This is a genomic window from Streptococcus vulneris (genome assembly GCF_019218685.1).
GTDB classification, from domain to species: Bacteria; Bacillota; Bacilli; order Lactobacillales; family Streptococcaceae; genus Streptococcus; species Streptococcus vulneris.
Map to the genome: position 1 here is coordinate 1 of NZ_JAHUZC010000001.1, position 57671 is coordinate 57671.

Here is a 57671-nt window from a genome sequence, read left to right on the forward strand (position 1 = left end):
GGTTTTGATGCCAATCGTGTCATCAGTGAGGATGAGCAAGGTTTTGTCATGTCACACGGTGATCATAATCATTACTTCTTTAAGAAAGATTTGACAGCTGAGCAAATTAAGACTGCCCGAGATCATCTGGAAAGTAAAACGCCAGTAACACCAAGCCCAGCCCATGAAGATCACGATGAAGATACACACGGTCATCACCATGACGAACATGGCCATGATTTTGATGTCAATCGAATTATCAGTGAAGATGCGGCAGGCTTTGTCATGACTCATGGTGACCACAATCATTACTTCTTTAAGAAGGATCTAACACCAGAACAAATCAAGGACGCGCAGGATCATTTGAGAGGTAAAACGACAGTAACACCAAGACCAGCCCATGATGATGAACACGATAACGATAATCATGGCCATAAACATGATGAAGACCATGATCACGGTTTTGATGCTAATCGTGTCATCAGTGAGGATGAACAAGGCTTTGTCATGAGTCATGGTGACCACAATCATTACTTCTTCAAGAAAGATTTGACAGCTGAGCAAATTAAGGCAGCTCAGGATCATTTGAAAACACATCATGATGCGGAGCCTGTAAAACCTCTTGCTAAAACGGTAGAGTCTTTCTCAAGAGATGCTAGCGATGAAGAAAAGATTGCTTATATTTCTAAAACATACGGAGTTCCACTTGAAGCGATTAGAATTTCAAACGGATTCTTTGTCTTTGGAAATCCAGACCAAGCCTACGATCCGACTCATATCCATCCCTACGCTGTTCGAAAAGAACATGTTCGACTCCCACTCCAAACTGGAAATCCAGAACTTGATTTCTTAAATGAACTCTATACCACTGCTTTGCGAGATGGTGTGTCTCCATATAGCTTGCAGGTAGAAAATGGTAGTTTTGTGATTCCTCATGGCGACCACAATCACTACATCAAGGTTCAAACTAAGGGCTATGAAGTAGCTTTGAAAAACAAAATTCCAGCTCTCCAATCCAACTATCAACCTGGAGCTTTTGATGAGAAGGCAGTTTTGGCAAAAGTAGATCAACTTTTAGCTGATAGCAGAAGCATCTACAAAGACAAGCCTATCGAACAAAGACAGATTGAGTTAGCCTTAGGTCAGTTTACTGAAAACATGAAGAAACTGGCAACTAACTCTACAGCAGGTTATCTTGCGACACTGAATCTCTTTGATAAGCAATATATCCATATTGATGAAAGTGTCAAACCAGTTGAAACAAGTGCTTTAGATAAGAAATATCAGGCCTTGATTGATAAAATCAATACCCTGGATACAGACTCTTATGGCCTTCCTAAGAAAGATCTTCTCGTTCGACTTCAAGAGGCTAAGTTGGCTAAAGATGAGGCCGGTTTAGCAGCGGTTGAATCACAACTTCAAGCTCTTCAAGACTTTAATGATCGAACAGGTGTTACAACTGTAGAATACATCAAGTATTTCTATGAACACGTAAATGACGGTCGTTTGAGTGATGAACTTCGAAACAAAGTGGCTCAGTTGACTTGGACCTTGTATCAATCTCAATCCTTCCTTAAGGCAGCAGAATTGAACAGATTATTCCCAAGTATCTATCAAGCAAAACAAGAAGTGGAAGAAGCTTTGAAAGCTCAACCAACTACTGCGAAATCAACGAAAACAGTTCTAGATACTGAAAAAGTAGATAACCAAACTGCCAAGACAGCTATTTATGGCTTCTTGAAAGAATTGTACGGAGACTTTATGCCTGAAGAACATGTCAATCATGTTAGCAAGGAAGAGGTAGAAAGCCTCTTGAGCAAGGCACATCAACTCTTGGAACAAATCCAAGAAGAAGGAATCAGACAATCCTTGGCAGAAGAAGTAGAAAATCTCAAAGCTGCTACAAACAAGGTTGATGCAGACTTGGATGAAGTAAACAGCCAGGTAAAAGATGTCTTGACTCGTATCGCTAGCGCCCTTCAACAAGAGAAGGAAAATGCAGAGCAAGATCCTCAGACACTTGTACTTTATCAAAAACTCTACGATATTCTTATGTCGCTTCACGCATACTTAGAAAACAATAAGGGTTCTGATGCCGACTTTGATAAGGTGGATGCATTACTAGATCAACTTTCTGCTAAGAGTAAGGATAAAGCCGCTTTACTTGAATTGACAAAAGCTATCCTAGTCTTGAATCAAGAAATCAAGTCAAAATCAAGTGCGAGTGAAGAAGCAACTCCAGCAACAAATGCTGAGGCAAATGGTGACAAGACAAGTACCGAAACTGAAACATTAGCAACTGCAGAATCAAATAGTGAAACTGCAAGCGACGAAAACAAACCAAGCAACACAACAGATTCTAAACCTGCTGAATCATCTTCAGAAAAGGAAACAACAGAATCTACAACAAGTACTGGAAATCAAGAAAAACCAGCAGAATAAAAAGAAAGGCGAAGTAGCTAAGCTACCTCGTCTTTTTAGTCTTTATAAGCTACGATACCAATGATGGTATCAACTGCACGTTCCATAGTCTGAAGGCTGACGTATTCAAAACGTCCATGCATATTTTCTCCTCCTGCAAAGATATTGGGAGTTGGGATTCCCATAAAGGAGATTTTAGAGCCGTCTGTCCCTCCACGGATTGGTTCGATTATAGGAGTGATACCTAAATCTTCCATAACTGCTTTGGCAATGGTAATTGGAGTCATATCTTTTTCAATGACTTCTTTCATATTGTAGTACTGGTCTGTCAAGTTTAGGGTGACACGGTCGCTACCAAGTTCTTGATTCATCTTATCAGTGATAGACTGCATTGTTGCTTTACGAGCTTCAAAGGCATCTTTTTCAAAATCACGAATGATGTAGCTTGCACGTGCCTCCTCGACACTACCTGTCACATCCATTAGATGGTAGAAGCCTTGGTAACCTTCTGTTAACTCAGGTCGGTCATTCTCTGGAAGTTGATTATGAAAATCAATTGCTAACTGAAGGGCGTTGACCATTTGCCCTTTGGCAGTACCAGGGTGGACATTGCGTCCTTGGAAATGCAATTCAGCACCCGCTGCTGAAAAGGTCTCGTACTGAAGCTCACCTAGTGGCCCACCATCAACTGTGTAGGCAAAATCAACATCAAAATCTTCTGCATCAAATTTATTAGCACCAACACCGATTTCTTCATCTGGACCAAAACCAACACGAATCTCACAGTGCTTGATTTCAGGATGGGCAGTCAGATATTCAATAGCAGTCATAATTTCAGCAATCCCTGACTTGTCATCAGCACCTAGTAATGTTGTTCCATCTGTTGTGATGAGCGTTTGTCCTGGATATTTCTCAAGACTCTTAAAGTCAGCTGGATCGAGTTTGAAACCAGAATTTCCTAGTTCAATCACACCACCATCGTAGTTTTCAATTACCTGTGGATTGACTCCTTCGGCATTAAAGTCAGCAGTATCCATGTGGGAGATAAAGCCAATTTTACGTGTTAATGATGGATCATTGGCTGGTAAGGTCCCAATTGCAAAACCATTTGGTAGATAATAAACATTTTGTAATCCAACACGTTTCATTTCAGGAATAAGAACATTGGTTGCGAAGTCAACCTGACTCTGTGTACTTGGAGTAGTAGTAGAGTGTTCATCAGAGCGCGTGTTGACCTTAACATAGGTTAAGAAACGGTCCAAGAGATTGGGGTAAGTCATAAAAAACTCCTTTTGAATTCATTTTTTCCATTGTATCATAGAAAGAAAAGAAAAACAAAAGACAGAAGTTAGAGAAATTCGCTATGTTGGCGTTTACTTATTAATGGATAAATGATAAAATAAACTTGATAAAAATATCACAAGGAAGCGATTATGAAAAAAGCAATTTTAATGATGACTTTCGGTTCGCCAGAAGAGATTACCTTTGAAGGTGTGGCTGATTTTTTCACAAATATTCGTCGTGGAGTGAGACCTCAAGACCACGAGATTCAAACTCTCTATGATAATTATGTACTAATTGGAGGGACGCCTCTGCAAAAAATTACTCGAGAAGAGGTTGCCTTGGTAGAAGGCAGGCTGGGTAATGAATACAGTGTTTATTTTGCTAATAAGTTTTCTAGACCCTTTATTCCAGATGTGATTGGTCAGATGGAAGCAGACGGCATTGAACAGTGTATTTGCTTGATTTTGGAGCCTCATTATTCTTTTTACTCTGTCATGGGTTATGAGAAATTTTTAGAAAGCAAGCAAATTCAATTTTTGGTCATTAAGGACTGGTATCAAGAAGAAGCGCTCTTAAACTATTGGGCAGATGAAATTGCTAAGATTTTAAAAGAAGAAGTAAAGCAGGATAGCTTTAAAGTCATCTTTTCAGCCCATAGTGTGCCCATTTTTGCCTTGGATTTTGGTGACCCCTATATCGACCAAATTTTCGAAAATAGCAAGCTAGTCGCTGAAAAGCTGGGTTTGAGTTCCGAGCAATATACAAACACTTGGCAAAGTGAGAGTGATATCGGGATTCCATGGATTAAGCCAGATGTTTTGGAATATCTTAGAGAACAAAAAGAACATCCAGACCATTATATTTTTGTTCCTATCAGTTTTATCAGTGAGCACATTGAGGTCTTGTTTGACAATGATGTGGAATGTTATGACTTGTGTCAGGAATTGGGGGTGAACTATCATCGTCCACCAATGCCAAATACAGATTCTCGCTTGATTGATGCCTTGGTTAATACAGTCAGAGCTAATGAACTTCAAGAATTTAAGGAATTTCTCCCAGAAGAAGAAACCTTTGATGAGCTAGTTCCTTCAGATGAGACTAAAAATATTTTGGCTGAATCTGAAGATTTACAAATGCCAGAATTTGTGAAAAAACTGATTGAGAAAAAAGGTCGGGAAAATGTTAAGATGCCATATCTTATCAAAAAAATGCTTGAGAAAGCAGGCAAGTTACCGAAAGAGTAAAGAAAAAAGGATTTAGCTTTGCGCTAGATCCTTTTAATCGATTATTTTTTTTCAAGAAGGGCTTTGATTTCTTGAAGTACTTCCAACTCAGTTGGACCAGCTGGAGCTTCCTCAGCAGCTTCTTCCTTCTTAGTAAGGCTTTGAGCTTTTTCAATACCTTTGATAACGAAGAAGAGAACAGTACCGATAACTAGGAAGTTGATAACAGCGCTCAAGAATTTACCATATGTAACACCATTCCAAGCAAGCTCAGCGATGTTTTGTACTTTCGCAGCTTCCAAGGCTGGATTCAAAATAAGTGGAGTGATGATATCGTTAACAAGTGATGTAACGATTGCACCAAAAGCAGTGGCAATGATCACACCGACAGCAAGGTCAACAACATTACCACGAAGCAAGAATGCTTTAAGATCTTTTAACATTTTCATAATTTCCTTTCAAAAAATTTTTACACTTAATTATATATTAATTAAGAAGTTCTTGCAAGCTATATGTTTAAAATTTTTCTTATTTTTTAAAAATAAATACCTTACTAAAAATGTAATTGAGGATAATTATTAAGAATTGTGCAATAACTGTTTCAATACTATTCACCTTATTAATATTATAATTTACAAATTGCCCGATAATATTAGGAAACTGAGTTACAAAGAGAAAAGCTAAAAACAAGTCTAAAAGAAAAGTAGAAAGACGTGCTATAGTAAATTTTACTAAACGAATTGACCAATTATCTCTAGCTTGCTTAAAGACAAGCCTATCATTTGTAATAAATGCAAATAGGATACCGATACTATTTGCTAGTCCAGTAGCAAGGAGTTCTCTATGAGTTAGTTGATAAATGACTAATCTAGATAGAATGGAGACAAGAGTAGTAGCTATACCAAAAAAAAGATAGGCTAAGAGCTCATTCACGAAGAGACTTTGAATGCGTTTTTTCATGCTTTTAGTATAGCATAAAGCAGGCTATTGTGCTATACTAGTAAGGTTGATTCAAGCAACCCTTGGTGCTTAGCTTCTTTCACCAAGCATATTATACGCGGGAAACCGCCAAAGGAGAAAAGATGAAAAAATTAACCATTCGTGATGTAGCAGATATTGCAATCGTTGCTGCTATCTATGTCGTTTTAACTGTCACACCACCCCTAAATGCCATCAGCTATGGTGCTTATCAGTTTCGTATTTCAGAAATGATGAACTTTATGGCTTTTTACAATCCTAAGTACATCATCGCAGTTACTATCGGTTGTATGATTGCTAATTTCTTTAGCTTCGGACCGCTAGATGTCTTTGTTGGTGGTGGATCAACCTTAGTATTCCTCAGTCTAGGTGTTTGGCTTTTTGCAAAATACAGCAAGGATTATCTTTTTAACGGTTTGATTCGAAAAGATCATTTCTTCTTCTCAATCCTCTTTTCAATTTCTATGTTTACTATCGCTGCCGAGTTGAATATCGTAGCGCAATTACCATTTTTCCTTACTTGGTTTACAACAGGGATTGGTGAATTTGCCTCATTGATTATTGGAGCGATTATTATCGGTAAAATTGGTCGTCGAATCGATTTAAGCAAATAGAATTAGATAAGCTAGGTAGCTCTTACCTGGCTTTTTCTTATGGAAAATTTCTAGGGAAACTTGACAAGATTTTCTAACTATAGTATACTTTTTAAGTAAGCTGATTTAGCTCAGTTGGCAGAGCGCATCCATGGTAAGGATGAGGTCGCCGGTTCAATCCCGGCAATTAGCATGATATTTACAGGGAAACTCTTGAGCACAAGAGTTTTTTTCTTATGCTCGCGAGAAAAAATTCTGACTTTTGTATAATAAAAGTCATCCTGCAAAGATTTCTTATTGACAAAACCACTTATTTCTAGTAATATAATAGACGCGATGAGTCGATAGGTAGTCTTCGGACTACTATTGAGCATAAGGAGGTCATAACGCAGGAGCGGACCTTGATGAGTTGTGTGAACCTGCTCATCACATGAAGATGCCTCTTAGTCCCTAGTCTAGCGACTGGGGATTTTTATTTTCTAAAAAATGATGAAAAAGCTTTGCAATTCATGGAAAAAGTAGTATAATACATCTATTATAGAAATTTTTAGAAAATTCCAAAAGAGGTTATTTATGGGATATACAGTTGCTGTAGTCGGCGCGACAGGTGCTGTCGGAGCTCAGATGATAAAAATGTTGGAAGAATCAACACTTCCAATCGATAAAATTCGTTTACTTGCTTCTGCACGTTCAGCGGGCAAGACTTTGAAATTTAAAGATCAAGATATTACGATTGAAGAAACGACTGAAACAGCTTTTGAAGGAGTTGATATTGCTCTCTTTTCAGCAGGTGGTTCTACATCAGCTAAATATGCACCATACGCAGTTAAAGCTGGAGCGGTAGTAGTAGATAATACATCTTATTTCCGTCAAAATCCAGACGTTCCTTTGGTGGTACCAGAGGTCAATGCTCACGCACTTGATGCTCACAACGGTATTATTGCCTGCCCTAACTGTTCAACAATCCAAATGATGGTGGCTCTTGAGCCAGTTCGCCAAAAATGGGGCTTGGACCGTATCATTGTTTCAACTTACCAAGCAGTTTCAGGTGCTGGTATGGGAGCAATTCTTGAGACGCAACGTGAACTTCGTGAAGTCTTGAATGATGGTGTAACCCCACGTGATTTGCATGCGGAAATCTTGCCTTCAGGTGGTGACAAGAAACACTATCCTATCGCCTTCAATGCTCTTCCACAAATTGATGTCTTCACTGATAATGATTATACTTACGAAGAGATGAAGATGACTAAGGAAACTAAGAAAATTATGGAAGATGATAGCATTGCAGTATCTGCAACATGTGTGCGTATTCCAGTCTTGTCAGCTCACTCTGAGTCTGTTTACATCGAAACAAAAGAAGTTGCTCCAATTGAAGAAGTAAAAGCAGCTATCGCAGCCTTCCCAGGTGCTGTTCTTGAAGATGATGTGGCTCATCAAATTTATCCTCAAGCCATTAATGCAGTGGGTTCTCGTGATACCTTTGTTGGTCGTATCCGTAAAGACTTGGATGCAGAAAAAGGAATCCACATGTGGGTTGTTTCTGATAACCTGCTCAAAGGTGCTGCTTGGAACTCAGTTCAGATTGCTGAAACCCTTCATGAACGTGGCTTGGTTCGTCCAACAGCTGAATTGAAATTTGAATTAAAATAGTCATATAATTTAGGAGTTCAGATGAACTCCTTCTTTGAAATAGAGAGGTGTTTCCATGTCTTATCAAGATTTAAAAGAGTGTAAAATCATCACAGCCTTTATTACCCCCTTTCACGAGGATGGTTCCATTAACTTTGATGCCATTCCAGCCTTGATTGAGCATTTATTGACACATCATACAGACGGAATTCTTCTCGCAGGGACCACTGCTGAGAGTCCAACTTTAACCCACGATGAGGAGTTGGAACTCTTTGCGGCTGTACAAAAGATTGTCAATGGACGCGTTCCTTTGATTGCGGGTGTGGGTACCAATGATACGCGTGACTCTATCGAGTTTGTCAAAGAAGTAGCAGAATTTGGTGGTTTTGCAGCTGGGCTTGCTATTGTTCCTTACTACAACAAACCTTCTCAAGAAGGAATGTATCAGCACTTTAAGGCCATTGCGGATGCTTCTGACTTACCTATTATTATCTATAATATTCCAGGTCGTGTGGTTGTCGAATTAACTCCAGAAACTATGCTTCGCTTGGCTGACCATCCAAATATTATCGGTGTCAAAGAATGTACTAGCTTGGCTAATATGGCTTACTTGATTGAGCACAAGCCAGAGGAGTTCTTGATTTATACAGGTGAGGATGGCGATGCTTTCCATGCCATGAACCTTGGTGCGGACGGGGTTATTTCTGTTGCCTCTCATACAAATGGGGATGAAATGCACGAGATGTTTACTGCCATTGCAGAAAGTGATATGAAGACAGCTGCAGCTATTCAACGCAAGTTCATTCCTAAAGTTAATGCTCTCTTCTCTTATCCAAGTCCTGCTCCAGTTAAGGCCGTTCTTAACTATATGGGATTTGAAGCTGGACCAACTCGTTTACCTCTTGTTCCAGCACCAGAAGAAGATGCCAAACGCATTATCAAGGTTGTCGTAGATGGCGACTACGAAGCGACTAAGGCAACTGTAACAGGGGTCTTAAGACCAGATTACTAATAAAGACAATAAAATCCATGACCGCAACAACGATCATGGATTTTTCTATTTTCCTAAACAGAATTGGCTAAAGAGTTGGGTAATGAGTTCATCAGGAGCAGCATCTCCAGTGATTTCTCCGAGAATTTCCCAAGTACGGGTCAAGTCAACTTGAAGCAAGTCAACTGGCATCCCCAGTTCAAGACCTTCATTAACAGCTTGAAGGCTCTCAACAGCCTTTTCAATTAGGGAAATGTGACGTGCGTTTGATAGGTAGGTTGCGTCTTGCTCAACCAAACCAGCATTTTCAAAGAAGAGATTGTTAATACGCTCTTCGATCTTATCAATGTTTTGGTTTTTAAGGACTGAAATGCGGATGACGTCTTCAGGTAGTTCCGAAGTTTCAATCGCTTCAGGCAGGTCGGTTTTATTAAGAAGAATAATACGGTTTGTATCTTGGCTAATCTCAAGAAGTTGTCGGTCTTGGGCAGTCAGTGGTTCACTGGCATTTAGCACTAGTAGAACTAAGTCGGCTTCCTTAAGGGCTTTTTTCGAACGCTCAACTCCAATTTGTTCGACGATATCATCCGTTTCACGAATACCAGCTGTGTCAATCAATTTTAGGGGAACACCGTTGATGTTGACGTATTCTTCAATGACATCACGTGTCGTACCAGCAATATCTGTGACGATAGCCTTGTCCTCACGCAAGAGGTTGTTGAGAAGGCTTGATTTCCCAACGTTGGGGCGTCCGATGATAGCTGTTGAAATTCCCTCACGGAGGATTTTGCCGCGACGGGCTGTCCTAAGGAGATTAGTTAGCAATTGCTCAAATTCCATAGTCTTCTCACGGACAACAGCAGTAGTGGCTTCCTCAACATCGTCGTACTCAGGATAATCAATATTGACCTCGACTTGGGCAAGTGTATTGAGGATTTCTTGACGGGTATTATTGATAAGATCAGAAAGGGAACCATCAAGTTGTTTGACCGCAATGTTCATGGCCTTGTCTGTCTTGGCGCGGATGATATCCATCACTGCCTCGGCCTGTGTCAAATCTACGCGACCGTTTAAAAAAGCACGTTTGGTAAATTCACCAGGTTCTGCCAGCCGAGCTCCTTCACGGATAGCTAGCTGGAGAATCTCATTGGTCACCGCAATCCCACCGTGAGTGTTAATCTCGATAATATCCTCACGAGTGAAGGTCTTTGGAGACTTCATAGCTCCAACCATAACCTCGTCCATGACTTTTCCTGTCTGAGGGTCAACGATGTGACCGTAGTTAAGGGTATGGCTAGCAACCTGACTCAAGTCTTTTCCTTTAAAAATCTTTTGTGCAATAGCAAAACTTTCTGTACCGCTCAGGCGGACAATACCGATAGCTCCTTCACCTAGTGGAGTAGATATAGCAGCGATGGTATCAAATTCACGTGTAATCATAATGTTTCCTTTAATAAATAGCTCTTTTCTTGGAAATTTTTCCAAGTCTCTTTTCAAATTGTAACAAATTTGGACTATTTCTTCAATGGATGCTACTTGGAGATTGAAAAAGCCTAAGCAATTCTGCTTAAGCTAAATTATTTGGTGCGCATTTCACCTTGAGGGAAGTAAGTTCCTTCTGGCATGTCGTTGATGATGACATGGACAGCAGATTGAGGTGCTCCAGTGTTGCGAACGACAGCTTCTGTTACTTCCTTAGCAAGAGTCTTCTTTTGCTCGAGCGTGCGTCCTTCAAATAAATCGATGCGTACAAATGGCATAATAGCTTCCTCCACTAGTTTTTGATTTCTTCTATTTTACCACATTTTGCCGTTTAAAGCTTAAGAAAATTATGATATACTAGAATGTAGCAAAAATTTAGAAATGGACGTGAAGCAAGAAACATGGCACAGTTGTATTATCGTTATGGGACCATGAACTCTGGTAAGACGATTGAGATTCTCAAGGTGGCCTATAACTATGAGGAGCAAGGAAAAGGTGTTGTCATTATGACCTCGGCTCTGGATACGCGTGACGGTGTTGGCTATGTATCGAGTCGAATTGGTATGAAACGCCCTGCCCTTGCGATTGAGGAAACGATAGATATCTTTGGTTATATCCGAGATTTATCTGAAAAACCTTACTGTGTGCTAGTTGATGAGGCCCAGTTTCTCAAGCGTCACCATGTTTACGACCTAGCTCGTGTTGTCGATGAGTTAGACATACCCGTCATGGCTTTTGGTTTGAAAAATGATTTTCGAAATGAACTATTCGAAGGTTCCAAATATCTGTTGCTTTTAGCAGATAAAATCGATGAGATCAAGACCATCTGTCAGTATTGTAAGAAAAAGGCGACCATGGTGTTGCGCACTCAGGATGGATTGCCCGTTTATGATGGAAAACAGATCCAGATTGGTGGCAATGAAACCTACATCTCGGTTTGCCGTAAACATTATTTTGCCCCTGAAATCAATAAGGAGAATGAAGAAAAATGAACATCTATGATCAACTACAAGCTGTAGAAGACCGTTATGAAGAATTAGGAGAGTTGCTTAGTGACCCGGATGTGGTCTCTGACACCAAACGTTTTATGGAGCTTTCAAAAGAAGAAGCTTCAACTCGTGACACAGTAACAGCCTACCGTGAGTATAAGCAAGTCCTTCAAAACATCGTTGATGCTGAAGAGATGATTAAGGAATCAAGCGGAGATGCGGACTTGGAAGAAATGGCTAAGCAAGAGCTCAAAGATGCCAAGGCTGAAAAAGAAGAATACGAAGAAAAACTAAAAATCTTGCTCCTTCCAAAGGATCCAAACGATGACAAGAATATCATCCTTGAAATCCGTGGAGCAGCTGGTGGAGATGAAGCAGCTCTCTTTGCTGGAGATTTGCTAACCATGTACCAAAAGTATGCGGAAGCCCAAGGCTGGCGCTTTGAAGTCATGGAAGCCTCAATGAACGGCGTAGGTGGTTTCAAAGAAGTGGTTGCCATGGTTTCTGGTCAGTCAGTTTATTCTAAACTCAAGTATGAGTCTGGTGCTCACCGTGTGCAACGTGTCCCTGTGACAGAAAGCCAAGGCCGTGTTCATACCTCGACAGCGACAGTTCTTGTCATGCCTGAAGTGGAAGAAGTAGAATACGATATTGATCCAAAAGACCTTCGTGTTGACATTTACCACGCATCAGGTGCTGGTGGACAGAACGTCAATAAGGTTGCGACTGCCGTTCGTATCGTTCACTTGCCAACCAATATCAAGGTTGAGATGCAGGAAGAACGTACCCAGCAGAAGAACCGTGAGAAGGCTATGAAGATTATCCGTGCGCGTGTTGCTGACCACTTTGCACAAATTGCTCAGGATGAACAAGACGCTGAACGTAAGTCGACCATCGGTACTGGGGATCGTTCAGAACGGATTCGTACTTATAACTTCCCACAAAACCGTGTCACAGATCACCGTATCGGCTTGACTCTCCAAAAACTAGATACCATTTTGTCTGGTAAATTGGATGAAGTTGTGGATGCTTTGGTTCTTTATGACCAAACACAAAAATTAGAAGAATTAAACAAATAATGAAATTAGCTCAATTTTTTTCAGATTTTGAAGAAGAGTTGATAAGACAAGGAGAGGAAGCTGAAAGCCTCTCTTTTGTCTATCGTAGCCTGAAAAATCTATCTTTTACTGACTTTGTCTTTGCTCTTCAGCAGGAAGTGACGGAAGAGGAAGAAGTATTTGTAAAAGGAATTTTCCAACAGTTAGTAGCTCATAAGCCAGCTCAGTATATCATTGGACAGGCAGATTTTTATGGAATGCAGTTAAAAGTTGATGAGCGGGTTTTGATTCCTCGTCCAGAGACAGAGGAGTTGGTGGAGCTTATCCTAGCTGAAAATCCTGAGACGAATCTATCAGTTCTAGATATTGGAACAGGTAGTGGAGCTATCGCTCTTGCCCTAGCAAAAAACAGACCAAATTGGTCAGTAACAGCAGCAGATATTTCCCAAGATGCTTTAGATGTAGCCAGCGAAAATGCTAAAAATCAAAATCTTCAAATATTTTTAAAAAAATCTGACTGTTTTACAGAAATTTCTGAAAAATATGATATAATTGTTTCCAATCCACCCTATATCTCTCGTGAAGATGAGTCGGAGGTAGGCTTGAATGTTTTGTATTCGGAACCTCATCTTGCTCTCTTTGCAGATGAGGATGGCCTAGCTATTTACCGTAGAATTGCGGAAGATGCAAAAGACTATCTCACAGATGGTGGTAAGATTTACCTTGAAATTGGATACAAGCAAGGTCAAAGTGTTCCTGAACTTTTTAGGAAATATCTTCCTGAAAAGCGAGTACGAACACTCAAGGACCAATTTGGTCAAGATAGGATGGTTGTAGTTGATGATGGACAGGATTAGACAAGAGTTAGAAAATGGTGGAGCTGTCGTTCTGCCTACAGAAACGGTTTACGGTCTCTTTGCCAAGGCTTTAGACGAAAAAGCAGTTGACCATGTTTACCAACTCAAACGTCGCCCTAGAGACAAGGCACTTAATCTCAATGTTGCCTCTTTAGAGGATATCTTGTACTTTTCAAAGAATCAGCCAACTTATCTACAAAAACTTGTAGAGACCTTTTTACCAGGTCCCTTGACCATTATTCTCGAAGCTAATGACCGAGTTCCCTATTGGGTTAATTCTGGTCTTGCAACGGTGGGATTTCGGATGCCCAGTCACCCCATTACACTGGATTTGATTCGTGAGACAGGTCCCTTGATTGGACCGTCTGCCAATATTTCAGGTCAGGCAAGTGGTGTGACCTTTGATCAAATTCTGAAAGATTTTGACCAAGAGGTTTTGGGGCTAGAAGACGATGATTTGCTAACTGGACAGGATTCGACAATTTTGGATTTGTCTGGAGACAAGGTGAAAATCTTACGCCAAGGGGCGATTAAGCGAGAAGATATTCTTGCACAGTTGCCAGAGATTTCTTTTGAGGAGGAATGAGATGCTAAGAGATTTACAAGAAACAGATGTGAATGCTATATGTGAGATCAACCAAGAAGCCTTAGGCTATTCTTTTAGTCTAGAGGACACAGCTAGTCAACTAGCTAGATTATCTCAGGATTCCCATCATTTCCTTCTTGGCTATGAGGATGCAACCAGTCATTTCTTACTTGGTTATGTCCATGCTGAAGTTTATGAATCCCTCTATTCCAAAGCAGGATTTAATATTTTAGGCTTAGCGGTTTCGCCTCAAGCGCAAGGTCAAGGTATTGGTAAAAGCTTATTACAAGGGTTGGATCAAGAAGCAAAAAGACGGGGTTATGGGTTTATTCGCTTAAACTCTGCCGATCATCGTCTGGGTGCTCATGCATTTTATGAAAAAGTTGGTTATACTTGTGATAAAATGCAGAAACGGTTTATTCGCATCTTTTAGTTTGATTTTCTAATAAGAAAATGAAACTAATGGACTAGTCATACAATAAAGGAGAAGACCTATGATTTTTGACAAAGATGATTTTAAAGCATACGATGCTGATCTCTGGAATGCTATTGCCAAAGAAGAAGAACGCCAACAAAACAACATTGAGTTGATTGCTTCGGAAAACGTAGTTTCCAAGGCTGTTATGGCAGCTCAAGGGTCTATCTTGACGAATAAATACGCCGAAGGCTACCCAGGCCGCCGTTATTATGGTGGAACTGATGTGGTAGACGTGGTAGAAAGTCTAGCTATTGAACGCGCAAAAGAAATTTTCGGTGCTAAATTTGCCAATGTCCAACCACACTCAGGAAGTCAAGCCAACTGTGCAGCTTACATGGCCTTGATTGAACCAGGTGATACCGTTATGGGGATGGATTTGGCAGCAGGTGGTCACTTGACCCACGGAGCTCCTGTCAGCTTCTCAGGTCAAACCTACAACTTTGTTTCTTACAGTGTTGACCCTGAAACGGAACTCTTGAATTTTGATGCTATCTTAAAACAAGCGCAAGAAGTAAAACCTAAACTAATCGTAGCAGGTGCTTCAGCCTATTCTCAAATTATCGACTTTTCAAAATTCCGTGAAATTGCGGATGCTGTTGGAGCCAAGCTCATGGTAGATATGGCTCATATCGCTGGTTTGGTGGCAGCTGGTCTTCACCCAAGCCCAGTGCCATACGCTCATATCACGACAACAACGACCCACAAAACCCTTCGTGGCCCTCGTGGTGGTTTGATTTTAACCAATGATGAAGAATTAGCTAAGAAAATCAATTCAGCAATTTTCCCAGGTATTCAGGGTGGTCCTTTAGAGCATGTTGTGGCTGCTAAGGCTGTTTCCTTCAAAGAAGTTTTGGATCCAGCCTTCAAGGAATATGCTGCTAATGTAATCAAAAACAGCAAGGCTATGGCAAATGTCTTCTTGCAAGACCCTGATTTCCGTATCATTTCTGGAGGAACTGAAAACCACCTTTTTCTAGTGGATGTAACCAAGGTTGTAGAAAACGGAAAAGTTGCTCAAAACTTGCTTGATGAGGTCAATATTACCCTAAATAAAAACTCAATCCCTTACGAAAGCTTGTCACCATTCAAGACAAGTGGGATTCGTATCGGAGCAGCAGCTATTACTGCACGTGGATTTGGTGAAGAAGAAAGTCGCAAAGTGGCTGAACTTATCATTAAAACCCTTAAGAATGCAGAAAATGAAGCTGTCTTAGAAGAAGTGAGAAGTGCAGTTGAAGAATTAACAGATGCCTTCCCATTATACGAGGACTAAAACTTTTATGGACATTTATATTAAGAAAGCTATTATTCATCAGTTCAGTCCGGATGACACCGAGCTGTTCCTAGCGGATAAATTTCTCAATATTACTCCAAAAATCGAAGAATATCTGCGTAAAAAAATTGAACGTGTATATTCAGATGAAGCTAAGACTGGGATTTTCGAAGAAGAAAATCCCTTCTTCAATCACATCACAGACGATTTGTTGGAGACATCAGTAACGCTGGCTAATCTCTGGAAAGAGGAGTTCGGCATTTCAGAAAATCTCAAGACCAATGACTTGATTTTTGTGCAATTTTCTAAAGAAGGTGTAGAACATTTTGCTTTCTTACGAATTGCCCTGCGGGAGACCTTGACCCACCTCGGTGGAGAAGTTGATAATCCAATCAAGCTGACTCAGAATAACCTGCCTGGATTTGGAACGGGTGCTGACGAAGCCTTGGTGGTTAATCTTCAAAGTCGCAAGTACCATCTGATTGAAAAACGAATCAAGTACAATGGGACTTTTTTGAACTATTTTTCAGATAATCTTCTTGCTGTCGCTCCTAAGATTTCTCCTAAGAAATCTATCAAAGAACTGGAAAAAACGGCCCAGAGAATTGCTGAGACTTTTAACACAGATGATTTTCAATTTCAATCTAAGGTCAAATCAGCGATTTTCAACAACTTAGAAGAAAGCAATGAATTGTCACCTGAAAAATTGGCCAATGACCTTTTTGATAACAACCTGACAGCTCGTTTGAGCTTTATTGATCAAGTCAAGGAAGCTGTACCAGAGCCTGTTCAATTTGATGAAATTGATGCCAGTCGTCAGCTTAAAAAATTTGAAAACCAAAAACTTTCCTTGTCAAATGGAATTGAGCTCATCGTTCCCAATAACGTCTATCAAGACGCAGAATCGGTCGAGTTTATCCAAAACGACAATGGAACTTACTCTATCTTAATCAAAAATATCGAGGATATTCAAAGTAAATAATGTTTAAACGAATTCGAAGAGTGCTTGTACTAGCAGTCTTCCTTTTTGCTGGATATAAAGCTTACCGCGTTCACCAAGATGTCAAGCAAGTCATGACCTATCAACCCATGGTGCGAGAAATTTTGAGTGAAAAAGACACCCCAGCAAACGAAGAGCTTGTGCTCGCTATGATTTATACTGAAACAAAAGGAAAAGAAGGCGATGTTATGCAGTCTAGTGAGTCTGCAAGTGGTTCCACCAACACCATCAATGATAATGCCTCTAGCATTCGACAAGGCGTTCAAACTCTGACAGACAACCTCTATCTGGCTCAGAAGAAAGGTGTTGATGTCTGGACAGCTGTTCAAGCCTATAATTTTGGACCTGCCTATATCGATTTTATTGCCCAAAATGGTAAGGAAAACACCCTAGCTCTGGCTAAACAGTATTCTCGTGATACAGTTGCTCCCTTGCTTGGCAATACCACTGGAAAGACTTATAGTTATATTCACCCCATTTCCATTTTTCATGGAGCCGAACTCTATGTAAATGGAGGAAACTATTATTATTCTAGACAGGTGCAACTCAACCTTTACATCATCAAAACTTTCACTCTCTTTTCGACATCTGGCTAGTCCAGGTGTTTTTGTTATAAGTTTTCTTTAAGATAGATATATTACTCTAGAAAGGTAAAGGAGGAAATTCCCTATGAGAAAGAAACTCTTTCTGACTAGTGCTGCGGTCTTGTGGTCAGTAACAGCTATGAATAGTGCCCATGCAGCAACAGATGTTCAAAAAGTCATCGATGAAAACTATGTCCAACCTGAATATGTCCTAGGTTCATCATTGTCTGAAGATCAAAAAAATCAAACCCTAAAAAAACTAGGCTACAATGCCTCAACAGACACCAAAGAACTCAAGACCATGACACCTGATGTCTATTCTAAGATTATGAATGTTGCCAATGACTCTAGCTTACAGTTGTATTCATCAGCCAAGATTCAAAAACTAGGTAATAAGTCGTCACTTGAGGTCAAGATTGAAACACCAGAAAACATCACGAAGGTGACGCAGGATATGTACCGAAATGCAGCAGTAACGCTGGGAGTGGAACATGCCAAAATCACTGTAGCAGCCCCTATTCCAGTTACTGGTGAAAGTGCTTTAGCAGGGATTTATTATTCGCTAGAAGCTAATGGAGCCAAGGTGCCGCAGGCCAACAAAGACCTGGCTCAAGAAGAACTCAAAGCCTTATCTGATATCAATGCTGAAAACAAGGACAAAACTGGCTATGATGCTAATAAATTGAACGTTGCCCTAGCCGATATCAAGTCAGGACTCGCCAAAGCTAAAGAAAGTAAGGGAAATCTGACAGAGGAAGATGTCCGCAAAATCGTTGAAGATACCTTAAAAAATTACAAACTTGATCAGGTTATAACAGGAAACCAGATCAATATCATCATCAATTTTGCTTTGAATCTCTCAAAGAGTGATATTCTCAGCAATGCAGACTTCACTAAAACCTTAAATGACCTTAAACAAAGTATCGTATCACAAGCTGGCGACAGTTTTAAAAATATCAACCTTAACTTTGATGCTAATAAGGCGCTAGAGGACGGTGGTAACTTCTTAAGCTCCCTCTGGCAAGCCATTGTCAACTTCTTCAAGAGTTTTGGTTCTTAAGAAATTTCATGGTATAATAGATGGTAACCGTAACGTTGCCGTCTTTTTTGTCGGCCAATAGAAAGAGAAGAGAATGTTAAAGAAAAATGATATTGTAGAAGTTGAAATTGTTGACTTGACCCATGAAGGGGCAGGAGTTGCCAAGGTAGATGGCTTGGTATTTTTTGTTGAGAATGCATTACCGAGTGAAAAAATTCTCATGCGAGTTCTCAAGGTTAATAAAAAGATTGGTTTTGGGAAAGTGGAAGAATACCTTGTCCAGTCACCACACCGTAATCAAGATCTAGATTTGGCTTACCTGCGTTCAGGAATCGCGGATTTAGGTCATCTTGCCTACCCAGAACAGCTCAAGTTTAAAACCAAGCAAGTTAAGGATAGTCTCTACAAGATTGCTGGAATTGATGATATAGAGGTTGCTGAAACTTTGGGTATGAAAAATCCAGTCAAGTACCGCAATAAGGCGCAGGTTCCTGTTCGTCGAGTGAATGGTGTCTTGGAAACAGGCTTTTTCCGTAAGAATTCCCATGACCTCATGCCTCTAGAAGATTTCTTTATCCAAGATTCCGTGATTGACGAGGTAGTAGTAGCCCTACGCGACTTGCTCCGTCGTTATGACCTGAAACCTTATGATGAAAAGGAACAATCTGGCTTGATTCGTAATCTTGTGGTACGTCGCGGACACTATTCAGGTCAAATTATGGTTATTTTGGTAACAACTCGTCCCAAAGTTTTTCGTGTGGAGCAATTGATTGAACAACTAATCAAGCAGTTCCCAGAGATTGTGTCTGTTATGCAAAATATCAATGACCAGAACACTAATGCTATTTTTGGTAAGGAATGGCGCACACTTTATGGACATGACTTTATCACTGACCAGATGTTGGGAAATGACTACCAAATCGCTGGACCCGCTTTTTACCAAGTCAATACTGAAATGGCGGAGAAGCTCTATCAAACGGCTATTGACTTTGCTGCATTAAAAGAAGACGATGTGATCATTGATGCCTATTCTGGTATCGGGACGATTGGTCTTTCTGTTGCGAAACATGTCAAGGAAGTCTATGGTGTCGAAGTGATTCCAGAAGCGGTTGAGAATAGCAAAAAGAATGCTCAGCTAAACAATATTTCAAATGCCCACTATGTTTGTGACACAGCTGAAAATGCTATGAAAAATTGGCTTAAAGATGGAATTCAACCAAGCCTTATACTAGTGGACCCACCAAGAAAAGGACTCACAGAAAGCTTTATCAAGGCAAGTAGCCAAACAGGAGCCGACCGCATCGCCTATATCTCATGTAATGTCGCCACCATGGCGCGTGATATCAAACTCTACCAAGAATTGGGATATGAGTTGAAGAAAGTTCAGCCAGTGGATTTATTTCCTCAAACGCATCATGTTGAGGCGGTAAGTTTGCTAGTCAAGGAGTAAAACGACGAAGATTAGCATTTACTTCCGCCCATGCGATAGCTGTCCGTGATTGACAAGTGCTAGCACGCAGACAGAACGGAGATAGCGAACCGCTGAGTGTGTCGCTCTGCTCGTAAAAGCTTAGAAACCTTTGAACGAAAAGGATAATGAAAAGCCTTGAATTGTAAGGCTTTTTGTCGTATGGGGGGGAGTATCAGAGTGAGTAATTTTTTGGAGGGAGTAGAAGTGATAGCTAGAAATTATCAGTTTCTATTTCCATTTACCCTGTGGGTACGTGTTTGTTTCCATTGACAAGGAGTTTGTGGGAATAGAAACATCCCCACCTTGTTTGAATCAAGTGAAGTGTAGTTGAAGGAAAGCTGTTGAAAGGAATACTGCATTTTACCGAATAAGTAATAATTTAGGCAACTTCAAATCGTTTTTAAAAAAACTATTTTAAAGGTCAAGAGTAGACAAAAATTGTCCACTCTTTTTTGTAAACTCAATTTATCAATAAATGAAATGAGGGAATGTAAAATGAAATATTTTGAGGTTGAGTTAGAAAATCCTGATGAATTTTTAAAACTACAAACAGAAGATTTTGTGAAAGCTAATCGCTTGCTACTAAGGAAGATAATCCAGAGCGTTACAGTCTATGAAGAACACTTCGTCATATCCTTTAAATCTGGCATCGAATTGGAAGTATGAGACTCATTCCATAACTTTTATATTGAACATATCATCTTTTTGTGTTATACTATAAATTGATATAAACAAAGATGTAGGAGGAACCGAAACTATGACAGCCTCAATGCGTTTAAGATAAGCTGGCAATAAAAAAAGCAGAATCTATACCCGATGATAGGCTTTTTTGTTGTGCTTATTTATACGATATTGAGCATTCATTAGTTACGGTGAGGATATTGGTTATTTAACTATACCTTTATTTAACTATGTCTTTAATATGAATGTTTCCAAATTGTATGTATGCAGACCAAAAGCCACATTGTGGGGTTTGGCCTGCATTTTTTATTGCCTAGAATGCTATTCAAAATAGAAATTCAAGCAAAATAATATGCAGGAGATAATATAAATGGAAAAATACAACAATTGGAAACGAAAATTTTATGCAATATGGGCAGGGCAAGCAGTATCATTAATCACTAGTGCCATCCTGCAAATGGCGATTATTTTTTACCTTACAGAAAAAACAGGATCTGCGATGGTCTTGTCTATGGCTTCATTAGTAGGTTTTTTACCCTATGCGATTTTGGGACCTGCCATTGGTGTGCTAGTGGATCGTCATGATAGGAAGAAGATAATGATTGGTGCCGATTTAATTATCGCAGCAGCTGGTGCAGTGTTTGCTATTGTTGCATTCTGTATGGAGCTACCTGTCTGGATGATTATGATAGTATTGTTTATCCGTAGCATTGGAACAGCTTTTCATACCCCAGCACTCAATGCGGTTACACCACTTTTAGTACCAGAAGAACAGCTAACGAAATGCGCAGGCTATAGTCAGTCTTTGCAGTCTATAAGCTATATTGTTAGTCCGGCAGTTGCAGCACTCTTATACTCCGTTTGGGATTTAAATGCTATTATTGCCATCGACGTATTGGGTGCTGTGATTGCATCTATTACGGTAGCAATTGTACGTATACCTAAGCTGGGTAATCAAGTGCAAAGTTTAGAACCAAATTTCATAAGAGAGATGAAAGAAGGAGTTGTGGTTCTGAGACAAAACAAAGGATTGTTTGCCTTATTACTCTTAGGAACACTATATACTTTTGTTTATATGCCAATCAATGCACTATTTCCTTTAATAAGCATGGAACACTTTAATGGAACGCCTGTGCATATTTCTATTACGGAAATTTCCTTTGCATTTGGGATGCTAGCAGGAGGCTTATTATTAGGAAGATTAGGGGGCTTCGAAAAGCATGTATTACTAATAACAAGTTCATTTTTTATAATGGGGACCAGTTTAGCCGTTTCGGGAATACTTCCTCCAAATGGATTTGTAATATTTGTAGTTTGCTGTGCAATAATGGGGCTTTCGGTGCCATTTTATAGCGGTGTGCAAACAGCTCTTTTTCAGGAGAAAATTAAGCCTGAATATTTAGGACGTGTATTTTCTTTGACCGGAAGTATCATGTCACTTGCTATGCCAATTGGGTTAATTCTTTCTGGATTCTTTGCTGATAAAATCGGTGTAAATCATTGGTTTTTACTATCAGGTATTTTAATTATTGGCATTGCTATAGTTTGCCAAATGATAACTGAGGTTAGAAAATTAGATTTAAAATAAACAATATTGGAGGAATATTTATGTATCTTATTTTCATGTAACTCTTCCTGCTAAAATCGCAGGGTTTTCCCTGCATACAAGCAAATGAAAGCATGCGATTATAGACAGGAGGAAATGTTATGGAATTAATATTAAAAGCAAAAGACATTCGTGTGGAATTCAAAGGACGCGATGTTTTAGATATAAATGAATTAGAAGTATATGATTATGACCGTATTGGTTTAGTAGGAGCAAATGGTGCTGGAAAAAGCACTTTACTCAGGGTACTTTTAGGAGAATTAACTCCCCCAGGATGTAAAATGAATCGTCTGGGTGAACTTGCCTATATTCCCCAGTTGGACGAAGTAACTCTGCAGGAGGAAAAAGATTTTGCACTTGTAGGCAAGCTAGGTGTTGAGCAATTAAATATACAGACTATGAGCGGTGGTGAAGAAACAAGGCTTAAAATAGCACAGGCCTTATCGGCACAGGTTCATGGTATTTTAGCGGATGAACCTACGAGCCATTTAGACAGTGACGGAATTGATTTTCTAATAGGACAGCTAAAATATTTTACAGGTGCACTGTTAGTTATTAGCCATGACCGCTATTTTCTTGATGAAATAGTAGATAAAATATGGGAACTGAAAGATGGCAAAATCACTGAGTATTGGGGAAACTATTCTGATTATCTTCGTCAGAAAGAGGAAGAACGTAAGAGCCAAGCTGCAGAATACGAACAATTTATTGCGGAACGTGCCCGATTGGAAAGGGCTGCGGAGGAAAAGCGAAAACAGGCTCGTAAAATAGAACAGAAGGCAAAAGGTGCTTCAAAAAAACAAAGCACTGAAGGCGGAGGACGTTTAGCTCATCAAAAATCAATAGGAAGTAAGGAAAAAAAGTTGCATAATGCCGCTAAATCCCTAGACCATAGGATTGGGGCCTTAGGAAATGTAGAAGCTCCAGAAGACATTCGCAGGATTCGTTTCAGGCAAAGTGATGCATTGGCACTCTACAATCCATATCCTATTGTCGGTACGGAAATTACTAAAATATTTGGGGATAAGATACTGTTTGAAAAAGCATCTTTTCAAATTCCCCTAGGAGCAAAAGTGGCGCTAACTGGTGGCAATGGAACAGGAAAAACAACTTTAATCCAAATGATCATAAACCATGAAGATGGAATTTCTATTTCACCTAAGGCAAAAATAGGTTACTTTGCACAAAATAGTTACAAGTACAACGGTAATCAGAAAGTCATGGAGTTTATGCAGGAGGATTGTGAATACAATGTTTCAGAAATTCGTTCGGTTCTAGCATCAATTGGGCTTAAACAAAACGATATTGGAAAAAGCTTATCTGCTTTAAGCGGCGGAGAAATTATTAAATTGTTGCTGGCTAAAATGCTTATGGGTAGATATAACATCCTGCTAATGGATGAACCGAGTAACTTCCTTGACATACCAAGCTTAGAGGCTTTGGAAATATTAATGAAGGAATACACCGGAACTATCGTGTTTATCACCCACGATAAACGATTACTCGAAAATGTAGCAGATGTAGTTTATGAAATTAGAGATAAGAAAATAAATCTGAAACATTAAATTTAAGGTAGTCGCCGGTCAATGTAGTCTGTACTGGCTGGCGGCTCCATTGTTAAAGAGTATAAAGACTTTAGATTTTATGAATATTAAAAATAGGAACAGTCAATTGAACTGCTCCTATTTTTCTGCTAAATATATTGTAGTTTTCTTATATGTATAATGATAGATTAGTGGATTCTCTTCTAAGGTTCTTACTTCAAATATGAAGAAGTGATCGCGGTTATCTTTGGACTTTTCCTTATTTAGGACAAAGTAATTCTTATGTGAAGTCGCCATTGTTTTGAGGATATCATCCGTCAGGAAGGTCAATGGAATATTCATGTTGGAGTAGCGGTAGAAGTCACGTTCAAAATCTTGGTAGCTCTCGCTGTAATAGTCCATTTGCAGGTGATTACGTTGAAACTCAAGCTGATTCATAAAGTACCTCCTCAACAAGTTCAATATTCATAATATCTCTCAATTTCAGATTGATGTGACCTGTTGTAGTTTTTATCAAAATGAAATCCTTATTCAGACTTGGTATTGTTCCAGTGTAGGAAACACGCTTGTTTTTTTCAATCACATGAATGCGCGTGTGTAGCTGCCCAGCGTATACTTGACTGAGGAGTAATAATTTCTTCTCTAGTGATAAATCAGACATGTACGTTACTTTGTTTGTATCATCGGAGAGTGCTGATGTATGCTCAGATAGGAAAAAGCCCATCCATTTTTGCATCTTAATATCTTGGTACTCTCTTGCTGATTGAAATGGTAAGTATGAACGGTCAATCATTTTAATCCCTCCAATCCACCAGCGGAATGACCGCCAATAAGTTTACTGCGTTCAATATTTTAGGAACCTTCAGTTAGGACGGTTCCTTTTTGTATGGCTAAAAAGCCAAACTGTTCTCTGACAACATCAATAGCTGTCTGAAGTCTATTTTCTTTTTCAATTTCTTCTACATCATGCAAAATGAGGACAACCCTTTTACTACCAAGGTGTTCTGTGCAGAATGCGGTTCAGCTTTTGGACGTAAGAACTGGACGACCAGTCGTGGCAAACGTAAAGTTTGGCAGTGTAACAACCGTTATAAGGTAAAGGGACAGATTGGTTGTCAGAACAACCATATCGATGAGGGAACACTAGAGAAAGCTGTAATGATGGCAGTTAAACTACTGAGTGAGAATATGGATTTGTTGCATGGAAAGTGGAATAAGATCTTGGAAGAAAACCAGTTATTAGAAAAGCATTACAGTGTGTTACTGGCTGAATTGATAAATAAGGAGTGTTGGGAATATGATTCCTTTGAGATGTGTCAGGTACTAGATAGTATTTTGATTTCGGAGGATGGACAGATAACCGTTAGATTTTTGGAAGGAACAGAAGTTGATTTATAAGGCTGTAGGCATAGTATAGTTCACTATGTTTGCAGCCTTTTTTCTTGTTTAGTGGTATAATTATATGTAGGATTTTTTTAATATCGGTTACTTTTTATGAATTAACCAAAAAACTAAAATGGAGTTGTTTTATAATGAGATATTCTGAAGAAGCATTACAATCATGGATTAAGCCGTTATCTGCCACTGAAGAAACACGGGTTGAAAATACTATTGGAATGATTAAAGATGCAATAGAAAGGAGTGGGCTCTCTTCAAAGTATGAATATGAAATTTTTGCCCAAGGTTCTTATGCAAATAATACGAATGTAAAGAAAAATAGCGACATTGATATCTGTATCATGGTGAAATCTTTATTTTATTGTGAGTATGTAGATGGGTTATCGGACCTAGACTATAATTACTCTAGTAGCAGCACCAATGCTAATGTATTTAAAAACGAAGTGATTAAAGCGTTAATTTCAAAATTTGGTGCAGAATCAGTTTCTATTGGCAATAAGTGTATCAATATTAATTCTAACTCATATCACGTAAATGCAGATGTAGTCCCATGTTTTCAATATCGAAATTATAGATATATTGGTAGCAGGTCATCTGAAAAATTTGTTGAAGGCATCAAATTTTTTACCTCAAACGGAAATTATGAAGTAATTAATTATCCTAAAGTTCATATACAAAATGGTATCTCTAAGAATAAATCTACTCACTATAAATATAAATATTTAGTTAGGATTATGAAGCATATTAAGAACGAGATGCAGGAGCTAGGATTGACAAACGAACGCATTTCTTCATATTTGATAGAATGTTTGGTCTGGAATATACCTGAACAGATGTTTTTCAATAGTAATAGCTACACAGGGTTGTTACAGCAAGCGTTATATTACATAGTGTCTCAAGTGAATTTAAATTGGGTTGAAGTAAGTGGAATGTATTACCTTTTTCGTTCAGAGCAGAAATGGAATTTACAGGATACAAAAACTTTTTTAGTTAGAATGATTGAATTTTTGGATTATAAATAAAACTTATGAATGAACAGCAGAAAAAATTTTTGAATATTACAATATGGGTTTTTGCAATTTGCTTGTTATTAAGATTGTTAATAAGTGGCCAAGAGATTGCAGTGAATCTTAAATCTGATATTTTGGCATTGGTATATTCAGCCATTGGGTATATTGGTGAAGCTATATCAGTTACAGCAATTATTATGGCTATTTTTGAAAAAACAGCATGGCGGTGGCCATTACTATCTAAGATTCATAATGTTCCAATTTTATTTGCGAATTATGTAGGTAGTTTCAAGACGGACTATGATCAGAATGAAAGAAATTGTGAACTTACTATTGAACAGTCATTTACGACTATTAAAGTTAAGTTTAAAACGGGTGAAAGTTCGAGCCATAGCATTACAGCATCAATTATCAATGATAATGGAACACAAAAATTAATTTATACATATTTAAATAGCCCAAGGGCTGAATTGCAAAGTCCTATACATTATGGGACGGTAATTCTTGATATTGATAATCCAAATCAACTAGAAGGAAATTATTATACTAATCGAGGAACCAAAGGTTCAATGAGTTTTGAGATAAACAACCCTTCTCGCTAGTTGGATTTGTAAAGATTTAAATAAAGAAAGAAGAACTAACTATCGGAAACTTGGCATAGATGTAACAATACTGTATATTAACGAAGCCGTAAATACTCGCATTAGTTACGTTTAATAGTTTAATACGGATATTCAGCAGCTTTGATTTCGTTTCACAGTATAGGTAGTAACCGTCAAGACATGTGGAGGCGGTAGTTTTGATGTCAAAAGTTGCAACCAGTGAATAAATGAAGTGTAGAAAATAAAGGCTTGTTCAATTCAATATATAATGAATTACCGGCACCCAAACCAAAGAAAAAGAAATAATTAAATTAGAAGTTGAAGGGGGGAAGAATGAGAATCGGAGTTATTCAAGCAAGTTCGCAAGCGACCAAAAATCAAATAATCTATGATGCTGTATTAAAGTATGCTCCAAAGAAATCTGAGGTTATAAATTTTGGCTGTACGATGGAAGAAAATGAAAAATACTCGTATATAGAAATTTCTATTCTTATAGGTATCTTGTTGGCAAGTAGGATAGTTGATTTCGTTGTTACGGGCTGTTCTTCCGGACAAGGAATGATGCTTGCTTGTAATAGTATGCCTGATGTCATTTGCGGATATGCACCTACACCGAATGATGCCTATTTATTTGCTCAGATTAATAATGGAAATGCGATATCATTACCATTAGGTGAAAATTATACATGGTCAGGTACTGAAAATCTTGAAAAAACAATAGAAGCTCTTTTCTCAGAGCCATTTGGGCAAGGATACCCCAAGAGTGAGGCAGAGAGAAAGGTAAGAGATGCCGAGAAACTTAAAGAAATAAGAAGAATCGGGCAGGTTCAGTTTGAAGAATTCGCAAATGTACTAGATATATCATTGTTTGAATCAATAAAGAGGAAACAGAATGTAATTCAGAATGTAAAGGCGTATGGGAAGAAAGAAATAGCTGATTTAATGAAATGAGTAAATCACAGTTTGTCGGGGTAATACCTTTTAACGATAACCTTATGCTATTGTCAAAAGGTTTATAGACATGTTCCCACATACATGTTCTATTGGCATACATAGTGTTCACTCGTTTTATGTCGAGTGTGTGGTACTGCTTTTAAGAGCTGATTGAACAAGGAAAATTAGCTAGTGAAAGTCCTACAGTAAGGAGTTTAAACATGAAATTCCATGAATTTGGTGATAAGAATTTGCCTCCTATTTTACTGATACATGGTGGTGGCAGTTCTTGGTGGTATTATCTTCGTCAAGCACGAATCTTGTCAGAAAAATACCGTGTTATTTTACCTACTTTGAATGGTCACGGCGAAGAATATCAACTTGATTATGTTTCTACTGAAGACTCTGCCTTGGAAATCTTGGACTATATCAAAGCAAACTGTGGTGGGAAATTGTTTGCAATCGGTGGTGTTTCACTTGGTGGTCAAATTGCCATGGAGCTTTTGTCTTTAGACAGTGAAATTGCTGAGAAGGCCATCATAGACGGAAGCCTCTGTATTCCTCAACCAATGTTATCTAAAATCAGCATCTTTCTAGTGTCTCTATTTGGTAAACTGATGTTCAATAAATTCTCTTGCAAACTTCAGTTAAGCATGATGAACAAACTCTATCCTAAACTGGCTTATCCAGAGGAAATAAAAGCTTATTATTTGGAGGATCTGCCAAGGACACCTGTTAAAACATTGGTGACCATTTACAAAACCTATATGGGGTATTACAAGCTGAAAGATATGATTTCTGCTAGCAAAGCTCAAGTTCTGTATATCTATGGTGAAAAAGAATTGAACTGTGTGAAAAAATCAGCGAAATTATTTCATCAGCTACATTCAAATACAATTTGGTATGAAGCAAAGGGTTATAACCACGGTTATTTATCAGCTTACCTGCCTTATGAGTGGATTGATTTGGTGGTGCCATTTTTAAAGAGTGATTCATTAGAAATGTGTAACGAATCTGAAATGCCATAAGGAGGAAACGGATGCTAGGAGCAATTATTGTAGATATTGTAGGTTCAGTTTACGAATGGAACAATATCAAAACGAAGGACTTTCCTTTATTTAGTGAAGATTGTTTTTTCACTGATGATACGGTAAGTCCGAAGCTGATTGTGTGAGTTTGTTAGTGAAACGAAGTTAAACGTCAAAACAATGAAACTAAAACTCCATTATTTAGCAATGACAACCTAAATTGACTTTACGGAGGTGTTTTTTTGATAAAAAGCAGACCTGAGTTTGATAAAATCACATCCTTTGATGAGTTTAATAAATACTATTGGTATCGTGATGAACTTTCACAGATATGCAAGTCATTAGGACTTGAATATAGAGGGACAAAACAGGAACTAAATGATATTATTGAGCAGTACTTTAAGGGGAAGTTGATTAAAAAATCATCAATAAAAAGGAAAAAGAAACGAGTAGAAGTCGTTACATTAAATATGCCCTTACTTGAATGTGGATTCTCCTTTAATGCGCACTTTAGAGAATATTTCTCAACTTTAACAGATGTTTCGCCATTTAAATTTACTGCTGATATGGCTACAGCTTGGAGAAAAGTAAAAAGAGAAAATGATTTGAGTTTTACAATCCAAGATATGCTCAAAGTCTATTATGGAGATTCAAATTATGCCAAGTATGACCATTCGGTTTGTCAATGGAACCAATTTTTAAAGGACTTCTGTGCAGACGAAAATAATCGTAACTGCTCGAATAAACTAAAAGTAGCTTCCATTCTTTGGAAAGAAGTTAGAAATTCAAGTAATGAAAAAATTTATTCAAAGAAACTTTTGACTGAATATGCTGATAGAATAGACGAGTATGAAAAGTAGAAATGTCAGTCTCAACCAATAGCTTGTAAGGAGGAATACCATGCTAGGAGCAATTGTTGGAGACATTGTAGGTTCAGTTTACGAATGGAACAACATCAATACGAAGGATTTTCCTTTATTTCGTGAGGATTGTTTTTTCACGGATGATACGGTTATGACCTGTGCTGTCGCTGAAGCAATCATGAATGGTGGGCAAAAGGATGACTTTATTGACGCTATGAAGAAATATGGCAGAATGTATCCGGATGCTGATTATGGTGCTCGGTTTAATGCATGGCTAAACAGTGATAACCGTGAGCCTTATAATAGCTTCGGGAATGGATCAGCTATGCGTGTTTCTCCCTGTGCTTGGGTCATGGACTGTAGTTTTTATGCAAGAGCTGGTATGTGGCCATCATCTAGAGGACTTGCTAGTCTTTCTGCAGAGGTAACTCATAACCATCCAGAAGGTATCAAAGGTGCCATGGCTACAGCTGATGCTATCTTTCTATGTCGATTTTACTTTGGTGGTTATTGTAGCGAACATGAGCAACCAATTAACGACAATCCTACCGAATGTAAAAAACGGATTAAGGATTATATTGAGAAGAAATACGGCTACAATCTATCTCAAACTTTAGATGAAATTCGCCCTACATACCGTTTCAACGAAACTTGTCAGGATACTGTCCCTCAGGCCATTATTGCCTTTCTTGAAAGTACAGATTTCGAAGATGCTATAAGAAACGCTATCTCACTTGGTGGCGACAGTGATACTCTCGCTGCAATCACTGGTAGCATAGCAGAGGCAGCTTACGGTATCCCTGATTTGATCAAGGAAAAGGCCTATTCTTACTTGGATGAACCCTTAAAGGATGTAGTTAGACGATGGGAAAATAGAATAAAAGCATATTAATCTCCAGTACGTCATATTTCTCTTTTCTGTATTTTCATTGTATAATGAGAGTACATTTAGTTGCATACGACGAAATGTAAACATTTCTATTTAAAATTAAGGAGAAATTAATGAAAAAGGCAATGTTAATTATCAATCCTACTTCTGGTGGCGAGAAGGCTTTGGATTACAAAGAAAAGCTGGAGAATAAAGCAAAAGAATACTTTGAGCACGTGGAAACCAAAATTACCGAAAAGGCTCTGGATGCAACACATTTTGCTGAAGAAGCTTCTCGTGAGCAGTACGATGCAGTGGTTGTGTTTGGTGGAGACGGGACTGTCAACGAAGTCATTTCGGGTATTGCTGAGAGAGACTACATTCCTAAGTTAGGGATTATCCCAGGTGGGACGGGTAACCTCATTACGAAACTGTTGGAAATCAATCAAGACATCGATGGCGCAATTGATGAACTGGATTTTAACTTAACCAATAAGATTGATATCGGTAAAGCAAATGACAATTATTTTGGTTATATCTTTAGTATCGGTTCACTTCCTGAGGCGATTTACAATGTTGAAATCGAGGACAAGACAAAATTCGGTATTTTAGCCTATGCTGTAAATACCATGAAGTCTGTCATGACGGATCAGGTTTTTAACATTAAGGTTGAGACAGAAAATGGAAATTATGTTGGTGAAGCGAGCCATGTTTTGGTTCTCTTGACAAATTACTTCGCTGACAAAAAAATCTTTGAAGAAAACAAGGATGGCTATGCCAATATTTTGATTCTTAAAGATGCTTCTATATTCTCTAAATTATCCGTTATTCCTGATTTACTAAAAGGAGATGTTGTCGGCAATGATAATATTGAGTATATCAGAGCGCGTAATATTAAAATCTCTTCAGATAGTGAGTTGGAGTCAGACGTTGATGGCGATAAATCGGATAACCTACCTGTAGAAATCAAAGTTTTAGCTCAGCGAGTTGAAGTATTTTCAAAACCGAAAGAGTAGAAGGTAAAAATTAGTTTATTATTCACAACGAAATTAAGTTCTATATCAACGATTGGAGGAGGAATGAATTCTCTATTTGATGAATTTCGAACAATCTGTTCTCATTTAAACCAAGTCGGAATCACTCCGACGCTCATGGGGTCTTTGGGGTTTGAATACCGTTCAAATGACGAATGGGGGCCGTCTGACATTGACATTCATGTGCCTGGTGACTCTAGAGGTTGGGAAGCTCCTGACCATCTCAGAATCTATGACTGGGACAAGATAATGAAAGTGATGAATCACTTAGGTTACGCCTTAATAGATATTCATGAGCATGAATTCCAAAAGGATGGTCTGAGTGTTGAATTCGGAAGTATTGATTCTTTACCAGATTTTGCAGGAGTTTCGGAATCGGATATAGAGCTGATTCATCTCGATGACATCACTTTTCGCGTTCCAAGTTTGGAACAGTTTTTAAGCGTTTACAAGGCTTCTTCCCAAGATTCTTATCGAAATGAGCACAATAACAATAAGGATTTTAAAAAAATAGAGTGGTTGCAAAGATATTTGTAAATCATCATTTGAAAAGTAGCAAGTTGTAAGACTGGCTACTTTTTTATTTATAGAACCAAACCACTAGAATCTACGGACAAGCCTTGAAAATAAAATACGAAAGTAGTATACTAGAATCACAATTATGAAAACGTTTGCGTAAAATTGGAATTAAAACTCTAGGAGACAAATTAATGGAATTAAGTGCTATTTACCATAGACCTGAGTCAGAGTATGCCTATCTTTACAAGGATAAGAAACTTCATATTCGGATTAGAACTAAGAAAGGGGATATTGAAAGCATCACCTTGCATTATGGTGATCCTTTTATTTTTATGGAGGAGTTCTATCAAGATACAAAGAAAATGGCCAAGATAACTTCTGATGCCTTATTTGACCATTGGCAGGTTGAAGTGTCCGTCGACTTTGCACGTATCCAGTATCTCTTTGAACTCAAGGATACAGAAGGCCAAAGCATTTTGTATGGCGATAAAGGGTGTGTGGAAAATTCTCTAGAAAATCTTCATGCCATTGGAAACGGATTTAAGTTGCCTTATCTTCATGAAATTGATGCATGCCAGGTTCCTGATTGGGTTTCAAATACGGTATGGTATCAGATATTTCCTGAGAGATTTGCTAATGGAAATACTCGATTAAACCCAGAAGGGACTTTAGACTGGGATTCATCTATCACACCTAATAGTGATGATTTCTTTGGTGGTGATTTACAGGGGATTGTTGACCATCTGGATTACTTGCAAGACTTGGGTATTACTGGACTTTATCTTTGTCCTATCTTTGAATCTACGAGCAATCATAAGTACAATACGACAGATTACTTAGAAATTGACCGTCATTTTGGAGACAAGGAGACCTTTCGGGAGCTGGTCGAACAATCTCATCAGCGTGGCATGAAAATCATGCTGGATGCTGTATTTAATCATATTGGTTCGCAATCTCCTCAATGGCAAGATGTTATCGAAAACGGTGAGGAGTCTGCTTACAAAGATTGGTTCCGTATTCAACGATTCCCAGTGACGACTGATAAGCTTGCTAATAAGAGAGACTTGCCCTATCATGCTTTTGGTTTTGAGGGCTATATGCCTAAGCTAAATACAGCCAATCCAGAGGTTAAGGAGTATCTTTTAAAGGTTGCGACTTATTGGATTGAAGAATTTGATATCGATGCTTGGCGTTTGGATGTGGCTAATGAGATTGACCATCAGTTTTGGAGGGATTTTCGTAAGGCAGTTTTAGCTAAAAAGCCTGATCTTTATATCCTAGGAGAAGTCTGGCATACATCTCAGCCTTGGCTAAATGGGGATGAGTTCCATGCAGTCATGAATTATCCTTTATCTGATAGTATCAAGGAGTATTTCTTACGAGGAATTAAGAAGACAGATCAGTTCATCGATGAAATCAATGTCCAATCTATGTATTACAAGCAGCAGATTTCAGAGGTCATGTTTAATCTCTTGGATTCACATGATACAGAACGAATCTTGTGGACGGCCAATGAGGATGTGCAACTGGTTAAATCAGCCCTAGCCTTTCTCTTTTTACAAAAAGGAACACCCTGCATCTATTACGGAACCGAGCTTTCCTTAACCGGCGGTCCAGACCCAGATTGTCGACGTTGTATGCCTTGGGAACGTGTATCAAGTGACAATGATATGCTGAATTTCATGAAGCAGCTGATTAATATTAGAAAACAAGCGTCATCAACCATTCAGCACGGCAAGTATAGCCTAAAAGAAATCAAACAAGATATAGTAGCTCTGGAATGGACATACGAAGGCCGGGTCCTTAAAGCAATATTTAACCAATCAAAAGATGATTATCTTGTAGAAAAGGAAGCAGTAGCACTAGCAAGCAATTACCAAGAATTAGAGAATCAGCTTGTCATCTCTCCAAAAGGATTTGTGATTTTTCATTAAAGAGCAATTAAGAGTGACAGGAAAATTGTAGTATAGAGAGCATTTTACAAACAGACTATTTGTCGTCTTGCTACTAATGATATATAATTTACTTAAAGAAAATAGGAGGATTTATCGAATGGAATTAAAAGATTTTACAGAAAAAGAACAGGAAATGATTAAGAAGGGGCTTACGACGTCTAAGATTAGTGACAAGGAAACTGCTGAGAAAATTCTTGCGCTTGTACCACAAGACTTGATTAAGCGAATCCCATTTTTCGTCAGAAAACATGCAACAACACGTACGATCAAACGAATTTCTATTGAACACCCTGAGCTCTACGCAGCAGCTCAAACTAGTGGTGAAATTCCAGAAAAAGAACGCGAAGAATTACGTCAGATTATCACGACTATCTTTGAACAAAAGATGAATAAGCATAGTATTCGTTAAATACAAAATCTGAGAACTAGAGCCTTCTAGTTCCTTTTATATCCGCTTTCACATTATACAGTTTATAAAAATCTATATAAAATATTATATTTCCGAACAAAAGTAGATATTTTTTAAAAAAAGTACTTTACAGAATGTTGGAAGTATGATATAGTAATAAAGCTTAGAAAATGAGATGGTGTTTTCTAGCAAATATAAACCCGAGTAAAAAATGCCTACGGACAGGCAGGGTTGAATGCCGAAGCGTGGTTGAAAAACCACATTATTGATAGGGTTAAAAGCCTACTTTTATAAGTTGATGTTAGGACACTTATCCTAATTCATAAATTTTTAGTGTGGTGAAAGCACACGTCATCTTGTGAAACGATCAATAAAGTACGTAATATTTGCTACTAGAGAGTTTGGAAACATCGGGAACAGACATACTCAACAGAAACCAAAATAAACGCGTCAGAAGATTGCAGAGCAGGTGAAAACCTGCTCTTTTTTCATGAGTCAACCTTTAGTTCCTTAGTTTTCATAAGGTTCTAAAAATATTGAGAGGAGTATGTCTTGAAAGAGTTAGATCAAAACCAAGCCCCAATTTATGGGGCCTTGGTGAAGTTACGCAAGAAAAGAATTGTTCCCTTTGATGTACCAGGTCACAAACGCGGACGAGGGAATCCAGAACTTGTGGAACTATTAGGAGAAAAATGTGTTGGAATTGATGTCAATTCGATGAAACCCTTGGATAATTTAGGCCATCCCATTTCGATTATTCGGGATGCAGAGGATCTGGCAGCTGATGCTTTTGGAGCTAGCCATGCTTTTCTAATGATTGGTGGAACAACCTCATCGGTGCAGACTATGATTCTGTCAACCTGCAAGGCAGGAGATAAGATTATTCTGCCACGTAATGTCCATAAATCTGCTATCAATGCGCTGGTTATATGTGGTGCTATTCCCATCTATATCGAGATGAGTGTAGATCCTAAGATTGGTATCGCTTTAGGTCTTGAAAATGACCGAGTAGCCAAAGCCATAAAGGACCATCCAGATGCCAAGGCCATTTTGATTAACAATCCTACTTACTACGGAATCTGTTCAGACCTAAAGGGGTTGACAGAAATGGCTCATGAAGCTGGCATGATGGTTTTGGTAGATGAGGCCCACGGAGCGCACTTACATTTTACTGATAAACTTCCAATTTCTGCTATGGATGCAGGTGCTGATATGGCGGCGGTTTCTATGCATAAGTCTGGTGGGAGTTTGACCCAAAGTTCGCTTCTTTTAATCGGGGAGCAGATGAATCCTGAATACGTTCGTCAGATTATCAATCTTACCCAGTCAACATCCGCCTCTTATTTGTTGATGGCTAGTTTAGATATTTCGCGTCGCAACTTGGCTCTTCGAGGTAAAGAGTCTTTTGAGAAGGTCATTGAACTGTCTGAGTATGCTCGCCGTGAAATCAATGCCATTGGTGGCTACTATGCCTATTCAAAAGAGTTAATAGATGGTGTGTCGGTCTGTGATTTTGATGTAACCAAGTTGTCAGTTTACACTCAGGGTATTGGATTAACAGGTATCGAGGTTTATGACCTCCTACGAGACGAATACGACATTCAGATTGAGTTTGGTGATATTGGCAATATCTTGGCCTATATTTCGATTGGTGACCGTATCCAAGACATCGAACGATTAGTTGGTGCTTTAGCAGATATCAAGAGACTATACTCACGAGATGGGAAGGACTTGATAGCTGGAGAATATATCCAGCCCGAGTTGGTGTTCTCTCCTCAGGAAGCCTTCTATTCAGAGAGAAAAAGTTTAACCTTGGATGAGTCTGTTGGACAAGTCTGTGGGGAATTTGTCATGTGTTATCCTCCAGGGATTCCTATCTTGGCTCCTGGCGAACGCATTACACGAGAAATTGTAGACTATATCCAATTTGCCAAGGAACGTGGTTGCTCCCTCCAAGGGACGGAAGATCCCGAGGTCAATCACATCAACGTCATTAAGAGAAAGGAGCACTAGATGGATTTATGGTTTTCTGAAGTTCATACTCCAGATGTGAAATTGTCCCTGAGAACAGCCAAGCAACTCTACGCTGGTAAAAGTGAATGGCAGGATATAGAAGTCTTGGATACACCAGCTTTTGGAAAGATTTTGATTTTAAATGGGCACGTCTTGTTCTCAGATGCTGATGATTTTGTCTACAATGAAATGACTGTTCATGTTCCCATGGCTGTGCATCCCAATCCCAAGAAAGTCTTGGTTATTGGGGGTGGTGATGGTGGTGTTGCCCAAGTTTTGACACTGTATCCAGAATTGGAACAAATCGATATTGTGGAACCGGATGAGATGCTAGTTGAAGTCTGTCGTGAGTATTTCCCAGATTTTGCTGCAGGGCTAGATAATCCTCGTGTTACCATTTACTACCAAAATGGGCTACGCTTTTTGCGAAACTGCGAAGATGATTACGATATCATTATCAACGATGCGACAGATCCATTTGGACATACGGAAGGGCTCTTTACCAAGGAATTTTACGGTAACAGTTACAGAGCCTTGAAAGAAGACGGTATCATGATTTACCAGCATGGGAGTCCCTTCTTTGACGAGGATGAATCAGCTTGCCGAAGTATGCACCGTAAGGTCAATCAAGCCTTTCCAATCAGTCGGGTCTATCAAGCCCACATCCCAACCAGTCCAGCTGGCTATTGGTTGTTTGGATTTGCATCGAAAAAATACCACCCTGTCAAAGATTTTGACAAGGAAGGCTGGAAAAAACGCCAGCTTTTCACAGAATACTACACTGCAAACTTACACGTTGGAGCCTTTATGTTGCCTAAGTATGTAGAAGACATTTTAGAAGAAGAGGAAGGAAAAAAATGAGTCGTTTATTAGTTATTGGATGTGGGGGCGTTGCCCAAGTTGCTATTTCAAAGATTTGTCAAGATAGCGAAACCTTTACAGAGATTATGATTGCTAGCCGTACCAAGTCAAAATGTGATGACTTGAAGGCTAAACTGGAAGGCAAAACAAGTACAAAGATTGAGACAGCTGCTCTTGATGCTGACAAGGTAGAAGAAGTGATTGCCCTGATTGAAAGCTACAAACCAGAAGCTGTTTTGAACGTAGCTTTACCATATCAAGATTTAACCATTATGGACGCTTGTTTGGCAACAGGTGTTCACTATATCGACACAGCTAACTACGAGGCAGAGGATACAGAAGATCCTGAGTGGCGTGCCATCTATGAAAAACGTTGTAAGGAACTTGGTTTTACTGCTTACTTTGACTACTCATGGCAATGGGATTATCAGGAGAAATTCAAAAAAGCTGGCTTGACAGCTCTGCTTGGTTCTGGTTTTGACCCAGGTGTGACTAGTGTTTTCTCGGCTTATGCTCTCAAACACTACTTTGATGAAATCCACTATATCGACATTTTGGACTGTAATGGTGGTGACCACGGTTATCCGTTTGCAACAAACTTTAACCCAGAAATCAATCTACGCGAGGTTTCTGCGCCAGGTTCTTACTGGGAAGATGGGAAATGGGTTGAGGTTGAAGCCATGTCTATCAAGCGTGAGTACGATTTCCCAGAGGTTGGGCAAAAAGACATGTATCTCCTTCACCATGAAGAAATCGAATCATTGGCTAAGAACATTCCAGGCGTTAAACGGATTCGTTTCTTTATGACTTTTGGTCAATCTTATCTAACTCACATGAAATGCTTGGAAAACGTTGGTCTCCTTCGTACGGATACCATTAACTTTAACGGCCAAGAAATTGTTCCAATCCAATTTTTGAAAGCCTTGCTTCCAGATCCAGCAAGCCTTGGGCCACGCACTGTAGGTAAAACCAATATCGGATGTATCTTTACAGGTGTCAAAGATGGCGTTGAAAAGACCATCTACATCTACAATGTTTGTGACCATCAGGAATGTTATGCGGAAGTTGGTTCACAAGCCATTTCTTACACAACAGGCGTTCCAGCCATGATTGGGACAAAATTGGTTATGAACGGTACTTGGAAACAAGCTGGAGTTTACAATCTTGAAGAGTTGGATCCAGATCCATTCATGGAAGCATTGAATGAGTATGGTTTGCCTTGGGTTGTGGTTGAGAATCCACAAATGGTGGACTGATGAAGCTAGAACAAGTACCAACACCAGCTTATGTTATTGACTTGGCCAAGTTAGAAGCCAATTGCCGTATCCTACAATATGTACAAGAAGAAGCTGGTTGCAAGATTTTACTTGCCCAGAAGGCATATTCCCTCTACAAAACCTATCCCTTGATTAGCCAGTATCTATCTGGAACAACTGCAAGTGGTCTCTATGAAGCTAAGCTCGCTAGAGAAGAGTTCCCGGGGGAAGTTCATGTTTTTGCGCCAGCTTTCAAGGATGCAGACTTGGAGGAATTGCTGGAGATAACGGACCATATCGTCTTTAACTCAGAGAGACAGTTGCGTAAGCATGGGGCTCGTTGTCGGGAGGCTGGTGTCAGTGTTGGTTTGCGCCTCAACCCTCAATGTTCAACTCAAGGAGATCACGCACTCTATGACCCTTGTGCACCTGGCTCCCGTTTTGGAGTAACTTCAGACAAGATACCGAGTGATTTGCTGGATTTGGTTGACGGCCTTCATTTTCACACCCTTTGTGAGCAGGGAGCAGATGATTTAGAGACAACTTTGAAAGCAGTAGAAGCGCAATTTGGTTCGTACTTACATGAGGTCAAATGGCTCAATATGGGGGGCGGACACCACATCACAAGAGAAGGTTACGATGTAGATTTGCTGATTTCAGAAATCAAGCGTATCCGAGAAACTTACAAACTTGAAATCTATATCGAGCCGGGTGAAGCTATTGCGCTCAATGCAGGTTATCTAGCAACTGGAGTATTGGATATTGTCGAAAACGGTATGGAAATCTTGGTTTTAGACGCCTCTGCGACCTGCCATATGCCTGATGTACTTGAGATGCCCTATCGTCCACCTTTGAGAAACGGCTTTGATCCACAGGAAAAAGCCCATACCTATAGACTTTCTTCCAATACCTGTCTGACGGGCGATGTAATTGGTGATTATAGCTTTGAAAATCCAGTCCAAATCGGAGACAGACTTTATTTCGAAGACATGGCTATTTATTCCTTTGTCAAAAATAATACCTTTAATGGTATTGGATTACCAAGTCTCTATCTCATGGACGAGCAGGGTGACTGCAGCTTAGTCAAATCTTTTGGTTATCAAGACTTTAAAGGGAGATTATCATGATGGACAGTCCAAAAAAATTAGGCTATCGCATGCCGGCAGAGTACGAACCACACCATGGTACCCTCATGATATGGCCTACTCGAGCAGGTTCATGGCCCTTTCAAGGAAAGGCTGCCAAAAGAGCTTTCAGCCAGATTATTAAGACTATAGCAGAAGGGGAAAGAGTCTATCTTTTGGTGGAGCAAGATTATCTATCTGAAGCCCAATCTTATCTTGGAGACAAGGTTGTTTATTTAGACATTCCCACCAATGATGCCTGGGCGCGTGATACAGGTCCGACTATTCTCCTTAATGATAAAAGGGAAAAGTTGGCAGTAGACTGGTCTTTCAATGCTTGGGGTGGTGCTGTTGATGGTCTCTACCAAGACTATGAAGATGATGACCAAGTAGCCAGTCGTTTTGCTGAGGCCTTGGAAATGCCTGTTTACGATGCCAAACCTTTTGTACTGGAAGGCGGAGCCATTCATAGCGATGGTCAAGGAACCATTCTCGTGACTGAAAGTTGCTTGCTTAGTCCTGGTCGCAATCCTCATCTGACTAAAGAGGAAATTAAGAATACCTTATTAGAGAGCCTTGGCGCTGAAAAAGTTATTTGGCTTCCTTATGGTATTTATCAGGACGAAACCAATGAACACGTTGACAACGTTGCAGCCTTTGTTGGTCCTGCAGAACTTGTCTTGGCTTGGACAGACGACAAAAGCGATCCTCAGTATGCCATGTCAAAAGCAGATCTCGAACTATTAGAGCAAGAAACAGATGCAAAAGGTCGTCACTTCACCATTCATAAGCTTCCTATCCCAGCTATTCGTCAGGTTGTAACCGAAGAGGATTTGTCAGGCTACATCTATGAAGAAGGAGAAGAAGAGCGGTACGCAGGTGAACGACTAGCAGCTTCCTACGTAAACTTTTATATCGCTAACAAGGCAGTCCTTGTTCCCCAGTTTCAAGATGTCAATGACCAAGTAGCCTTAGATATTCTCAGTAAGTGTTTCCCAGACCGTAAAGTTGTCGGAATTCCAGCCAGAGATATTCTTTTAGGTGGTGGCAATATCCACTGTATCACCCAACAAATCCCAGAATAGGAGAAAAAGATGAGAAATGTAAAAGTTTCAGCCATTCAGATGCAATGTGCCAAGGATGTGGCAACAAATATCCAAACCGCAGAGCGTTTAGTACGTCAGGCTGCAGAAAAAGGCGCACAAATTATTCTCTTGCCCGAGTTGTTTGAACGTCCCTATTTCTGTCAGGAACGTCAGTATGACTACTACCAGCATGCCCAGTCGGTGACAGACAATACAGCTATTCAGCATTTTAAAACCATTGCCAAGGAGCTAAAGGTCGTTTTACCAATCAGTTTCTATGAAAAAGATGGCAATGTCTTGTATAACTCTATTGCCGTTATTGATGCAGATGGGGAAGTGCTGGGCGTTTATCGGAAAACCCACATACCAGATGATCATTATTATCAAGAAAAGTTTTATTTCACACCTGGTAACACTGGTTTCAAGGTCTGGGATACTCGCTATGCCAAGATTGGGATCGGTATCTGTTGGGATCAATGGTTCCCTGAAACAGCGCGCTGTCTTGCGTTAAATGGTGCTGAATTGCTCTTTTATCCAACTGCTATTGGCTCTGAGCCTATCCTAGATACGGACAGTTGTGGTCATTGGCAACGTACCATGCAAGGACACGCAGCAGCAAATATTGTCCCAGTTATTGCAGCCAATCGTTATGGTTTGGAGGAAGTCACTCCTAGTGAGGAAAATGGTGGACAGAGTTCCAGTCTTGACTTCTACGGTTCATCCTTTATGACGGATGAAACAGGAGCTATTCTTGAGCGAGCTGAAAGACAAGGTGAAGCTGTTCTGTTAGCTACTTATGACCTAGATAAGGGAGCAAGTGAACGCCTAAACTGGGGCTTGTTTCGAGATAGAAGACCCGAAATGTATCAACGAATTACGGACTAGTAGGAGAGAAATGAGAGATTCATTCTGCTAGATTAACTTCTTATTTTCAACTATAAGGATACTATGTTGTCTAGTAAGTGGATTTTATATTTTAACCCTCTAAGGCTTTCTCGCGCTTTGATGCGAGGAGCTTTTCTGTTTAAGCTTTATCAATAAAACATGCTATAATAGTTGCAGAAAGGTTGGTATTTATGGCTAGGATATTGGTTATTGAAGACAATAGTGACATTCAAGAGATTTTGCGAACACTTCTTACTGAGGAGCATGAGGTGATTCAAGCCTTTTCTGGTACAGAAGGAATCATGCGTTTTGACCAAGGTGGGATTGACCTCATTTTGCTAGATATCATGCTTCCTGGGAAAAATGGGGATCAGGTTTTAAAAGCCATCAGGGAACAAAGTCAAACTCCAGTCATTATGCTAACAGCTTTGAGCGATAAGAAGTTAATCAGTCAATACCTCTTAGACGGTGCCAATGATTACATAGTCAAACCTTTTGATTTGGATGAAGTCTTTGCCAGAGTTACTGTTCAATTACGTCAAAGCGTAGAAAAACAGCCTATGGAAATAGGAAAAACTGAAAATCTGCCACAAAACTTGAAAAATATCCAGTTTGATGCAGAAAGTTTTGAAATCAAAAATAGTCAGGAAACGATTCGCCTTGCCAAGAAAGAATGCTTGATTCTCCAAACTCTCCTTAAACATCCTAAGAAAATTTTCACCAAGGAAGAACTTTATGAATTGGTCTGGGAGGAGAGCTATCTACCTGGAGATAATACCCTCAATACGCATTTGAGTAATCTTCGCAAAAAATTAAACCAGCTTGACCCAAATCAAGAATATATTGAAACCATTTGGGGAGTTGGGGTAAGATTAAAAGGAGACAAGCAATGACCTACATGATCATCTTTATCCTACTGGTACTCCTAATTATTTTATCTATTGCATTGATTCGCTACCATCTAGCACTTAAAAACTTGAGTCAACAGATTGAGGACAAGATTCTTACGGGTAGTATGAAAAGAGTAGGGGTTAGCATTTTTTCCAAACATTTTTTACATCTATACCAGCAGATTGAGAATCTATTTCAGGAAGTAGAGCAATCTCGGTTGGTTATGAAAAGGGAAAAACAGACTCTGGATATGGCCATCAGCAATATCGCCCATGATATTCGGACACCTCTGACTATCGCTTCAGGCTACACGCAACAATTGATGAAGTCTCCTGAAGACAAATCAGAAACCTTACAAAAAATAGCCCAGCATCTTGATTTAGTTTCTAAACGTTTGGAGGCTCTTCTAGAATATCGTCGTTTGATGGAAGGGGCTGTCAAACCGAAAATGGAAGAAGTTGATCTTTCAGCTTTTATCACCAAGAAGACTCTGGCTTATTATGATGTTTTTCAGGCGGCAAATATTATGCTTGATTTTAAGGTTGAAGCTGGTCTGAAAATGAGGACTGATGAAGACTTGCTGGATCGAATTTTACAAAATCTGCTTGGGAATGTCCTCAAACATGGCAAGGAAGAAGCACTTCTATCTTTGAGAAAGGAACAGGAACAGCTTGTCTTAGAAATTGCAAACCTTGTCAAACAGCCCATCAAAAGAATAGAAAATCTCAGCAACCGTTTTTATTCTGAAAATCTATCAGATACGGAAGAATCCTCTGGTTTAGGCCTTTATATCACTGAGGAATTATGCCATCTTCTTGGTGCAGAGATGAAACTAAGCACAGATGGGCAGTGGTTGTCGGTTTTCATTTACTTTTAACGAAAAGAAACCTCCTCTGTAGGCTAGAGGAGGTCGTTTTTTATAGACTTTTCTTTTTAAAAACTGCCAATCCACTTATATTAAAGATTACAATAACAGCTAAGCTAACTATAAGTGTATAGCAAATGGATTCACTATTAGCAGTCATAGCATAGAAAAACTGCAATGATAAATATGGCAAAATTTTGATACTTGGGAAGATGAGCATTGGCATAGAAAGTAAGATAGAGCTGACCAAATATCCAATAAATACTGCAAGATAAGAATGACTAACATAGAGAATAAAGGAAACAATGGAAAGCCAAGCAAGGAGGCAAAGGAATTGAAGGGAAATGGTTATCAGTAGATTTCCAATAAAGCCATCAGGCATAGTGCCAAATCCATTTAAGATAGTTGCTGGAATAAAGGCAATAACAAGGCTGATGATAAGTTGCAATAGTGCAATACAAGCCACTACAAAGGCTTTAGCAAGGAAAAACTCTGTACGAGAAACACCTACTGTCAAACTATTTTTATAGAGCTTTCCGATTAAATCAACACCTAAAACTAGGCAAGTTAAAATAATACAGAGAAAAACGAGGTTTGAACCTTGACTAGATGCGTTAATCAGGGCTTGTACACCGTCCCAACCATGGGTTGGAATTTCTGGCTCTTCTGTCTGAATTGCCATCAGATGGCCAGTAGCTCCAATACTTGCGCCCATTAGCATGAGAGAAAAGAGAATGAACTCTGTAATCCAAAAACCTTTGGAACGGAAAAGACGGTAAAAGTCTGCTTGAATGGTATGTATCATGATTTTCCTCCTATTCGACCAATTGAGTGAAGTATTCTTCTAGGTTTTGACGGGCATAGTAAATCTCGTCAATGGCAACATCTGCCAAGGTTAATTCCTTAAGAATCTGTTTGACATCTTGTTCCTGACCAAAGATGTGAATTTCGTTTTCAGGATTAACAACCTTGAACTGGAGCTGGATTTGTTCTTTCAATACTTGACAAGCTTTCTCTTTATCAGCTGTCTTAAGCACAATATAATCCTCACTTAGTGTTTCAAATTCAGCTTTGCTGATTTCACGGATAATCTTGCCTTGATCCAAAATACCAAAACGATTAGCTACGAGGTAGAGTTCTGACAAGATATGGCTAGAGATGAGAATGGTTATCCCTTTTTCTTGATTGAGTCGCTGTATCATGAGGCGAAATTCTTTGATACCGATTGGGTCGAGACCATTGATAGGTTCATCTAAAATCAAGAAGTCTGGTTTAGATAGAAGGGCAATGGCGATACCAAGTCTTTGTTTCATCCCTAGCGAGAAATCACGAAATACTTTTTTACCTGTATCTAACAAACCTACATAGTCCAGTGTCTCTCGAATGACTTGATCAGCATTTGGAATATGTCTAATCATACAATAATACTTCAGATTTTGATAGGCTGTTAAGTGATTATGAGCTACGGGTGATTCGATAACAGAACCTACTCGAGATAGAGCCTTGGTCCACTCATTTTCCGTTTGGCTAGAGAAGAGGGAAACAGTCCCTTTATCTGCAAAAAGTAGTTGCGTAATGATTTTGATTAAGGTGGTCTTCCCAGCTCCGTTCTTCCCGATAAGTCCATAAATATCTCCCTCTCTTATCGTTAGATGAAGATCCTGAAGAATAGCTTGTTTGTTAAAGTTTTTGGACAATCCATGAATGTCAAGTACTGTTTTCATGATTCTCTCCTTTTGATTTATTTTGATAACTTTAGTATAAAGCATAGAAATCAAAGAAAGTTCAAGGATTTCTAAAGAGTTTCTAAAGTTTTAGGAATTCTTAAATATCAAAACCCAGTTGACACGAACTGGGCTTCTTAATTATAAAATATATTTCTCAATGGCACGCGCAACGCCGTCTTCTTCGTTGCTTGTTGTAACGTCATCCGCAAGAGATTTGACATAATCGCTGGCATTTCCCATTGCAATGCCAAGTCCTGCAAACTGGAGCATTTCGATATCATTATTAGCATCGCCCATAGCTATAATTTCTGATGGCTCGATCTTCAAAATTTCAGCTAGTCGAGAAAGAGCGGTAGCCTTTGTCGTACCAAGTGGCATAGCTTCATAAATGACAGGCTGTGAACGAACTCCACTAAATCGTTGGCAAAGCTCCTCAGCAAAACGCTGCTCAAAATCGTCAGTTTGCTCTTTCGTGCCCAAAAACATACCTTGGAACATGCGATACTTGCCACTGGTAGCTTCCTCAAGGGAAATTTCAGTCAGGTCTGAAAAGACTAGCTCGGCATCATTTTGAATGATTTCATTAGGCTTACCACCGAGGACAAAATAATGTTCCTCATCAAAAAGAGTCAACTGAACATCACTTTTTTCAGCTAGGTCATAGAGGTATTCGATGTCTGTTGGACTAAGTTCTTGCCAGTCAACTAGTCCCCAGTCACTTGTCTGGTGAGTTGAGCAACCGTTGTTGACAATCACATACTCATTCTGGAGATCAAGCCCCAGTTTTTGATAGTAGGGGAGGACACCGAAAAGCGGGCGCCCCGTACAGAGAACCAGTTTGACACCTTTTTCAATAGCTTGGTGAATAGCAGTAATATGAGCTTGTGGGATTTCCTTGGCTTCATTGAGGAGGGTTCCGTCCATATCCAAGGCTAGTAGTTTAATCATAAGTCTTCCTTCTTTATCTTTTGGTATTATTATAGCATATTTTGGAGAAGAAATTGATAGGAAGCTTGGGGCTAATTGATTTTACAGCTTAAGATGTTTTGATAACAATTCATGACTTGAAGAGGATATTTCGAAAAGATATGCTATACTAAACTTGTGATTCAATCAAGTATTTTGTAAACTTATCAAGGAAAACAGAGGGTTTTATATGAAAAAACGGATTATTCAGATTTTACTAGCATTGTCCTTAATTTTTTATAAATCAACTTGGTTTTGGAAGATTTTCAACCACCTCACAAAGCCCTATCTACCAGCAAGTCGTGAATTTTTTCAGATTCTGCTTTTGCTGGAAAGTGGTGTTCTTTTGTCAGCAGTCATCTATCTACTAGTTTTTGCAGGAAAGAAAACTTTTCATTTCAAGTGGCAGTTGAGGTACTTTATCTACCTTTTACTGGGCTACATTATTTTGTATATGTCGGACTTCCTCTTGTCTTATTTCATACCCTCGTCTTCGAATCAAATTTCTTTGAATGAAACGATAGAAATGATGGGGCGACAGGAATTACCCTATTTCTTGCTCATAGTTTGCTTCATCGGCCCTATTTCTGAGGAATTGATTTATCGCGGTGTGCTTATGACAACCTTTTTCAAAAACTCGCCTTTGTACGGAGATGTCTTGCTTTCTGCTATTATTTTCGGTTATATTCATATCAATTTTGCTTTAACTCCTCTTGCTTTTTTCATTTATGCTAGCGGAGGGCTTATTTTGGCTCTATTGTATCGCATGACTAAAAATCTCTACTATCCAATACTAGTTCATATTTTCATCAATATCACTGCCTTCTGGAATGTGTGGTTACTCCTATTTTCAGGAAGTTAGCTTACTAAAACAATGTCGGAACTTTCCGGCATTTTCTTTTCAACAGGTGAGCAAGAACTGATTATTTTCAGACTTGGCAGGCTAATCATGGTATAATAAAAGGTAATGAAAAATTCCAACGAGGCAGAGATGAAATTACTTTATACTGATATTCGGACTTCTTTGACAGAAATTCTAACTAGAGAGTCGGAGGAATTAGTTGCTGCTGGCAAGCGGGTCTTCTACATCGCTCCCAACTCTCTTTCTTTTGAAAAGGAACGCGCCGTGCTGGAATGCTTGCCCCAGCAGGCTTCTTTTGCGATTACCGTCACGCGCTTTGCGCAGATGGCTCGTTACCTAGTCTTGAATGATTTGCCTGCCAAGACCAGTCTTGATGATATTGGTCTTGGGATGGCTTTTTATAAGTGTCTTGAGGCACTCGATCCCAAGGATTTACGTGTTTATGGTGCGATTAAGCAGGATCCTCAGTTTATCCAGCAGTTGATTGATCTTTACCACGAGATGACCAAAGCTCAGATGAGTTTTTTTGACTTGGAGAGTTTGACGGATGAGGACAAGAGGGCCGATTTACTCTTGATTTTTGAGAAAGTAACAGCCTATCTTAATCAAGGTCAGTTGGCTCAAGGAAGTCAGTTGTCCCATTTGATTGAGGCTATTGAGAATGACAAAGTTAGCAGTAATTTTACTCAAATCGCCTTGGTTATTGATGGATTTACCCGTTTTTCTGCTGAGGAAGAGCGGATTGTGGACTTACTTCATGGCAAGGGTGTTGAGATTGTCATTGGGGCTTATGCTAGTAAGAAAGCCTATACCAGCCCTTTTAGTGAGGGCAATCTCTACCAAGCTAGTGTGGAGTTTCTCCATCATCTAGCCTCTAAATACCAAACACCTGCTCAGGACTGTTCTCAAATTCGTGAGAAGATGGATAGTTTTGACAAGGCCTCTCGTTTGCTGGAGTCTTCTTATGACTTTTCAGAATTAACATTGGATGTCGATGAGAAGGATCGTGAAAACTTACAAATATGGTCTTGTTTGACACAAAAGGAGGAGTTGGAGTTAGTAGCCCGCAGCATTCGTCAGAAATTACATGAGAACTCAGACCTGAGCTACAAGCATTTTCGTATTCTCTTGGGGGATGTAGCTTCTTATCAATTATCTCTAAAAACGATTTTTGACCAGTATCAGATTCCTTTCTATCTTGGTAGAAGCGAATCCATGGCTCATCATCCCTTGACACAGTTTGTCGAGTCTATTTTAGCTTTGAAACGCTATCGTTTCCGTCAGGAGGATTTGATCAACCTTCTTAGAACAGGTTTGTACACCGACCTTAGTCAGGATGATATTGATGCTTTTGAACAATATATCCGCTATCTTGGTATCAATGGCTTGCCAGCCTTTCAGCAAACCTTTACCAAATCCCACCATGGAAAATTTAATCTGGAACGTTTAAATACTCTTCGTCTGCGTATTTTAGCACCTCTTGAGACTCTTTTTGCTAGCCGAAAACAAAAGGCTGAAAACCTCTTGCAAAAGTGGAACTCTTTTCTAAAAGAAGGAGCTGTGACCAAGCAACTGCAAGATTTGACAGCTAGCATGGAAGCTCTTGAACAGGAAAGACAAGTAGAAGTTTGGAAGGCTTTCTGTCATGTTTTAGAACAATTTGCGACTGTTTTTGCTGGTTCGCAAGTTAATCTAGAGGACTTTCTAGCCTTGCTCCATTCTGGAATGAGTTTGTCCCAATACCGTACCATTCCAGCGACAGTGGACACCGTTCTGGTGCAGAGTTACGATTTGATTGCTCCTTTGACAGCTGACTTTGTCTACGCCATTGGGCTGACTCAGGACAATTTACCAAAAATCGCGCAGAATACCAGTCTTTTGACAGATGAAGAAAGACAAAGCTTAAACCAAGCTACTGAAGAGGAAGCGCAATTACTGATTGCCAGCAGTGAAAATCTCAAGAAAAATCGCTATACTATGCTTTCCTTGGTCAATTCTGCTCGTAAGCAGTTGATTTTGTCGGCTCCAAGCCTTTTTAATGAGAGTGAAAGTAAGGAGTCAGCCTATCTTCAAAAGCTAGTTCATTTTGGATTTAGTCGGAGAGAGAGGAGGATGAATCACAGAGGGCTGTCTAAGGAGGATATGGGGTCATATCACAGTCTTTTGTCCAGTCTAGTTGCCTATCACCAGCAGGCCGAGACGAGCGATACTGAGCAAGATTTGACTTTTGTCAAGGTTCTGGCGCGTGTCATGGGTAAAAAACTAGACCAAAAAGGCCTTGCAAATCCTGCCCTCCCAACCAGTCCAAGCAGTAAGACCTTGAGCAAGGATACTTTGCGAGCGCTCTATCCTGCTGAACAGGAGTTTTACCTTTCTACATCAGGCTTGACGGAGTTTTATCGCAATGAATACAGCTATTTCCTCCGCTACGTTCTAGGCTTGCAGGAAGAATTGCGCCTACGTCCAGATGCTCGTAGTCACGGGAATTTCTTACATCGTATTTTTGAACGTGCCTTGCAGTTACCTGACGAAGATTCCTTTGACCACCGTCTAGAACAAGCTATTCAAGAAACCAGTCAGGAACGGGAATTTGAGGCCATTTATCAAGAAAGTTTGGAAGCTCAGTTTACCAAGGAAGTTCTGCTTGATGTTGCGCGGACTACTGGACATATTCTCCGACACAATCCAGCCATCGAGACTATTAAAGAAGAGGCAAATTTTGGTGGAAAAGGGCAAGCCTTTATTCAATTGGACAATGGACGCAGTGTCTTTGTACGAGGCAAGGTTGACCGCATTGACCGATTAAAAGCTGATGGAGCGATAGGGGTAGTAGACTACAAGTCTAGTCTGACTCAGTTCCAGTTTCCGAATTTCTTTAATGGACTCAATTCCCAGTTACCAACTTACTTAGCTGCCCTAAAAAGAGAAGGGGAGCAGAACTTTTTTGGTGCCATGTACTTGGAAATGGCTGAGCCTGTCCAATCTTTGATGGCGGTTAAAAGTCTGGCAGGTGCAGTCGTAGAAGCCAGCAAGTCTATGAAATACCAAGGACTCTTTTTAGAAAAAGAAAGCAGTCATTTGGGCGAATTTTACAACAAAAACAAGGCTAATCAGTTGACGGATGAGGAATTCCAGCTCCTACTGGACTACAATGCCCAACTTTACAAGAAAGCAGCTGAGAAGATTTTAGCAGGCCAGTTCGCCATTAATCCTTATACTGAAAATGGCAGAAGCATTGCCCCATACGTCCAGCAACATCAAGCCATCACCGGATTTGAAGCTAATTACCATTTGGGTCAAGCCCGTTTCCTAGAGAAGTTAGACCTAGCTGATGGCAAGCGCCTTATCGGAGAGAAACTCAAGCAAGCTTGGTTTGAAAAAATAAGAGAGGAGTTGAATCGATGAAGCCTATTCCCTTTTTAAGTGAGGAGGAAATTCAAAAACTGCAAGAAGCAGAAGTGAATTCGAGCAAGGAACAAAAGAAAACTGCCGAGCAAATCGAAGCCATCTACACTTCTGGTCAGAATATCCTTGTTTCAGCATCGGCTGGTTCTGGGAAGACCTTTGTCATGGCAGAGCGCATTCTAGATCAATTGGCGCGTGGTGTCGAAATTTCTCAACTCTTTATCTCAACCTTTACCGTCAAGGCTGCGACTGAACTTAAAGAACGTTTGGAGAAAAAAATCAGCCAACAAATCCAAGAAAGTAGCGATGTTGACCTCAAACAGCACTTGGGGCGCCAGTTGGCAGACCTACCCAACGCTGCCATCGGAACCATGGACTCTTTTACCCAAAAATTCCTTGGCAAACATGGCTATCTGATTGATATTGCGCCTAATTTCCGTATTTTACAAAATCAAAGCGAGCAACTCCTTCTAAAAAACGAAGTCTTTCATGAGGTCTTTGAAGCCCATTACCAAGGTAAACAGAAAGAGACCTTTAGTCATTTGCTGAAAAACTTTGCTGGACGTGGCAAGGATGAACGGGGGCTACGCCAGCAAGTCTATAAAATCTATGACTTTCTCCAATCCACCAGCAACCCTCAAAAGTGGCTGAGTGAATCTTTCCTCAAAGGCTTTGAAAAAGCTGATTTTACCAGTGAAAAAGAAAGACTGACTGAGCAAATCAAACAAGCCCTTTGGGACTTGGAAAGTTTCTTCCGTTATCATCTAGATAATGACGCCAAGGAGTTTGCAAAGGCTCCTTATTTAGAAAATGTTCAGTTAGTTCTGGATGAAATTGGCTCTTTAAATCAAGAGTCCGATAGTCAGGCTTATCAAGCAGTACTTGCGCGTGTTGTCGCAATTTCGAAAGAGAAAAACGGTCGAGCTCTGACTAATGCCAGCCGTAAGGCTGATTTGAAGCCGCTGGCTGATGCTTACAACGAAGAGAGAAAGACCCAGTTTGCTAAACTAGGACAACTGTCAGACCAGATAACCATTCTCGACTATCAAGAACGTTATCATGGAGATACATGGGAACTAGCTATAACCTTCCAAGCCTTTATGAGTGATTTTGTAGAGGCCTATCGTGAACGTAAGCGCCAGGAAAACACCTTTGAATTCGCTGACATCAGCCATTACACCATTGAGATTTTAGAGAAATTCCCGCAAGTTCGTGAGGCTTATCAGGAGCGCTTCCATGAAGTCATGGTAGATGAGTATCAAGATACCAACCATATTCAAGAACGGATGCTGGAATTGCTGTCTAATGGTCACAATCGCTTTATGGTGGGAGATATCAAGCAGTCCATCTACCGTTTCCGTCAGGCAGACCCGCAGATTTTCAATGAAAAGTTCCAACGCTATGCGCAAAATCCTGAAGAAGGAAAGCTGATTCTCCTCAAGGAAAATTTCCGTAGTAGTTCAGAAGTACTGTCAGCAACCAATGATGTCTTTGAGCGCCTTATGGATCAAGAAGTCGGTGAAATCAACTATGATAACATGCACCAGCTTGTTTTTGCCAATACCAAACTGACTCCCAATCCAGACAACAAGGCAGAATTTCTCCTCTATGATAAGGACGATACAGGTGAGGAAGAAGAGAGTCGAACAGAAACGAAACTAACAGGTGAAATGCGCTTAGTTATCAAGGAAATCCTTAAACTCCATAAGGAACAAGGTGTTGCCTTTAAGGAAATTGCCCTTCTGACCTCCAGCCGCAGTCGTAATGACCAGATTCTTCTCGCCCTGTCTGAGTACGGAATTCCTGTCAAAACTGACGGAGAGCAAAACAATTATCTCCAATCCCTAGAAGTGCAAGTCATGCTAGACACCCTTCGTGTCATTCACAATCCTCTTCAAGACTACGCCTTGGTTGCCCTTGTGAAGTCTCCTATATTTGGCTTTGATGAGGACGAGTTAGCACGTTTATCCCTTCAGAAAGCAGAGGATAAAATCCAAGAAAATCTTTATGAGAAACTGGTCAATGCACAAAAACAGGTAAGTAGCCAAAAAGGCTTGATTCATACGGACTTAGCTGAGAAACTAAACCAATTCATGGATATCTTGGCTTCTTGGCGCTTGTATGCCAAAACGCACTCCCTATATGACCTGATTTGGAAGATTTATAACGACCGTTTTTATTATGATTATGTTGGGGCTTTGCCAAATGGTCCTGCTAGACAGGCCAATCTCTATGCCCTAGCACTGCGTGCTGATCAATTTGAAAAGAGCAATTTCAAGGGTTTATCACGTTTTATTCGTATGATTGACCAAGTTTTAGAAGTCCAGCACGATCTTGCAAGCGTGGCTGTCGCACCGCCAAAAGATGCAGTAGAGCTCATGACCATCCACAAGAGTAAAGGGCTGGAGTTTCCTTACGTCTTTATCCTCAATATGGATCAAGATTTCAACAAGCAAGACTCTATGTCAGAAGTCATTCTCAGTCGTAAAAATGGTCTTGGTGTCAAATACATTGCCAAGATGGAGACAGGAGCAGTGGAAGCCTACTACCCTAAAACCATCAAACTCTCCATTCCTAGTCTGACCTATATACAGAACGAAGAGGAATTACAGCTGGCAAGCTATTCAGAGCAAATGCGTCTCCTTTATGTTGCCATGACGCGGGCTGAGAAAAAGCTCTATCTTGTCGGTAAGGGTTCTCGTGAAAAGCTGGAAGCCAAGGAATACCCAGCAGCTAAAAATGGAAAACTAAATAGCAACACTAGACTGCAAGCACGGAATTTCCAAGATTGGCTTTGGGCTATCAGTAAAGTATTTGCCAAGGAGCATCTCAACTTTAGCTATCGTTTTGTTGGAGAAGATCAGTTGACCAGAGAAGCTATCGGAGAGTTGGAAAACAAGAGCCCTCTACAAGATAGCTCTCAAGCAGATAACCGTCAGTCAGAAACCATCAAAGAAACTCTTGAAATGCTGAAAGAGGTGGAAGTATATAATACACTTCACCGCGCAGCCATTGAACTACCTAGTGTTCAAACTCCAAGTCAAATCAAGAAATTCTACGCACCCGTAATGGATATGGAAGGTGTCGAGATTGCAGGTCAAGGTCAGTCAGTAGACAAGAAAATAAGCTTTGATTTGCCAGATTTTTCAAGCAAAGAAAAGATAACAGGAGCTGAGATTGGTAGTGCTACCCACGAACTCATGCAGAGAATTGACCTCAGCCAGCGACCAACACTTGCTAGCCTGACAGAAACTCTCAAACAAGTTCAAACCAGCCAAGTTATCAGAGACAAGATCAATCTTGCTAAAATTCTTGCATTCTTTGACACAGCACTCGGTCAGGAAATTCTCGCTAATACCAACCATCTTTATCGCGAGCAACCTTTCTCCATGCTCAAACGAGACCAAAAGAGTCAGGAAGACTTTGTTGTCCGTGGTATCCTTGATGGCTATCTACTTTACGAAGACAAAATTGTTCTGTTCGACTATAAGACAGATCGCTATGATGACCCAAATCAACTCATAGACCGTTATCGTGGTCAGTTAGCCCTATACGGAGAGGCTTTATCTCGAGCCTATTCGATTGAAAATATTGAAAAATACTTGATTTTACTCGGTAAAGACGAGGTTCAAGTTGTAAAAGTATAATTTATACTCTTCGAAAATCTCTTCAAACTACGTCAGCTTCACCTTTCCGTAGATATGCTCACTGACTTCGTCAGTCTTATCTACAACCTCAAAACTGTGTTTTGAGCAACCTGCGGCTAGCTTCCTAGTTTGCTCTTTGATTTTCATTGAGTATTAGAAAGGAGACCTCATGACACTTCCAGTTAGAAAATCCCTGCATGATGCGGTTTTACAGGCTTCAAAATCTGATACTTGGGAACAAGCTACCAAGGAATGGAATGAAGTTTCCTTGATTTTTAACGGTATCGGCCGTAGCAATTGTGTCTGTGGAAATGCTATCAAATACGCTTACGAACTCTTTAACGGTGTCACAGGTCAACGCCTCTTTCCAATTGGTAGCGACTGTGTTCGTCATTTTCATCGATTAAGCCTTGACCAGCAACTAGAAGAGGAAGAAAAATTACTCAGAAAGGTCGAAAATCTGACCAGAAAAGCTAAGAAAAAGGAAAAAATCAAGGTCAATAAAAGTGACTTTGACGAGCGACTTCTAAAATGGCTCTGGGAAAAAGGTGTTTTTAAACCCAATCGTGGAAATCAGTTCTCACCTGAGAAAGACTACCAGCTTTTCTTAGAAGTCTTTCAAGGAGGAAGTTGGTCCAAGGCAGAACCCAAGAAGAAAGCTCGGATGGAAGAAGTTCTTGAAAAATGCATCAAACCCTTTTTACTTGGCAAATCAGATGACCAACTCTACCTTGTCAAGCTAGGAAAGGAAAAAATTGACTACGAACAGGAACTCCGTATCCAGGCAGAGAAAGAGCGTAAGAAGAGAGATAAAATCGCTAAGCAGTATGCAGACAATCTAGTCCTAGCCATGGGCCCAGCAGAACGTGCCTATCAAGACTACTTTGGCTTTACAGATACACTGACTCAAGAAGAACGCAAGTGGGAAAAAATTCTTTTTGGTAAAAATAGGACAGAACGGGCTATCAAGGCCAAACAATACCAAAAAGAGTTGGAAAAAGACCAACGAATTGCTAGTCAGGATCCAATTGAAAGAAAGCAGAAGCAGACCTGGCTCCTCAATTCCTATTTTCGTGAGCTTCCTGAAGAAAAAGCTCGTTTTTCTAGGCTCTTATTAGAATATCGAAAAAGTGGAGAAGTCCCCTTTTCAACTGAATATCTGTCAGACCATCTGCTCGACTTTCTCTATAAAATGAAAGCCTTTGAGTTTGAAATCGCACCAGAACAAGTTCGAGATTTTCTAAAAGAAAGCCTTCAAACAGAGCATCTCTCCTCAGCACAAGAAAGCTGGATAGAAGGAATTTTGACAAATTGTATAGTCCCATTTTTATCTCGAATACTCATCTAAAACTAAATATATAAGTCTTAGAATTTTATATAAAGTTAATATATAAATTAAGTAAATTTGAAATCAGCCTTCCTTTATAAAGTAGCTATTACAAATAAAAGCTTGTGCAAAAAAGAATAATTTATGATAGAATAGAGGATAAGAAAGAAAACGTTTTTACAATTTTTTCAATCCGAAGGAGATATATTATGGCTACTATTCAATGGTTTCCTGGTCACATGTCTAAAGCTCGTCGACAGGTTCAGGAAAATTTAAAATTTGTTGATTTTGTGACGATTTTGGTGGATGCCCGCTTACCTCTATCTAGTCAAAATCCTATGTTGACCAAAATTGTTGGTGACAAACCAAAACTCTTGATTTTAAACAAGGCGGACTTGGCTGACCCAGCAATGACCAAGGAATGGCGTCAGTATTTTGAATCACAAGGAATCCAAACTCTGGCTATCAACTCCAAAGAGCAAGTGACTGTAAAAGTTGTAACAGATGCGGCCAAAAAACTCATGGCTGATAAGATTGCTCGCCAGAAAGAACGTGGCATCAAGATTGAAACCTTGCGTACCATGATTATCGGGATTCCAAATGCTGGTAAATCAACGCTTATGAACCGTTTGGCTGGTAAGAAAATTGCCGTTGTCGGCAATAAACCAGGGGTTACCAAGGGACAACAATGGCTCAAAACAAATAAAGACCTTGAAATCCTGGATACACCGGGGATTCTCTGGCCTAAGTTTGAGGATGAAACTGTTGCGCTTAAATTGGCCTTGACCGGAGCTATTAAAGACCAGTTGCTTCCTATGGATGAGGTAACTATTTTTGGTCTCAATTATTTCAAAGAACATTATCCAGAAAAGCTGGCTGAACGCTTCAAACAAATGAAAATTGAGGAAGAAGCACCTGTTATTATTATGGATATGACCCGTGCTCTCGGTTTCCGTGACGACTATGACCGCTTTTACAGTCTCTTCGTGAAGGAAGTCCGTGATGGCAAACTCGGTAACTATACCTTAGATACATTGGAAGACCTCGATGGCGACGATTAAAGAAATCAAAGAACTCCTTGCTACTGTCAAGGACCTTGATAGTCCTATTTTTTTAGAGCTTGAAAAGGATAATCGCTCTGGAGTTCAAAAGGAAATCAGCAAGCATAAAAAAGCCATTCAGGCAGAATTGGATGAAGATTTTCGTTTGGAATCCATGCTTTCCTACGAGAAAGAACTGTATAAGCAAGGGTTGACCTTAATTGCTGGTGTTGATGAGGTCGGCCGTGGTCCTCTAGCTGGGCCTGTAGTCGCTGCAGCTGTTATTTTACCTCAAAATTGTAAAATTAAAGGCCTCAATGACAGCAAGAAAATTCCTAAAAAGAAACATCTGGAGATTTTCCAAGCAGTTCAAGACCAAGCTTTATCAATCGGCATTGGTATCATGGATAATCAGGTCATCGACCAAGTCAATATCTATGAAGCAACCAAACTAGCCATGCAGGAAGCAATTTCCCAGCTCAGTCCTCAACCTGAGCACCTTTTGATAGATGCTATGAAACTGGAATTACCCATTTCACAAACCTCCATCATCAAAGGTGATGCTAATTCCCTTTCAATTGCAGCGGCTTCTATAGTAGCCAAGGTGACACGTGATGAATTGATGAAGGAATACGACCAGCAGTTTCCTGGCTATGATTTTACTGCTAATGCAGGATATGGAACTGCTAAACACCTGGAAGGCCTCACAAAACTAGGAGTTACCCCAATTCACCGAACCAGCTTTGAACCCGTTAAATCACTGGTTTCAGGAGAAAAAGAAAGTTAAGTTAGAAGGAATGATTATGGAGGAACAGCCAGAAACACTCAGCTCCAAGAAAGAATTTGCCTTTGCCTCAAGTACTATATTATCCCAAGTTGGACGAGGAATCATCGTCGGTCTTGTCGTTGGAATTATCGTTGGATCCTTTCGTTTCTTAATCGAAAAAGGCTTCCACCTGATACAAGGACTTTATCAAGATCAAGCGCACCTAGTGCGCAATCTTTTTATCATTGGTCTATTTTATTTAATAGTTTGTTGGCTCAGTGCGAAATTAACTCGGTCAGAAAAAGACATCAAAGGTTCAGGAATTCCTCAAGTTGAAGCCGAATTAAAGGGACTCATGACCCTCAACTGGTGGGGCGTACTTTGGAAAAAATATATTCTAGGAATTTTGGCTATTGCTAGTGGCCTTATGCTGGGGCGTGAAGGACCAAGTATTCAACTTGGAGCAGTCGGTGGTAAAGGAATTGCCAAATGGCTCAAATCCAGTCCAGTAGAGGAACGCTCCTTGATTGCTAGTGGAGCTGCCGCTGGTCTAGCTGCAGCCTTTAATGCACCGATTGCAGGACTT

The 57671-nt window shown here is 39.7% G+C and carries 55 protein-coding genes, 1 tRNA gene, 1 pseudogene and 1 riboswitch (1 of these 58 running past the window's edge); of the genes and pseudogenes, 46 read left to right on the forward strand and 11 right to left on the reverse strand.

Annotation, left to right across the window (positions count from 1 at the left end; translation table 11 throughout):
* Positions 1 to 2421, forward strand: a 2421-nt coding sequence (locus KUA57_RS00005) for a pneumococcal-type histidine triad protein (protein WP_218493426.1), incomplete at its 5' end; no start/stop codon positions are given.
* Positions 2422 to 2456: 35 nt separating this feature from the next.
* On the opposite strand, the gene pepT is transcribed toward KUA57_RS00005, so the two are convergent.
* On the reverse strand, positions 2457 to 3680 hold the full coding sequence (gene pepT / locus KUA57_RS00010; protein ID WP_218493427.1) for a peptidase T: 1224 nt from the start codon (positions 3678 to 3680) through the stop codon (positions 2457 to 2459).
* A 153-nt stretch (positions 3681 to 3833) separates the two neighbouring features.
* Here pepT and hemH point away from each other — a divergent pair, with 153 nt between their 5' ends.
* Positions 3834 to 4928: a ferrochelatase gene (gene hemH, locus KUA57_RS00015; protein ID WP_218493428.1), complete on the forward strand. Its 1095-nt coding sequence runs from the start codon at positions 3834 to 3836 to the stop codon at positions 4926 to 4928.
* Positions 4929 to 4969: 41 nt separating this feature from the next.
* On the opposite strand, the gene mscL is transcribed toward hemH, so the two are convergent.
* Together mscL and KUA57_RS00025 are read right to left on the reverse strand one after the other, a co-directional pair.
* Positions 4970 to 5350 carry a large conductance mechanosensitive channel protein MscL gene (gene mscL / locus KUA57_RS00020; RefSeq protein WP_000910205.1) on the reverse strand — a complete coding sequence of 127 codons (381 nt, stop codon included), beginning with the start codon at positions 5348 to 5350 and terminating at the stop codon, positions 4970 to 4972.
* Between the two features lie 85 nt (positions 5351 to 5435).
* The gene (locus tag KUA57_RS00025) at positions 5436 to 5867 is read right to left on the reverse strand and encodes a GtrA family protein (RefSeq protein WP_049487145.1); all 432 of its coding nucleotides are present in this window, start codon (positions 5865 to 5867) and stop codon (positions 5436 to 5438) included.
* Between the two features lie 28 nt (positions 5868 to 5895).
* Positions 5896 to 5992, forward strand: a riboswitch (PreQ1 riboswitch).
* Here KUA57_RS00025 and KUA57_RS00030 point away from each other — a divergent pair.
* The 4 genes from KUA57_RS00030 to dapA all read left to right on the forward strand — a co-directional run bounded on the left by KUA57_RS00030 (position 5990) and on the right by dapA (position 9119).
* Entirely contained in the window at positions 5990 to 6499 is a 510-nt protein-coding gene (locus KUA57_RS00030) for a QueT transporter family protein (RefSeq protein ID WP_049500058.1), read from the forward strand. Its footprint overlaps the riboswitch before it by 3 nt.
* 99 nt (positions 6500 to 6598) lie before the next feature.
* Positions 6599 to 6671: transfer RNA gene (locus KUA57_RS00035), tRNA-Thr, on the forward strand.
* 380 nt (positions 6672 to 7051) lie between these two features.
* Entirely contained in the window at positions 7052 to 8128 is a 1077-nt protein-coding gene (locus KUA57_RS00040; protein WP_000542464.1) for an aspartate-semialdehyde dehydrogenase, read from the forward strand.
* A 55-nt stretch (positions 8129 to 8183) separates the two neighbouring features.
* Complete coding sequence (gene dapA / locus KUA57_RS00045) at positions 8184 to 9119, forward strand: 4-hydroxy-tetrahydrodipicolinate synthase (RefSeq protein ID WP_218493429.1); 936 nt, start codon at positions 8184 to 8186, stop codon at positions 9117 to 9119.
* A 45-nt stretch (positions 9120 to 9164) separates the two neighbouring features.
* On the opposite strand, the gene mnmE is transcribed toward dapA, so the two are convergent.
* Together mnmE and KUA57_RS00055 are read right to left on the reverse strand one after the other, a co-directional pair.
* Positions 9165 to 10538 (reverse strand): tRNA uridine-5-carboxymethylaminomethyl(34) synthesis GTPase MnmE, encoded by a 1374-nt coding sequence (gene mnmE, locus KUA57_RS00050; RefSeq protein ID WP_218493430.1) that lies wholly within the window; start codon positions 10536 to 10538, stop codon positions 9165 to 9167.
* A 137-nt stretch (positions 10539 to 10675) separates the two neighbouring features.
* Positions 10676 to 10858, reverse strand: coding sequence for a 4-oxalocrotonate tautomerase (locus KUA57_RS00055; RefSeq protein WP_125417130.1), 183 nt, complete (start codon positions 10856 to 10858; stop codon positions 10676 to 10678).
* 123 nt (positions 10859 to 10981) lie between these two features.
* On the opposite strand from KUA57_RS00055, the gene KUA57_RS00060 reads away from it, so the two are divergent.
* From KUA57_RS00060 to msr(D), 13 genes are all read left to right on the forward strand, one after another.
* Positions 10982 to 11572, forward strand: coding sequence for a thymidine kinase (locus KUA57_RS00060; protein WP_218493431.1), 591 nt, complete (start codon positions 10982 to 10984; stop codon positions 11570 to 11572).
* Positions 11569 to 12648 (forward strand): peptide chain release factor 1, encoded by a 1080-nt coding sequence (gene prfA / locus KUA57_RS00065; protein WP_001028819.1) that lies wholly within the window; start codon positions 11569 to 11571, stop codon positions 12646 to 12648. The genes KUA57_RS00060 and prfA overlap by 4 nt, the downstream gene beginning before the upstream one ends.
* Positions 12648 to 13484, forward strand: a complete 837-nt coding sequence (gene prmC / locus KUA57_RS00070; RefSeq protein WP_049552051.1) for a peptide chain release factor N(5)-glutamine methyltransferase — start codon at positions 12648 to 12650, stop codon at positions 13482 to 13484. The genes prfA and prmC overlap by 1 nt, the downstream gene beginning before the upstream one ends.
* Complete coding sequence (locus KUA57_RS00075; RefSeq protein ID WP_049552050.1) at positions 13468 to 14070, forward strand: L-threonylcarbamoyladenylate synthase; 603 nt, start codon at positions 13468 to 13470, stop codon at positions 14068 to 14070. The genes prmC and KUA57_RS00075 overlap by 17 nt, the downstream gene beginning before the upstream one ends.
* A 1-nt stretch (position 14071) precedes the next feature.
* The gene (locus tag KUA57_RS00080; RefSeq protein ID WP_049552049.1) at positions 14072 to 14503 is read left to right on the forward strand and encodes a GNAT family N-acetyltransferase; all 432 of its coding nucleotides are present in this window, start codon (positions 14072 to 14074) and stop codon (positions 14501 to 14503) included.
* A gap of 61 nt (positions 14504 to 14564) precedes the next feature.
* Complete coding sequence (gene glyA, locus KUA57_RS00085; protein ID WP_218493432.1) at positions 14565 to 15821, forward strand: serine hydroxymethyltransferase; 1257 nt, start codon at positions 14565 to 14567, stop codon at positions 15819 to 15821.
* A 7-nt stretch (positions 15822 to 15828) separates the two neighbouring features.
* Complete coding sequence (locus KUA57_RS00090) at positions 15829 to 16803, forward strand: nucleoid-associated protein (protein WP_033688830.1); 975 nt, start codon at positions 15829 to 15831, stop codon at positions 16801 to 16803.
* Positions 16803 to 17417, forward strand: a complete 615-nt coding sequence (pmp23, locus tag KUA57_RS00095; protein WP_061864144.1) for a cell wall hydrolase Pmp23 — start codon at positions 16803 to 16805, stop codon at positions 17415 to 17417. The genes KUA57_RS00090 and pmp23 overlap by 1 nt, the downstream gene beginning before the upstream one ends.
* A 73-nt stretch (positions 17418 to 17490) precedes the next feature.
* The gene (locus tag KUA57_RS00100) at positions 17491 to 18465 is read left to right on the forward strand and encodes a DUF1002 domain-containing protein (protein ID WP_218493433.1); all 975 of its coding nucleotides are present in this window, start codon (positions 17491 to 17493) and stop codon (positions 18463 to 18465) included.
* A gap of 73 nt (positions 18466 to 18538) precedes the next feature.
* Entirely contained in the window at positions 18539 to 19894 is a 1356-nt protein-coding gene (gene rlmD, locus KUA57_RS00105; RefSeq protein ID WP_061864142.1) for a 23S rRNA (uracil(1939)-C(5))-methyltransferase RlmD, read from the forward strand.
* Positions 19895 to 20410: 516 nt separating this feature from the next.
* Entirely contained in the window at positions 20411 to 20581 is a 171-nt protein-coding gene (locus KUA57_RS00110) for a hypothetical protein (protein WP_002941306.1), read from the forward strand.
* A gap of 385 nt (positions 20582 to 20966) precedes the next feature.
* Complete coding sequence (mef(A), locus tag KUA57_RS00115; RefSeq protein ID WP_195916245.1) at positions 20967 to 22184, forward strand: macrolide efflux MFS transporter Mef(A); 1218 nt, start codon at positions 20967 to 20969, stop codon at positions 22182 to 22184.
* 119 nt (positions 22185 to 22303) lie between these two features.
* A complete protein-coding gene (gene msr(D) / locus KUA57_RS00120; RefSeq protein WP_195916246.1) occupies positions 22304 to 23767 on the forward strand; it encodes an ABC-F type ribosomal protection protein Msr(D) in 1464 nt (487 codons plus the stop codon).
* A 117-nt stretch (positions 23768 to 23884) separates the two neighbouring features.
* On the opposite strand, the gene KUA57_RS00125 is transcribed toward msr(D), so the two are convergent.
* From KUA57_RS00125 to KUA57_RS00135, 3 genes and pseudogenes are all read right to left on the reverse strand, one after another.
* Positions 23885 to 24184 (reverse strand): DUF5960 family protein, encoded by a 300-nt coding sequence (locus KUA57_RS00125; RefSeq protein WP_048716980.1) that lies wholly within the window; start codon positions 24182 to 24184, stop codon positions 23885 to 23887.
* On the reverse strand, positions 24171 to 24539 hold the full coding sequence (locus tag KUA57_RS00130; RefSeq protein WP_195916247.1) for a hypothetical protein: 369 nt from the start codon (positions 24537 to 24539) through the stop codon (positions 24171 to 24173). Before KUA57_RS00130 ends, KUA57_RS00125 begins: the two co-directional genes overlap by 14 nt.
* Positions 24536 to 24715 (reverse strand): annotated as a pseudogene (locus KUA57_RS00135) (Y-family DNA polymerase); the annotation flags it as partial. The pseudogene KUA57_RS00135 and the gene KUA57_RS00130, both read right to left, overlap by 4 nt.
* Here KUA57_RS00135 and KUA57_RS00140 point away from each other — a divergent pair.
* From KUA57_RS00140 to KUA57_RS00240, 20 genes are all read left to right on the forward strand, one after another.
* Positions 24713 to 25144 carry a recombinase zinc ribbon domain-containing protein gene (locus tag KUA57_RS00140; protein WP_001178677.1) on the forward strand — a complete coding sequence of 144 codons (432 nt, stop codon included), beginning with the start codon at positions 24713 to 24715 and terminating at the stop codon, positions 25142 to 25144. The pseudogene KUA57_RS00135 and the gene KUA57_RS00140 sit on opposite strands and share 3 nt — an antisense overlap.
* 134 nt (positions 25145 to 25278) lie before the next feature.
* A complete protein-coding gene (locus KUA57_RS00145) occupies positions 25279 to 26166 on the forward strand; it encodes a nucleotidyltransferase domain-containing protein (RefSeq protein WP_001270697.1) in 888 nt (295 codons plus the stop codon).
* Positions 26167 to 26171: 5 nt separating this feature from the next.
* Positions 26172 to 26756: a Cap15 family cyclic dinucleotide receptor domain-containing protein gene (locus KUA57_RS00150; protein WP_001005371.1), complete on the forward strand. Its 585-nt coding sequence runs from the start codon at positions 26172 to 26174 to the stop codon at positions 26754 to 26756.
* Positions 26757 to 27089: 333 nt separating this feature from the next.
* Positions 27090 to 27707, forward strand: coding sequence for an RpiB/LacA/LacB family sugar-phosphate isomerase (locus KUA57_RS00160; RefSeq protein WP_218493434.1), 618 nt, complete (start codon positions 27090 to 27092; stop codon positions 27705 to 27707).
* A gap of 203 nt (positions 27708 to 27910) precedes the next feature.
* Positions 27911 to 28717, forward strand: coding sequence for an alpha/beta hydrolase (locus KUA57_RS00165; protein WP_218493435.1), 807 nt, complete (start codon positions 27911 to 27913; stop codon positions 28715 to 28717).
* An 11-nt stretch (positions 28718 to 28728) separates the two neighbouring features.
* Positions 28729 to 28863 carry an ADP-ribosylglycohydrolase gene (locus KUA57_RS00170; RefSeq protein ID WP_080976061.1) on the forward strand — a complete coding sequence of 45 codons (135 nt, stop codon included), beginning with the start codon at positions 28729 to 28731 and terminating at the stop codon, positions 28861 to 28863.
* Between the two features lie 96 nt (positions 28864 to 28959).
* Positions 28960 to 29577: an SAP domain-containing protein gene (locus KUA57_RS00175; protein WP_049493746.1), complete on the forward strand. Its 618-nt coding sequence runs from the start codon at positions 28960 to 28962 to the stop codon at positions 29575 to 29577.
* Positions 29578 to 29617: 40 nt separating this feature from the next.
* Positions 29618 to 30472: an ADP-ribosylglycohydrolase family protein gene (locus KUA57_RS00180; RefSeq protein WP_049493744.1), complete on the forward strand. Its 855-nt coding sequence runs from the start codon at positions 29618 to 29620 to the stop codon at positions 30470 to 30472.
* Between the two features lie 110 nt (positions 30473 to 30582).
* Positions 30583 to 31464, forward strand: a complete 882-nt coding sequence (locus KUA57_RS00185) for a diacylglycerol/lipid kinase family protein (RefSeq protein WP_218493436.1) — start codon at positions 30583 to 30585, stop codon at positions 31462 to 31464.
* Positions 31465 to 31527: 63 nt separating this feature from the next.
* Positions 31528 to 32019, forward strand: a complete 492-nt coding sequence (locus tag KUA57_RS00190; RefSeq protein ID WP_049493741.1) for a phosphoribosylanthranilate isomerase — start codon at positions 31528 to 31530, stop codon at positions 32017 to 32019.
* 173 nt (positions 32020 to 32192) lie between these two features.
* A complete protein-coding gene (locus KUA57_RS00195) occupies positions 32193 to 33935 on the forward strand; it encodes a glycoside hydrolase family 13 protein (protein ID WP_049493739.1) in 1743 nt (580 codons plus the stop codon).
* 118 nt (positions 33936 to 34053) lie between these two features.
* On the forward strand, positions 34054 to 34365 hold the full coding sequence (locus KUA57_RS00200) for a hypothetical protein (protein ID WP_020901364.1): 312 nt from the start codon (positions 34054 to 34056) through the stop codon (positions 34363 to 34365).
* 552 nt (positions 34366 to 34917) lie between these two features.
* Positions 34918 to 36378: an aminotransferase class I/II-fold pyridoxal phosphate-dependent enzyme gene (locus tag KUA57_RS00205; protein ID WP_218493437.1), complete on the forward strand. Its 1461-nt coding sequence runs from the start codon at positions 34918 to 34920 to the stop codon at positions 36376 to 36378.
* Complete coding sequence (gene speE, locus KUA57_RS00210) at positions 36379 to 37239, forward strand: polyamine aminopropyltransferase (RefSeq protein WP_218493438.1); 861 nt, start codon at positions 36379 to 36381, stop codon at positions 37237 to 37239. It begins immediately after the preceding gene.
* Positions 37236 to 38495, forward strand: a complete 1260-nt coding sequence (locus tag KUA57_RS00215; protein ID WP_218493439.1) for a saccharopine dehydrogenase family protein — start codon at positions 37236 to 37238, stop codon at positions 38493 to 38495. The genes speE and KUA57_RS00215 overlap by 4 nt, the downstream gene beginning before the upstream one ends.
* Positions 38495 to 39622, forward strand: coding sequence for a carboxynorspermidine decarboxylase (gene nspC / locus KUA57_RS00220; RefSeq protein ID WP_218493440.1), 1128 nt, complete (start codon positions 38495 to 38497; stop codon positions 39620 to 39622). The genes KUA57_RS00215 and nspC overlap by 1 nt, the downstream gene beginning before the upstream one ends.
* Complete coding sequence (gene aguA, locus KUA57_RS00225) at positions 39619 to 40704, forward strand: agmatine deiminase (RefSeq protein WP_218493441.1); 1086 nt, start codon at positions 39619 to 39621, stop codon at positions 40702 to 40704. The genes nspC and aguA overlap by 4 nt, the downstream gene beginning before the upstream one ends.
* A gap of 9 nt (positions 40705 to 40713) precedes the next feature.
* Positions 40714 to 41589 carry an N-carbamoylputrescine amidase gene (gene aguB, locus KUA57_RS00230; RefSeq protein WP_218493442.1) on the forward strand — a complete coding sequence of 292 codons (876 nt, stop codon included), beginning with the start codon at positions 40714 to 40716 and terminating at the stop codon, positions 41587 to 41589.
* Between the two features lie 191 nt (positions 41590 to 41780).
* Positions 41781 to 42482: a response regulator transcription factor gene (locus KUA57_RS00235; RefSeq protein ID WP_218493443.1), complete on the forward strand. Its 702-nt coding sequence runs from the start codon at positions 41781 to 41783 to the stop codon at positions 42480 to 42482.
* The gene (locus tag KUA57_RS00240; protein ID WP_218493444.1) at positions 42479 to 43357 is read left to right on the forward strand and encodes a sensor histidine kinase; all 879 of its coding nucleotides are present in this window, start codon (positions 42479 to 42481) and stop codon (positions 43355 to 43357) included. Before KUA57_RS00235 ends, KUA57_RS00240 begins: the two co-directional genes overlap by 4 nt.
* Before the next feature lie 40 nt (positions 43358 to 43397).
* Here KUA57_RS00240 and KUA57_RS00245 read toward each other — a convergent pair whose 3' ends face one another.
* The 3 genes from KUA57_RS00245 to KUA57_RS00255 all read right to left on the reverse strand — a co-directional run bounded on the left by KUA57_RS00245 (position 43398) and on the right by KUA57_RS00255 (position 46020).
* Positions 43398 to 44150 (reverse strand): ABC transporter permease, encoded by a 753-nt coding sequence (locus KUA57_RS00245; RefSeq protein ID WP_218493445.1) that lies wholly within the window; start codon positions 44148 to 44150, stop codon positions 43398 to 43400.
* Between the two features lie 10 nt (positions 44151 to 44160).
* Positions 44161 to 45069, reverse strand: coding sequence for an ATP-binding cassette domain-containing protein (locus KUA57_RS00250; RefSeq protein ID WP_218493446.1), 909 nt, complete (start codon positions 45067 to 45069; stop codon positions 44161 to 44163).
* A 141-nt stretch (positions 45070 to 45210) separates the two neighbouring features.
* Entirely contained in the window at positions 45211 to 46020 is an 810-nt protein-coding gene (locus KUA57_RS00255) for a Cof-type HAD-IIB family hydrolase (RefSeq protein ID WP_218493447.1), read from the reverse strand.
* A gap of 208 nt (positions 46021 to 46228) precedes the next feature.
* Between KUA57_RS00255 and KUA57_RS00260 the strand changes: the two genes are divergently transcribed.
* From KUA57_RS00260 to KUA57_RS00290, 7 genes are all read left to right on the forward strand, one after another.
* Positions 46229 to 46900 (forward strand): CPBP family intramembrane glutamic endopeptidase, encoded by a 672-nt coding sequence (locus KUA57_RS00260; protein WP_125417121.1) that lies wholly within the window; start codon positions 46229 to 46231, stop codon positions 46898 to 46900.
* A 129-nt stretch (positions 46901 to 47029) separates the two neighbouring features.
* Positions 47030 to 50305 carry an ATP-dependent nuclease subunit B gene (gene rexB / locus KUA57_RS00265; protein ID WP_218493448.1) on the forward strand — a complete coding sequence of 1092 codons (3276 nt, stop codon included), beginning with the start codon at positions 47030 to 47032 and terminating at the stop codon, positions 50303 to 50305.
* Positions 50302 to 53952 (forward strand): helicase-exonuclease AddAB subunit AddA, encoded by a 3651-nt coding sequence (gene addA / locus KUA57_RS00270; protein ID WP_218493449.1) that lies wholly within the window; start codon positions 50302 to 50304, stop codon positions 53950 to 53952. Before rexB ends, addA begins: the two co-directional genes overlap by 4 nt.
* A gap of 169 nt (positions 53953 to 54121) precedes the next feature.
* Positions 54122 to 55300, forward strand: a complete 1179-nt coding sequence (locus KUA57_RS00275) for a hypothetical protein (protein WP_084946511.1) — start codon at positions 54122 to 54124, stop codon at positions 55298 to 55300.
* Positions 55301 to 55488: 188 nt separating this feature from the next.
* Positions 55489 to 56340 (forward strand): ribosome biogenesis GTPase YlqF, encoded by an 852-nt coding sequence (gene ylqF / locus KUA57_RS00280; RefSeq protein WP_000201307.1) that lies wholly within the window; start codon positions 55489 to 55491, stop codon positions 56338 to 56340.
* Positions 56327 to 57106, forward strand: coding sequence for a ribonuclease HII (gene rnhB, locus KUA57_RS00285; protein WP_125447395.1), 780 nt, complete (start codon positions 56327 to 56329; stop codon positions 57104 to 57106). Before ylqF ends, rnhB begins: the two co-directional genes overlap by 14 nt.
* A 16-nt stretch (positions 57107 to 57122) precedes the next feature.
* Positions 57123 to 57671, forward strand: the 5' end (the start) of a protein-coding gene (locus KUA57_RS00290; RefSeq protein WP_218493450.1) for a ClC family H(+)/Cl(-) exchange transporter. It continues 1002 nt past the right edge of the window; only the first 549 of its 1551 coding nucleotides appear in the window; the start codon lies at positions 57123 to 57125; the stop codon falls past the right edge of the window.

Bases quoted from the DNA above. Each gene is read 5' to 3' on its own strand.
- KUA57_RS00025 (WP_049487145.1), bottom strand. From the start codon at position 5,867: ATGAAAAAACGCATTCAAAGTCTCTTCGTGAATGAGCTCTTAGCCTAT.
- hemH (WP_218493428.1), top strand. From the start codon at position 3,834: ATGAAAAAAGCAATTTTAATGATGACTTTCGGTTCGCCAGAAGAGATT.
- KUA57_RS00060 (WP_218493431.1), top strand. From the start codon at position 10,982: ATGGCACAGTTGTATTATCGTTATGGGACCATGAACTCTGGTAAGACG.
- nspC (WP_218493440.1), top strand. From the start codon at position 38,495: ATGAAGCTAGAACAAGTACCAACACCAGCTTATGTTATTGACTTGGCC.
- glyA (WP_218493432.1), top strand. From the start codon at position 14,565: ATGATTTTTGACAAAGATGATTTTAAAGCATACGATGCTGATCTCTGG.
- rnhB (WP_125447395.1), top strand. From the start codon at position 56,327: ATGGCGACGATTAAAGAAATCAAAGAACTCCTTGCTACTGTCAAGGAC.
- rexB (WP_218493448.1), top strand. From the start codon at position 47,030: ATGAAATTACTTTATACTGATATTCGGACTTCTTTGACAGAAATTCTA.
- dapA (WP_218493429.1), top strand. From the start codon at position 8,184: ATGTCTTATCAAGATTTAAAAGAGTGTAAAATCATCACAGCCTTTATT.
- KUA57_RS00055 (WP_125417130.1), bottom strand. From the start codon at position 10,858: ATGCCATTTGTACGCATCGATTTATTTGAAGGACGCACGCTCGAGCAA.
- aguB (WP_218493442.1), top strand. From the start codon at position 40,714: ATGAGAAATGTAAAAGTTTCAGCCATTCAGATGCAATGTGCCAAGGAT.
- KUA57_RS00170 (WP_080976061.1), top strand. From the start codon at position 28,729: ATGCTAGGAGCAATTATTGTAGATATTGTAGGTTCAGTTTACGAATGG.
- KUA57_RS00140 (WP_001178677.1), top strand. From the start codon at position 24,713: ATGCAAAATGAGGACAACCCTTTTACTACCAAGGTGTTCTGTGCAGAA.
- KUA57_RS00250 (WP_218493446.1), bottom strand. From the start codon at position 45,069: ATGAAAACAGTACTTGACATTCATGGATTGTCCAAAAACTTTAACAAA.
- speE (WP_218493438.1), top strand. From the start codon at position 36,379: ATGGATTTATGGTTTTCTGAAGTTCATACTCCAGATGTGAAATTGTCC.
- KUA57_RS00090 (WP_033688830.1), top strand. From the start codon at position 15,829: ATGGACATTTATATTAAGAAAGCTATTATTCATCAGTTCAGTCCGGAT.
- KUA57_RS00125 (WP_048716980.1), bottom strand. From the start codon at position 24,184: ATGAATCAGCTTGAGTTTCAACGTAATCACCTGCAAATGGACTATTAC.
- KUA57_RS00130 (WP_195916247.1), bottom strand. From the start codon at position 24,539: ATGATTGACCGTTCATACTTACCATTTCAATCAGCAAGAGAGTACCAA.
- KUA57_RS00275 (WP_084946511.1), top strand. From the start codon at position 54,122: ATGACACTTCCAGTTAGAAAATCCCTGCATGATGCGGTTTTACAGGCT.
- KUA57_RS00215 (WP_218493439.1), top strand. From the start codon at position 37,236: ATGAGTCGTTTATTAGTTATTGGATGTGGGGGCGTTGCCCAAGTTGCT.
- mscL (WP_000910205.1), bottom strand. From the start codon at position 5,350: ATGTTAAAAGATCTTAAAGCATTCTTGCTTCGTGGTAATGTTGTTGAC.
- KUA57_RS00080 (WP_049552049.1), top strand. From the start codon at position 14,072: ATGCTAAGAGATTTACAAGAAACAGATGTGAATGCTATATGTGAGATC.
- mnmE (WP_218493430.1), bottom strand. From the start codon at position 10,538: ATGATTACACGTGAATTTGATACCATCGCTGCTATATCTACTCCACTA.
- rlmD (WP_061864142.1), top strand. From the start codon at position 18,539: ATGTTAAAGAAAAATGATATTGTAGAAGTTGAAATTGTTGACTTGACC.
- KUA57_RS00190 (WP_049493741.1), top strand. From the start codon at position 31,528: ATGAATTCTCTATTTGATGAATTTCGAACAATCTGTTCTCATTTAAAC.
- pmp23 (WP_061864144.1), top strand. From the start codon at position 16,803: ATGTTTAAACGAATTCGAAGAGTGCTTGTACTAGCAGTCTTCCTTTTT.
- KUA57_RS00240 (WP_218493444.1), top strand. From the start codon at position 42,479: ATGACCTACATGATCATCTTTATCCTACTGGTACTCCTAATTATTTTA.
- ylqF (WP_000201307.1), top strand. From the start codon at position 55,489: ATGGCTACTATTCAATGGTTTCCTGGTCACATGTCTAAAGCTCGTCGA.
- KUA57_RS00165 (WP_218493435.1), top strand. From the start codon at position 27,911: ATGAAATTCCATGAATTTGGTGATAAGAATTTGCCTCCTATTTTACTG.
- KUA57_RS00200 (WP_020901364.1), top strand. From the start codon at position 34,054: ATGGAATTAAAAGATTTTACAGAAAAAGAACAGGAAATGATTAAGAAG.
- KUA57_RS00235 (WP_218493443.1), top strand. From the start codon at position 41,781: ATGGCTAGGATATTGGTTATTGAAGACAATAGTGACATTCAAGAGATT.
- KUA57_RS00145 (WP_001270697.1), top strand. From the start codon at position 25,279: ATGAGATATTCTGAAGAAGCATTACAATCATGGATTAAGCCGTTATCT.
- KUA57_RS00180 (WP_049493744.1), top strand. From the start codon at position 29,618: ATGCTAGGAGCAATTGTTGGAGACATTGTAGGTTCAGTTTACGAATGG.
- KUA57_RS00110 (WP_002941306.1), top strand. From the start codon at position 20,411: ATGAAATATTTTGAGGTTGAGTTAGAAAATCCTGATGAATTTTTAAAA.
- KUA57_RS00195 (WP_049493739.1), top strand. From the start codon at position 32,193: ATGGAATTAAGTGCTATTTACCATAGACCTGAGTCAGAGTATGCCTAT.
- KUA57_RS00150 (WP_001005371.1), top strand. From the start codon at position 26,172: ATGAATGAACAGCAGAAAAAATTTTTGAATATTACAATATGGGTTTTT.
- KUA57_RS00185 (WP_218493436.1), top strand. From the start codon at position 30,583: ATGAAAAAGGCAATGTTAATTATCAATCCTACTTCTGGTGGCGAGAAG.
- KUA57_RS00030 (WP_049500058.1), top strand. From the start codon at position 5,990: ATGAAAAAATTAACCATTCGTGATGTAGCAGATATTGCAATCGTTGCT.
- KUA57_RS00245 (WP_218493445.1), bottom strand. From the start codon at position 44,150: ATGATACATACCATTCAAGCAGACTTTTACCGTCTTTTCCGTTCCAAA.
- aguA (WP_218493441.1), top strand. From the start codon at position 39,619: ATGATGGACAGTCCAAAAAAATTAGGCTATCGCATGCCGGCAGAGTAC.
- addA (WP_218493449.1), top strand. From the start codon at position 50,302: ATGAAGCCTATTCCCTTTTTAAGTGAGGAGGAAATTCAAAAACTGCAA.
- KUA57_RS00100 (WP_218493433.1), top strand. From the start codon at position 17,491: ATGAGAAAGAAACTCTTTCTGACTAGTGCTGCGGTCTTGTGGTCAGTA.
- prmC (WP_049552051.1), top strand. From the start codon at position 12,648: ATGAAATTAGCTCAATTTTTTTCAGATTTTGAAGAAGAGTTGATAAGA.
- KUA57_RS00075 (WP_049552050.1), top strand. From the start codon at position 13,468: ATGATGGACAGGATTAGACAAGAGTTAGAAAATGGTGGAGCTGTCGTT.
- KUA57_RS00160 (WP_218493434.1), top strand. From the start codon at position 27,090: ATGAGAATCGGAGTTATTCAAGCAAGTTCGCAAGCGACCAAAAATCAA.
- prfA (WP_001028819.1), top strand. From the start codon at position 11,569: ATGAACATCTATGATCAACTACAAGCTGTAGAAGACCGTTATGAAGAA.
- KUA57_RS00040 (WP_000542464.1), top strand. From the start codon at position 7,052: ATGGGATATACAGTTGCTGTAGTCGGCGCGACAGGTGCTGTCGGAGCT.
- KUA57_RS00255 (WP_218493447.1), bottom strand. From the start codon at position 46,020: ATGATTAAACTACTAGCCTTGGATATGGACGGAACCCTCCTCAATGAA.
- pepT (WP_218493427.1), bottom strand. From the start codon at position 3,680: ATGACTTACCCCAATCTCTTGGACCGTTTCTTAACCTATGTTAAGGTC.
- KUA57_RS00260 (WP_125417121.1), top strand. From the start codon at position 46,229: ATGAAAAAACGGATTATTCAGATTTTACTAGCATTGTCCTTAATTTTT.